Source organism: Halarchaeum acidiphilum MH1-52-1 (assembly GCF_000474235.1).
Classification (GTDB): domain Archaea; phylum Halobacteriota; class Halobacteria; order Halobacteriales; family Halobacteriaceae; genus Halarchaeum; species Halarchaeum acidiphilum.
This window is the reverse complement of sequence record NZ_BATA01000015.1, coordinates 1-41,575: the sequence shown is the minus strand read 5'-3', so window position 1 is coordinate 41,575 and position 41,575 is coordinate 1. Positions and strand designations below refer to the sequence as shown.

General features: G+C 69.0%; 41 protein-coding genes and 2 pseudogenes. 30 read left to right on the top strand and 13 right to left on the bottom strand.

Annotated features, from left to right (window positions below; translation table 11 throughout):
• Window positions 1–238 (bottom strand): heavy-metal-associated domain-containing protein (locus tag AOZ13_RS04410; RefSeq protein ID WP_049933827.1); only part of this gene is annotated, 238 nt, incomplete at its 3' end.
• A 108-nt stretch (window positions 239–346) separates the two neighbouring features.
• On the opposite strand from AOZ13_RS04410, the gene AOZ13_RS04405 reads away from it, so the two are divergent.
• On the top strand, window positions 347–2,005 hold the full coding sequence (locus AOZ13_RS04405) for a potassium channel family protein (protein ID WP_020221503.1): 1,659 nt from the start codon (window positions 347–349) through the stop codon (window positions 2,003–2,005).
• A 79-nt stretch (window positions 2,006–2,084) separates the two neighbouring features.
• Complete coding sequence (locus AOZ13_RS04400; RefSeq protein WP_021779928.1) at window positions 2,085–2,765, top strand: RAD55 family ATPase; 681 nt, start codon at window positions 2,085–2,087, stop codon at window positions 2,763–2,765.
• Between the two features lie 63 nt (window positions 2,766–2,828).
• Here AOZ13_RS04400 and AOZ13_RS04395 read toward each other — a convergent pair whose 3' ends face one another.
• The 3 genes from AOZ13_RS04395 to ribH are packed head-to-tail and all read right to left on the bottom strand — an operon-like array spanning window position 2,829 to window position 4,833.
• Complete coding sequence (locus AOZ13_RS04395; RefSeq protein ID WP_020221505.1) at window positions 2,829–3,245, bottom strand: GIY-YIG nuclease family protein; 417 nt, start codon at window positions 3,243–3,245, stop codon at window positions 2,829–2,831.
• 31 nt (window positions 3,246–3,276) lie between these two features.
• A complete protein-coding gene (locus AOZ13_RS04390) occupies window positions 3,277–4,419 on the bottom strand; it encodes a pyridoxal phosphate-dependent aminotransferase (protein WP_021779927.1) in 1,143 nt (380 codons plus the stop codon).
• A gap of 3 nt (window positions 4,420–4,422) precedes the next feature.
• Window positions 4,423–4,833 (bottom strand): 6,7-dimethyl-8-ribityllumazine synthase, encoded by a 411-nt coding sequence (ribH, locus tag AOZ13_RS04385; protein WP_021779926.1) that lies wholly within the window; start codon window positions 4,831–4,833, stop codon window positions 4,423–4,425.
• A gap of 117 nt (window positions 4,834–4,950) precedes the next feature.
• On the opposite strand from ribH, the gene AOZ13_RS04380 reads away from it, so the two are divergent.
• The 19 genes and pseudogenes from AOZ13_RS04380 to AOZ13_RS04290 all read left to right on the top strand — a co-directional run bounded on the left by AOZ13_RS04380 (window position 4,951) and on the right by AOZ13_RS04290 (window position 24,140).
• The gene (locus tag AOZ13_RS04380) at window positions 4,951–6,471 is read left to right on the top strand and encodes a flippase activity-associated protein Agl23 (RefSeq protein WP_021779925.1); all 1,521 of its coding nucleotides are present in this window, start codon (window positions 4,951–4,953) and stop codon (window positions 6,469–6,471) included.
• Window positions 6,429–6,689: a hypothetical protein gene (locus AOZ13_RS04375; protein ID WP_021779924.1), complete on the top strand. Its 261-nt coding sequence runs from the start codon at window positions 6,429–6,431 to the stop codon at window positions 6,687–6,689. The genes AOZ13_RS04380 and AOZ13_RS04375 overlap by 43 nt, the downstream gene beginning before the upstream one ends.
• 54 nt (window positions 6,690–6,743) lie before the next feature.
• Window positions 6,744–7,868 (top strand): 5-(carboxyamino)imidazole ribonucleotide synthase, encoded by a 1,125-nt coding sequence (locus AOZ13_RS04370; protein ID WP_021779923.1) that lies wholly within the window; start codon window positions 6,744–6,746, stop codon window positions 7,866–7,868.
• 2 nt (window positions 7,869–7,870) lie between these two features.
• Complete coding sequence (gene purE / locus AOZ13_RS04365; RefSeq protein WP_021779922.1) at window positions 7,871–8,512, top strand: 5-(carboxyamino)imidazole ribonucleotide mutase; 642 nt, start codon at window positions 7,871–7,873, stop codon at window positions 8,510–8,512.
• A gap of 86 nt (window positions 8,513–8,598) precedes the next feature.
• Window positions 8,599–8,994, top strand: a complete 396-nt coding sequence (locus AOZ13_RS04360; RefSeq protein WP_020221111.1) for an NADH-quinone oxidoreductase subunit A — start codon at window positions 8,599–8,601, stop codon at window positions 8,992–8,994.
• Window positions 8,991–9,695, top strand: coding sequence for an NADH-quinone oxidoreductase subunit B (locus tag AOZ13_RS04355; protein WP_021779921.1), 705 nt, complete (start codon window positions 8,991–8,993; stop codon window positions 9,693–9,695). Before AOZ13_RS04360 ends, AOZ13_RS04355 begins: the two co-directional genes overlap by 4 nt.
• Window positions 9,692–11,368, top strand: a complete 1,677-nt coding sequence (locus AOZ13_RS04350) for an NADH-quinone oxidoreductase subunit D (protein ID WP_020221109.1) — start codon at window positions 9,692–9,694, stop codon at window positions 11,366–11,368. The genes AOZ13_RS04355 and AOZ13_RS04350 overlap by 4 nt, the downstream gene beginning before the upstream one ends.
• Entirely contained in the window at window positions 11,368–12,423 is a 1,056-nt protein-coding gene (locus AOZ13_RS04345; protein ID WP_020221108.1) for a complex I subunit 1/NuoH family protein, read from the top strand. Before AOZ13_RS04350 ends, AOZ13_RS04345 begins: the two co-directional genes overlap by 1 nt.
• Window positions 12,420–12,881, top strand: coding sequence for a NuoI/complex I 23 kDa subunit family protein (locus AOZ13_RS04340; RefSeq protein ID WP_020221107.1), 462 nt, complete (start codon window positions 12,420–12,422; stop codon window positions 12,879–12,881). The genes AOZ13_RS04345 and AOZ13_RS04340 overlap by 4 nt, the downstream gene beginning before the upstream one ends.
• Window positions 12,878–13,147, top strand: coding sequence for an NADH-quinone oxidoreductase subunit J (locus AOZ13_RS04335; protein WP_020221106.1), 270 nt, complete (start codon window positions 12,878–12,880; stop codon window positions 13,145–13,147). The genes AOZ13_RS04340 and AOZ13_RS04335 overlap by 4 nt, the downstream gene beginning before the upstream one ends.
• On the top strand, window positions 13,144–13,440 hold the full coding sequence (locus AOZ13_RS04330; protein WP_020221105.1) for a hypothetical protein: 297 nt from the start codon (window positions 13,144–13,146) through the stop codon (window positions 13,438–13,440). The genes AOZ13_RS04335 and AOZ13_RS04330 overlap by 4 nt, the downstream gene beginning before the upstream one ends.
• The gene (nuoK, locus tag AOZ13_RS04325) at window positions 13,441–13,743 is read left to right on the top strand and encodes an NADH-quinone oxidoreductase subunit NuoK (protein ID WP_020221104.1); all 303 of its coding nucleotides are present in this window, start codon (window positions 13,441–13,443) and stop codon (window positions 13,741–13,743) included.
• A 1-nt stretch (window position 13,744) separates the two neighbouring features.
• A complete protein-coding gene (nuoL, locus tag AOZ13_RS04320; protein WP_044957271.1) occupies window positions 13,745–15,778 on the top strand; it encodes an NADH-quinone oxidoreductase subunit L in 2,034 nt (677 codons plus the stop codon).
• A 1-nt stretch (window position 15,779) separates the two neighbouring features.
• Window positions 15,780–17,296 (top strand): annotated as a pseudogene (locus AOZ13_RS04315) (complex I subunit 4 family protein).
• Window positions 17,297–18,765, top strand: a pseudogene (locus AOZ13_RS04310) (NADH-quinone oxidoreductase subunit N).
• 49 nt (window positions 18,766–18,814) lie between these two features.
• Entirely contained in the window at window positions 18,815–20,272 is a 1,458-nt protein-coding gene (locus AOZ13_RS04305) for a DHH family phosphoesterase (protein WP_049933825.1), read from the top strand.
• A gap of 127 nt (window positions 20,273–20,399) precedes the next feature.
• The gene (locus AOZ13_RS04300) at window positions 20,400–21,206 is read left to right on the top strand and encodes a CBS domain-containing protein (RefSeq protein ID WP_020220917.1); all 807 of its coding nucleotides are present in this window, start codon (window positions 20,400–20,402) and stop codon (window positions 21,204–21,206) included.
• A 201-nt stretch (window positions 21,207–21,407) separates the two neighbouring features.
• A complete protein-coding gene (gene acs / locus AOZ13_RS04295) occupies window positions 21,408–23,408 on the top strand; it encodes an acetate--CoA ligase (RefSeq protein ID WP_020220916.1) in 2,001 nt (666 codons plus the stop codon).
• Window positions 23,409–23,474: 66 nt separating this feature from the next.
• Entirely contained in the window at window positions 23,475–24,140 is a 666-nt protein-coding gene (locus AOZ13_RS04290; RefSeq protein WP_020220915.1) for a haloacid dehalogenase type II, read from the top strand.
• Here the strand turns inward: AOZ13_RS04290 and AOZ13_RS14400 are convergent.
• The 6 genes from AOZ13_RS14400 to coxB all read right to left on the bottom strand — a co-directional run bounded on the left by AOZ13_RS14400 (window position 24,137) and on the right by coxB (window position 29,874).
• Window positions 24,137–24,445, bottom strand: a complete 309-nt coding sequence (locus tag AOZ13_RS14400) for a DUF7520 family protein (protein WP_020220914.1) — start codon at window positions 24,443–24,445, stop codon at window positions 24,137–24,139. The two genes, AOZ13_RS04290 and AOZ13_RS14400, sit on opposite strands and share 4 nt — an antisense overlap.
• A gap of 232 nt (window positions 24,446–24,677) precedes the next feature.
• Window positions 24,678–26,447 (bottom strand): cbb3-type cytochrome c oxidase subunit I, encoded by a 1,770-nt coding sequence (locus AOZ13_RS04280; RefSeq protein ID WP_020220913.1) that lies wholly within the window; start codon window positions 26,445–26,447, stop codon window positions 24,678–24,680.
• Window positions 26,448–26,520: 73 nt separating this feature from the next.
• Window positions 26,521–26,769 (bottom strand): DUF6684 family protein, encoded by a 249-nt coding sequence (locus AOZ13_RS04275; protein ID WP_020220912.1) that lies wholly within the window; start codon window positions 26,767–26,769, stop codon window positions 26,521–26,523.
• Window positions 26,770–27,367: 598 nt separating this feature from the next.
• Window positions 27,368–27,727 (bottom strand): DUF7541 family protein, encoded by a 360-nt coding sequence (locus AOZ13_RS04270; protein ID WP_020220911.1) that lies wholly within the window; start codon window positions 27,725–27,727, stop codon window positions 27,368–27,370.
• 56 nt (window positions 27,728–27,783) lie between these two features.
• On the bottom strand, window positions 27,784–28,650 hold the full coding sequence (locus tag AOZ13_RS04265) for a cytochrome c oxidase subunit 3 (RefSeq protein ID WP_021779914.1): 867 nt from the start codon (window positions 28,648–28,650) through the stop codon (window positions 27,784–27,786).
• Window positions 28,651–28,782: 132 nt separating this feature from the next.
• A complete protein-coding gene (gene coxB / locus AOZ13_RS04260) occupies window positions 28,783–29,874 on the bottom strand; it encodes a cytochrome c oxidase subunit II (protein WP_020220909.1) in 1,092 nt (363 codons plus the stop codon).
• Between the two features lie 119 nt (window positions 29,875–29,993).
• On the opposite strand from coxB, the gene cyoE reads away from it, so the two are divergent.
• From cyoE to AOZ13_RS04240, 4 genes are all read left to right on the top strand, one after another.
• Window positions 29,994–31,376 carry a heme o synthase gene (cyoE, locus tag AOZ13_RS04255; RefSeq protein ID WP_020220908.1) on the top strand — a complete coding sequence of 461 codons (1,383 nt, stop codon included), beginning with the start codon at window positions 29,994–29,996 and terminating at the stop codon, window positions 31,374–31,376.
• A gap of 2 nt (window positions 31,377–31,378) precedes the next feature.
• The gene (locus tag AOZ13_RS04250; RefSeq protein WP_020220907.1) at window positions 31,379–32,029 is read left to right on the top strand and encodes a DUF7546 family protein; all 651 of its coding nucleotides are present in this window, start codon (window positions 31,379–31,381) and stop codon (window positions 32,027–32,029) included.
• Window positions 32,030–32,118: 89 nt separating this feature from the next.
• A complete protein-coding gene (locus tag AOZ13_RS04245; protein ID WP_020220906.1) occupies window positions 32,119–33,039 on the top strand; it encodes an ABC transporter ATP-binding protein in 921 nt (306 codons plus the stop codon).
• Between the two features lie 52 nt (window positions 33,040–33,091).
• On the top strand, window positions 33,092–33,856 hold the full coding sequence (locus tag AOZ13_RS04240) for an ABC transporter permease (protein ID WP_044957182.1): 765 nt from the start codon (window positions 33,092–33,094) through the stop codon (window positions 33,854–33,856).
• On the opposite strand, the gene AOZ13_RS04235 is transcribed toward AOZ13_RS04240, so the two are convergent.
• The 3 genes from AOZ13_RS04235 to AOZ13_RS04225 are packed head-to-tail and all read right to left on the bottom strand — an operon-like array spanning window position 33,853 to window position 35,464.
• The gene (locus AOZ13_RS04235; RefSeq protein WP_020220904.1) at window positions 33,853–34,476 is read right to left on the bottom strand and encodes a DUF420 domain-containing protein; all 624 of its coding nucleotides are present in this window, start codon (window positions 34,474–34,476) and stop codon (window positions 33,853–33,855) included. The genes AOZ13_RS04240 and AOZ13_RS04235 overlap by 4 nt on opposite strands.
• A gap of 60 nt (window positions 34,477–34,536) precedes the next feature.
• On the bottom strand, window positions 34,537–34,821 hold the full coding sequence (locus AOZ13_RS04230) for a DUF7111 family protein (protein WP_020220903.1): 285 nt from the start codon (window positions 34,819–34,821) through the stop codon (window positions 34,537–34,539).
• A gap of 58 nt (window positions 34,822–34,879) precedes the next feature.
• Window positions 34,880–35,464 (bottom strand): LOG family protein, encoded by a 585-nt coding sequence (locus AOZ13_RS04225; RefSeq protein WP_021779911.1) that lies wholly within the window; start codon window positions 35,462–35,464, stop codon window positions 34,880–34,882.
• Between the two features lie 113 nt (window positions 35,465–35,577).
• Between AOZ13_RS04225 and AOZ13_RS04220 the strand changes: the two genes are divergently transcribed.
• From AOZ13_RS04220 to AOZ13_RS04200, 5 genes are all read left to right on the top strand, one after another.
• The gene (locus AOZ13_RS04220; RefSeq protein WP_021779910.1) at window positions 35,578–36,366 is read left to right on the top strand and encodes a sulfite exporter TauE/SafE family protein; all 789 of its coding nucleotides are present in this window, start codon (window positions 35,578–35,580) and stop codon (window positions 36,364–36,366) included.
• 11 nt (window positions 36,367–36,377) lie between these two features.
• Window positions 36,378–38,933 carry a heavy metal translocating P-type ATPase gene (locus tag AOZ13_RS04215; RefSeq protein WP_021779909.1) on the top strand — a complete coding sequence of 852 codons (2,556 nt, stop codon included), beginning with the start codon at window positions 36,378–36,380 and terminating at the stop codon, window positions 38,931–38,933.
• Between the two features lie 126 nt (window positions 38,934–39,059).
• Window positions 39,060–39,911, top strand: coding sequence for a class 1 fructose-bisphosphatase (locus tag AOZ13_RS04210; RefSeq protein WP_020221267.1), 852 nt, complete (start codon window positions 39,060–39,062; stop codon window positions 39,909–39,911).
• Between the two features lie 126 nt (window positions 39,912–40,037).
• Window positions 40,038–41,294 (top strand): glutamate dehydrogenase GdhB, encoded by a 1,257-nt coding sequence (gene gdhB / locus AOZ13_RS04205; protein WP_021779908.1) that lies wholly within the window; start codon window positions 40,038–40,040, stop codon window positions 41,292–41,294.
• 76 nt (window positions 41,295–41,370) lie between these two features.
• Window positions 41,371–41,575, top strand: a 205-nt coding sequence (locus tag AOZ13_RS04200; protein WP_324603248.1) for a Glu/Leu/Phe/Val dehydrogenase dimerization domain-containing protein, incomplete at its 3' end; no start/stop codon positions are given.

Sequence of the window (41,575 nt, the reverse complement as noted above, 5' to 3'; positions counted from 1 at the left end):
CGACCGTCTCCTCCTCGTCGGCCGATATCGGCTCGGACTCGACGAGATCCGCCTCGTAGCCGGATCGTTTGACCTTCCCACGGAGTTCGTCGGTGTCGACGTCGCCCTCGACGGTCGCGATCCCGGAGTCGAGATCGACCGCGACGTCGCCGGCTCCCGAGGCCTCCGAGAGCGCGCCCGAGACGATGTCGACGCAACCGTCACAGCCCATACCGTGCACGCGGAGTTTCGTCGCCATACCCGCCCCTTCGACCGGGTGCCCTTAGGGTGTTGTGGGAACCCGGGGAGGGCATCGGCGTGACGCTGGCGCCGGCGTTATATCGCTACCGCCCCACCACCCCGATGAATGAACGCCCAGAAGCGACGGGCCGCGGGGTACGTCGCGCTGCTCGTCGTCACCGTCACCGGCTACGCGCTCGCCTACCAGTGGGGGATGGCGCACCTCGAAGGGCGACCGGTGACGCTCGTCCGCGCGCTCGAAGTGACGGTGCAGTCGTTCACCTCGACGGGGTACGGCGAGGACGCACCGTGGGCGACGGCGCCGATGAACGTGCTCGTCATGCTGATGCAGCTCACCGGGCTCGTCCTCCTCGTGCTCACGCTGCCGCTGTTCGTCGCCCCGTGGGTCGAGCGCCGTCTCGAAATCGATCCCCCGACGTCGACGGCGCTCGACGATCACGTCGTCGTCGCCGGCTTCTCCGCGCGCGGCGAGACGCTCATCGACGAACTCGCCGCGGCCGGCGTCCCCCACGTCATCCTCGTCGGGGAGCGCGAGGCCGCGCGCCGCCACCACGAGGCCGGCCGCGCCGTCGTCTTCGCCGATCCCGAGACGGCCGCGGGATTCGAGGCCGCGAACGTGGCGAGCGCGCGCAGCGTCGTCCTCGACGACACCGACGAGGCGAACGCGATGATGGCCCTCTCGGCGCGCGCCGTCGACGACGACGTCCGCATCGTCAGCTTCGCTGAGTCCAGCGACGTCGCCACGTATCTGGAGTACGCGGGCGCTGACGAGGTGCTCAGCCCGCACGCCATTCTCGGGCGCTCGCTCGCCGATAAGGTGACCGCCGCCGTCAGTACCGACCTCGGCGAGACCGTCGAGATCGGCGAGGACTTCGCCGTCGCGGAGATGCCGATTCAGGCCGGCAGCGACCTCGACGGCACCACCCTCGCGGAGAGCAGGCTCCGCGAGCGTACGGGCGTGAACGTCGTCGGCGCGTGGTTCGAGGGGGAGTTCGTCGGCGGTCCCGAGCCGGATCGACCGATCGACCGCAACGCGATCCTGCTCGTCGCGGGTCGCGAGGAGGATCTCGAATCCCTCAAGGAACTCACGCTCTCCGAGCACCGTTCGCACACCCGCGGTCCCGTCGTCGTCGCCGGCCACGGCGAAGTCGGCTCGACCGTGAAGAACGTCCTCGACAGTCAGGGCGTCGAGAACACCGTCGTGGACGTCGCGGACGAGCGCGCGATCGACGTCGTGGGTGACGTCTCCGATCCGAGCGTCCTCGACGAGGCCGGCGTCGACGACGCGACGGCGCTCGTCTTCGCGCTCGGTGAGGACACCGACACGGTGTTCGCCACGCTCGTCGCGCGCGAGGAGACGATGGACCTCGAGATCGTCGCCCGCGTCGACGAGCGGGATTCCGCCTCGAAGGTCTACGCCGCCGGCGCGGACTACGTCATGGCGCTCGCGACCGTCAGCGGGCGGATGCTCGCCGACACCATCCTCGGCGAGGACGTCATGAGTCTCGACACCGGCGTCACCATCATTCACACCGACGCCCCCGATCTCGCCGGGCGGACCCTCGCCGGCGCGGACGTCCGCGACCGCACCGGGTGCACCGTCATCGCCGTCGAGCGCGGCGATGCCGTCCGCACCGATCTCCCGCCGGACTTCGAGTTCCGCGAGGACGATCGCCTCGTCGTCGCCGGCACCGACGAGGCCGTCGCGTCGTTCAATGATTTCGTCGGCTCCGTTACCACGGTCGACTCTCGCGACCGCGACTGACTCGTCTTCGACTCACCGCTATCCCGCACATACTTATGTTGGCTGAGCATAGACGACCCACGGACAGCATCGAGAGGAGATGTCGGTACACTCAGCAGACATGCCATACAAGATCGACGGCGCCCTCCCGCCGGAACTGCTCACGGAGGTCGAGGCGGGTACGAACCTGCTCGTCAGCGGTCCGGCGATGTCGGGAAAACGTCAGCTCCTTCTGAAGCTCCTCGCTCGCGGCGCGAGCGAAGGGGAGGGGTCCGTCGTCGTGACCTCCCGAAACCCCGCCGGGGACGTCATCGACGACTACCTCGACGTCCGTCCCAGCGACGGACACGATTTCCTCCGCGTCATCGACTGCGTCGGCTCCGACGTGGAGACGGACGTCGAGGGGGCGCGCGTCCACGACGTCTCCTCGCCGGGCGATCTCACCGGTATCGGAATCGAGTTCTCCGAGATCGCCCGCGAGGCCGAGGAGACGGACCGACGGCGCGTCCGCGTCGGCTTCGACTCCCTCTCCCCGCTCCTCATGTACGTCGACCTCCAGCGGCTCTTTCGCTTCCTCCACGTCTTCACCAGTCAGATCCAGAGTCGCGACTGGCTCGGGCTCTTCGCCATCGATCCCGACAGCCACGACCAACAGGAGGTCAACACCATCAGCCAGCTCTTCGACGGGATGATCGAGATCCGCCTCGCGGACGGCGGCGGCCGCGAGGCGCGCGTTCGCGGCGTCACCGACGCGCCGACGGACTGGGTCGCGTTCGACTGACCGCGACCGTCTTCCGTGTCGGGTCGCCCGCGGCGGATACACGAAGGCCTGCGCTCCCTCGTGCTACCGTTCCGCTTCGTGTTCCCCGTGCACTGTCGCCGCCACCGTCTCCCGCTCGGGCGCGTAGGCGACGTGTGTCTCGCAGTCGCAGTCCGACGCGCCGAGACCGGGGATCGGCTCGGCCGCGTCGTTCAGCGCGCGGGCGATCGCGCACTCGTGATCCCTGTTCTCGGTGACGTAGACGGCGTCGAGGCGCGTCTCCGGGTGGCCGGTGAGGGAGTCGACGTGCCAGTGGCGGACGTCGTGTTCGCCCGCGGCGACGCGGCGGTGGCGTTCGACGCGCGAGAGACCGCCGGGACCGAAGGCGGAGCCGGTGTAGGCGTACCAGCCCGGATCGAGGCGGCGCTCGCCCGCGGCGCCGAAGGTGACGTCGGTGCTCGCGGGGAGCGAGACGAGGAGCGTGTACGTGCCGGGATCCACGCCGTCACGAAGGCGCTCGACGGCGAAAAACCTACAGGTAACCCTCCTCGACGAGGCGCTCGACGGCCTCGGCGAGGCGCTGCTTGCTGTTCGCGTAGGAGACGCGAGCGTAGCCGGGTGCGCCGAACGCGGAGCCGGGGACGGTCGCGACGTGCGCGTCCTCGAGGGCGTTCGTGCACCACGACTGGTCGTCGTCGTCGACGGGGAGCATCATGTAGAACGCGCCCTCGGGCGTCGCGGGCTGGACGCCGTGCTCGGCGAGCAGATCGAGGAGGAACTCGCGGCGCTCCGCGAAGGCCTCGACCATCTCCTCGACGGCCGCCTCGGTGTTTTCGAGGGCTTCGACGCCCGCGTACTGGACGAAGTGCGTCGCGGAGGAGACGGAGTGCGACTGGATCTTGCCGGCCTCGGCGATGACGTCCGCGGGCGCGGCGAGGTAGCCGAGGCGCCACCCCGTCATCGAGTAGGCCTTCGAGAAGCCGTTGATCGTGACGGTGCGCTCGTACATGCCCTCCAAGCCAGCGAGGCTGACGTGCTCCGCGCCGTAGTTGATATGCTGGTAGATCTCGTCGCTGATGACGGTGATGTCGTGCTCGACGGCGAGGTCGCGCACGCCCTCCATGGCTTCGCGGGAGTAGACGGCGCCCGTCGGGTTGCTCGGGGAGTTCACGACGAGCAGTTCGGTGTCGCCGCTGACGGCGTCGGCGAGGTCGTCGAGGGCGGGTTCGAGCTGGAAGTCGTGGTCGGCGAGGTCGACGCGCGTCAGGTCGGCGCCGGCCATCTTCGCCATCGCCTCGTAGGAGACCCACGCGGGGTCGAGGAGGACGACCTCGTCGCCGCGATCGACGACGGTCTGGAAGGTCTCGAAGAGCGCCTGCTTCGCGCCCGGCGTGACGATGACGTTGCCGGCGTCGTAGTCGAGTCCGTCGTTCTGTAGCTTCGCCGCGATGGCCTCGCGGAGCGCGGGGACGCCGTTCGACGGCGCGTACCCCGTGTCGCCGCGCTCGACGGACTCCTCGGCGGCTTCGACGACGTTCTCCGGGGTGTCGAAGTCGGGTTCGCCGACGGAGAGGTCGACGACGTCCTTCCCTTCGGCTTCGAGTTCCTTCGCGAGGTTGCTCACCGCGAGCGTCGCGCTCGGTTCGACACGCGTGATGCGGTCTGCGAATTCCATGTGTTAGAGGTCCTCCAGTGTGTCCGCGAGGTCGATCGCGCTCTCGACGGCCTCGGCGCCCTTCTCGACGCGCTCTCTGGCCTCCGCGCCCGACATTCCGGGACCGGAGACGCCGAGCGTCACGGGGACGTCGCGCTCGAGGCTCACGTCGCTGAGCGTCGACGCGATGGCGTGCCCGATGACCTCGTCGTGATCGGTGTCGCCGGTCACGATGGCGCCGAGCACCGCGACGGCGTCGACGTCGGAGCGGCGGGCGAGGCGGTCGGCGACGAGCGGCGCGTCGTACGCGCCCGGTACGTGGACGGTCTCGACGACCGTCGCATTGGCCGCGTCGGCGGCGTCGCGGGCGGCCGCCTCCATCCCTTCGGTGACGCTGCGGTTGAACTCGGCGACGACCAGTCCCAAGGACACCATGCGTGAGACGTCCACCCGGGCCGGCAAAACGCTACCGTTCTCCGGTGCGCCGTCCGACCGCGGGCGACGGCCGTCTTCAGAAACAGTTACCCGATCCCATCGCGACGCTTCGAGCAGATGACCGACACGGATCGCCGCGTCGCCGCCGGCGTCGTCGCCGCGACGGCCGTCGCGCTCGTCGCCCGCTTCCTCGCGCTCGGGTATCGCGTCGCCCACTGGGACGAGGGCCGCGTCGGCTACTGGATCCTCCGCTACGCCGAGACGGGGCGGTACACCTACCACCCGATCGTTCACGGCCCGTTCCTCTTTCAGGTGAACCGGTTCGTCTTCGACGTCGCGGGCGCGAGCGACGCGACGATGCGCACCGTCGTCGCGCTCGTCGGCGGTCTCCTCCCGCTGACCGCGTGGCTCCTGCGCGATCGCCTCTCGCGCGTCGAGACCGTCGTCCTCGCCGTCGCCCTCGCGGCGAACCCCCTGCTCCTCTACTACTCGCGGTTCATGCGCAACGACGCTCTCCTCGCCGCGTTCGCGTTCGCCGCGTTCGCCTTCCTCGTCCGCGCGTACGACACCGGCCGGCGGCGCCACCTGTACGCGGGCGCGCTCGCGCTCGGTCTCGCCTTCACGACGAAGGAGAACGCGCTCGTCTACGTCGCCTGCTGGATCGGCGCGCTCGCGCTCCTCCTCGACTGGCTCCTCGTCACGGCGCGCGCCCGCGACCGCAGCGCCGGGACCGCCCTCCGCGAGCGCGCCGTCGCCACCGCTCGTGGTCTCCGCCGCTGGGCGCGCGACGTCGTCGGCGCAGTCGTCGTCTTCTTCGCCGTCGTCGTCTTCTTCTACGCGCCCCGCCCGGAACTCGGGCACGCCCTGACGCACCCGAGCGAGTTCCCCGGCGTCGTCTCGCGCGCGACGATCGGTTCCGTCGAGAAGTTCGCGGACACGTGGGTCGGCGGACACCCGCACAGCTACGTTCACTTCCTCGTCGACGACCTACACACGCTCGTCGGGGGCGCGCTCGTCCTCACCCTCCTCGCCGTCCTCGGCTTCCTCTACGATCGCTACACGGACGGCGGTCCGCGGCCGGTCGTCGCCTTCGCGGGCTACTGGGGTGGCGCGTCGCTCGTGATCTACCCCGCGATCTCCGACATCTCGGCGCCGTGGGCGATGATCCACGTCGTCGTCCCGCTCGCCGTCCCCGCGGCCGTCGGCGGCGGCCTGCTCGTCCGCGGTCTCCCCCGCTCGCTCGCCGACGCGGTCCGGGGACGTTCGCGCGACGTCGGTATCGGGACCGTCGTCTCGCTCGCATCGGTCGCGATCCTCCTCGGGTGGGTGGCGTTCACCGGGATCTCGACCGCCTTCGTCCACCCCGAGCGGTCCGGGCCGCTCGTCCAGTACGGCCAGCCGAACGCGCACATGGAGGACACGCTCGCGGAGATCGACGACGCGGTCGCGGCCAACGCGAACGCCTCGGGCCCGGACGTGCTCTACTACGGCGGGCACTTCTACGCGGCGAGCGAACCCGCCGCGGCGCCGGACGAGTCGTTCTCCGAACCCGGCCACTGGACGTGGCGCCTCCCGCTGCGTGGTACTTCGAGGCGATGGGCGCGCGAACGTCGAGCGTCGGCCACCCGGACGCGCTGAACGACACGACGGCGCCCGTCGTCGTGACTCTCGCGCAGAACTACGACGCGGTCGCGCCGAAGCTCGACGGATACCACTCGACGACCTACCGGCTCACCGCGACCGACACGCCGACGGTGTTCTTCGTGCGCAACGACACCGCCGGAGCGTCGACGGGGACCACGAATGCGTCCGTGCGATCGCCCGCGAACGCGACGACCGCACCCACACGTTCGTGAATATCCCCATCAGACTCCGACAACCCTTATACACTCCCGTCCACATCTCCGGGTATGCAGACGCCACCCGGGACCACGCTCGGCGTCGTCGGCGGCGGCCAGCTCGGTCGGATGCTCGCCGAGGCCGCGTCGCCGCTCGGCGTCGACGTGATCGTCCTCGATCCGACGCCGGACTGCCCCGCGGCCACGCCCGCGGCCGATCACATCGAAGGCGACTTCGACGACCCCGAGGCGTTCGCCGCCCTCGCCGAGCGCGCCGACGCGCTCACGTTCGAGATCGAACTCGCGGACGCCGACCTGCTCGCGGACGTCGAGGTCCCCGTCCACCCCGACCCGTGGACGCTCCGCACGACCGAGGACAAGCTCGCGGAGAAGGAGACCCTCGACGAGGCGGGCGTCCCCGTGCCCGCGTACCGCCGCGTGGACGACGCCGCGGATCTGGAGACCGCCTTCGACGACCTCGGCGCGCCGCTGATGGTGAAGGCTCGCCACGGCGGGTACGACGGCCGCGGCAACCACGTCGCGGCGACCGTCGCGGACGCCGAGGACTACTTCGGCGACCTCGACGGACTCGTCGCCGAGGAACTGCTCGACTTCGAGCGCGAACTCTCCGCCATCGGGACGAAGGGCGCGAGCGAGAACACGCAGTTCCCGATCGCCGAGAACGTCCACGAAGAGGAGATCCTGCGCGAGACGCGCGTCCCGCCGGCCGCGAGCGACGACGTGGTCGCCGAGGCGCGCGCCGTCGTCGCGGACGTCCTCGACGTCCTCCGCGGGCGCGGCGTCTACGGCGTCGAACTCTTCGAGGTCGACGGCGAGGTGCTCGTGAACGAGATCGCCCCGCGCCCGCACAACTCCGGGCACTACACGATCGAGGGCGCCGTCACCTCGCAGTTCGAGCAGCACGTCCGGGCGGTCCTCGGCCTGCCGCTCGGCGATCCCTCGCTCCGCGACTCGACGGCGATGGTGAACGTGCTCGGCGACGTCGCGGAGACGAGACCGGCCGCGCTCTCCGGCGTCCCCGAGGCGCTCGCCGTGCCGACCGCGGCGCTCCACTGGTACGGGAAGCGCGACGTGCGCCCGCTGCGGAAGATGGGGCACGTGACGGCCATCGGTGACGACGTCGAGCAGGCGAGCGACCGGGCGAACGAGGCGCGCGACGAACTCTCCTTCGAGTGACCATGACGAGCATCACGGACCCCGATCTCGACGAGGCACAGGACGCGGTGGACGAACTCTGCGCGGCGTTCCGCGCGGAGGCGGAACGCGAGCGCGAGGCGACGCCCGACGTCGGCATCGTGATGGGGAGCGACTCCGATCTCCCGACGATGCGCGGGGCGTCCGAGGCGCTGATCGACCTCGGCTTCGCGGAGGTGACGGACTACGACGACCCGCCCGCGGAGCGCTTCACCTTCGAGTCGTACGTCGTCTCCGCCCACCGGACGCCGGATCTGATGTACGCGTACGCGGAGACCGCGGAGGCGCGCGGTCTCGACGTGGTCATCGCGGGCGCGGGCGGGAAGTCCGCGGACCTCCCGAACATGACGGCCTCGATCGCGTATCCGGTCCCGGTCATCGGCGTGCCCGTGCAGGAGAAGTCCGTGGACTCCGTGATCGGGATGCCGACGGGCGCACCGCTGACCGCGGTCGACGCAGGGAAGTCGTACAACGCCGCGCTCTCCGCCGCACAGGTGTTGGCGCGCGAACACGACGATCTGCGCGACCGGCTGGTCGCGCTCCACGACGAGCGCCGCGAGGGCGTCGCCGACGTCTCGCGTCGCTTGCACGAACTCGGCACGTCCGCGTTCGAGGAGAGCGGCTGAAACCCCTGATTTCTTGGGTTTGGGGCGCGTCACAAAGAATCAACGTTTATACGCGTGGGGGGTGAAGTGCCGCGTGATACGGACGTATGAATCAATGGATCGCCGTCGGCGTGTTCGCCGTCGTGGCCGCCTCGATACCCGCCGTGATGATGAACACGTCGAGGCTGCTGCGGCCGAGCGTGCCGGAGAAAGGGAAAGAAACCGTCTACGAGAGCGGTGAGGTCCCGACGGGCGGGACGCGACTCAACTTCAACATCCAGTACTACATGGTCGCGCTGCTGTTCGTCGTCTTCGACATCGAGACCGTCCTGATCTTCCCGTGGACCGTTATCTATCAGGACGCCGTCGGCGCGGCCGGCCTCGGGTCGGCGCTCGCCCCGATGTTGGTCTTCATCGCAGTTCTCGTGATCGGGCTGGGCTGGGCGTGGCGGACGGGCGTCATCCGCTGGGTGTCGAGCGCAGACACGGAGTTCAACACATGAGTAGGGAGAAACCCCGCGACGACATCATCGACACGACCGCACCGCAGACGAAGACCCGCGAGGACCGCATGTCCGAGGTCGACTCGCGGTTCAACTCGACGCTTCGCGAGGCGTTCGGCTCCACGCCGTTCATCCTCACGAAGTTCGATTCATTCATGAACTGGGTACGTGGCTCCTCGATGTTCATGCTCCAGTTCGGGATCGCGTGCTGTAGCATCGAGATGATGCACACGTACGCCGTCAAACACGACCTCGACCGCTTCGGCTCCGGCGTACCGCGCGCCTCGCCGCGACAGGCGGACGTGATGATCGTCCCCGGGACGATCGTCTCGAAGTTCGCTCCGCGGATGAAGCGGGTCTACGACCAGATGCCCGAGCCGAAGTTCGTCGTGAACATGGGCTCGTGTTCGACGTCCGGCGGGCCGTTCCAGCAGGGCTACAACGTCGTGAAGGGCACCGAGGAGGTCATCCCCGTGGACATCCACATCCCGGGCTGTCCGCCGCGTCCCGAGGCGCTCGTCTACGGCATCGCCAAACTGCAAGAGCGCGTCCGGAACGGCGAGACGTCCCCGGTGACGGTCAAGCCGTACGAGCTCGAGCAGTTCGGCGACCTCGAGACGGACGAACTGGTGGAGAAGCTCGCCGACGACATCGACGAGGAGAGCCTCGTCATGCGCTACAACTGGGCGGATTCGCCATGAGCCAGACGGAAGAACCGGCGGACGGGGAGGCGGAGCCGGAGGAGTCGCCCGCGCGCGGCGTCGACTACGACGCGATCGAGGGACTGCTCGGCGACGCCGTCGTCTCCCGTGAGACCCACCGGAACGCCGAGGGGTTCGTCGTGCGCGCCGACCGCGTGCAGGACGCCCTCTCGTCGCTCAAGGAGGAGGCGGGCTTCGATCACCTCTCGAACGTCACCGCACAGGAGTACGCCGATCGCTTCGAGTCGATCTACCACCTGAAGAAGTACGACGACCCGACCGAGGAGGTCTCCGTCGTCGTGCCGACGCCCCGCGATCGCCCCGTCAGCCAGAGCGCCGAACCGGTCTTCCGGACGGCCGACTGGCACGAGCGCGAGGCGTACGATCTCGTGGGAATCGAGTACGACGAGCACCCCGACCTCCGGCGGATCCTCCTCCCGGAGACGTGGCAGGGACACCCGCTCGGGCGCGACTACAACCAAGACAAACCCCAGATCGTCACGTTCGAGGAGCACGAGAACCCGCTCGCGGACGATCATCGCGACGCGGACACGATGCTCGTCAACATCGGTCCCCACCACCCGGCGACCCACGGCGTCCTCCACTTGAAGGCGGTGCTGGACGGGGAGACGGTCGCGGACGTCGAGTCCGACATCGGCTACCTGCACCGCTGCGAGGAGCAGATGGCCCAGTCCGGGACCTATCGGCACCAGATCATGCCGTACCCCGACCGCTGGGACTACGGCTCCGCCGGCATCCTCAACGAGTGGGCGTACGCGCGCGTCGCCGAGGACTTGAACGACATCGAGGTCCCCGAGTACGCGCAGGTCGTTCGGACGATGAGCGCCGAACTCTGTCGGATCGCGGCTCACCTGCTCGCACTCGGGACGTTCTGCCTCGACATCTACGGCGACTTCACCGCCATCTTCATGTACGCGATGCGGGACCGCGAGGTCGTCCAGAACATCCTCGAGGACCTCACGGGCCAGCGCATGATGTTCAACTACCTCCGTCTCGGGGGCGTCGTCTGGGACGTTCCCGAGCCCCGCGAGGAGTTCTTCGCGCAGGTCCGGGAGTTCCTCGCCGACCTCCCGAACCGCATCGACGAGTACCACGACCTCATCACGGAGAACGAGCTGTTCCAGCTCCGGACGGTCGATACCGGCGTCCTCGAACCCGAGACGGCGAAGGAGTACGGCGTCACCGGGCCGGTCGCGCGCGCCTCCGGGATCGACTACGACCTCCGACGCGACGACCCGTACGGGTATTACGAGCACCTCGACTGGGACGTGATCACGGACGACGGGAAGGACAACTACTCGCGCCTGCTCGTCCGGATGCGCGAGGTCGAGCAGTCCGCGCGGATCATCGAGCAGTGCGTCGACCTCCTCGAGGACTGGGACGAGGAGGAGCGCGAGATTCAGGCGAACGTCCCGCGGACGCTGAACCCCGAGCCTGACGCCGAAGTGTATCGCGCCGTCGAGGGCGCGAAGGGCGAACTCGGCATCTACATCCGCTCGGACGGGACGGACACGCCCGCGCGCTTCAAGATCCGGAGTCCCTGCTTCTCGAACCTGCAGGCGCTCCCGGAGATGGCCGAGGGCGAGTACGTCCCCGACCTGATCGCGACGCTCGGCAGCCTCGACATCATCCTCGGTGAGGTGGACCGCTGATGGCGACGGCACCGGTCGCGATCGCCGAGTGGCTCGGCTACGCCACGCCGCCGCTCTGGCTCGAGATCGTCCTCGACGCCGTGATCGCGGGCGTCGTCGTCACGATCATGCTGACGACGTCCGCGCTCGCCGGCCCGTGGGCGAAGCGGAAGATCACCGCGATGTTCACCGACCGCATCGCCATCAACCGCAACGGCCCGGGCGGCATCACGACGATCGCCGCCGACGCGGTCCGCCTGATGTCGAAGGAACTCATCATCCCGGACGGCGCCGATCGGCCGGCCTTCGACATCGCGCCGGCCATCCTCCCGCTGTCGGCGCTGCTCGGGTTCGCCGTCATCCCGATGGGGAGCGGGCTGCAGCTCGCCGACCCGGAGATCGGTCTCGTCTACGTCTTCGCGGTCTCGAGTATCGCGAGCGTCGGCATGGTCGTCGGGGGGTACGCCTCCGGGAGCAAGTACTCCCTGCTCGGCTCGATGCGATCGGTCGCGGAGAGCATCGCCTACGAGATCCCGCTCGTCGTCACCGCGGCGTCCATCGTGTTGCTCGCGGGAACGCTCCGGCTGAGCGACATCGTCGCGGCCCAGCAGGGGACGCTGTTCACGGTCGCCGGCGTCTCGATCCCCGCGTGGTACGGCTTCCTCAACCCGTTCGCGCTCGCGCTCTTCCTCGTGACGAGCCTCGGGGAGGTCGGGCGCAACCCGTTCGACATCGGGGAGGCCGGCACCGAACTCGTCGGGGGGTACATCACCGAGTATTCGAGCATCTACTTCGTGCTCTTCTTCCTCGGCGAGTTCCTCCACATCTTCCTCAGCGGCGCGGTGATCACGACGCTGTTCCTCGGTGGTCCCGCCGGGCCCGGCCCGGCGTGGCTCGGGATCGTCTGGTTCGGCGTGAAGATCTGGGCGGTGTTCCTCTTCACGCAGTGGTGTCGCGCGGCGATCCCGCGCGTCCGCGTCGACCAGATGCTCGAGATCGGCTGGAAGGGACTCCTCGTCCTCTCCTTCGCGAACTTGGTTCTCACGGCCATCATCGTGGGAGTGATCCACACATGATCGGACTCCTCAAGTCGATGGCGACGACGATGAAGCACGCGCTGGACGGCAAGACGTTCACCGTCGAGTACCCGGAGGAGGCCCCCGAGGTCTCCCCGCGGTTCCGCGGCATCCACAAGTTCAGCCAAGAGCGCTGTATCTGGTGTCGCCAGTGCGAGAAGGTGTGTCCGAACGACACCATCCAGATCGTCACCGACGACAAACGGCAGGGCGAACAGTACAACCTCCACGTCGCGCAGTGCATCTACTGTCGGCTCTGCGAGGAGGTCTGTCCCGTGGACGCGATTCTCCTCACGGAGAACTTCGAGTTCACGGGCGACACGAAACACGACCTCGTCTACAACAAAGAACAGCTCGGGAACGTCCCGTGGTACAAGGACATCGACCCGCTGGCGGCCCGCGAGCCCGACCGGGGCGCGTGGGTCGGCGAGGGCGACGGGGAGGTCGACTACCAGTGAGTAGCCTCGAACTCGCGGCGTTCGTCGTCTTCGCGCTCGTGACGCTCGGCTTCAGCGCCGGCGTCGTGCTCTCGAAGCAGGCGTGGCACGCCGCGCTCTCGCTCGGCGGCGCGCTGTTCAGCGTCGCCGTCCACTACGTGATGCTCGGCGCCCAGTTCGTCGCGGCGATGCAGGTGCTCGTCTACGTCGGCGGCGTCCTCGTCCTGCTGGCGTTCGCCGTCATGCTCACCGAGCGCGACGAGAGCCCCGAGGAGGTGACGGCATGACGACGCGTCCCGAGCTCGCGACGGACGCGGATCTCGCCCGCGGCGCGGGTGCGATCGTGCTGTTCGTCGTGCTGGCCGGCGCCTTCCTGTTCGCGGATTTCGGGAGCGCCGCGTGGTTCCCGGCGGACGCCGCCGAGACCGCGGGCATCGGGTACGCGCTCCTCGGTCTCGTCGAACAGACGCCGCTGCTCTCGAAGGGGTTCCTCGCGGCGTTCGAGATCATCGACATCGCGCTCGTCGCGGCCGTCGTCGCGGCCGTCACGCTCGCGCGCAAGGATGGGGGTGAGGCGTAGATGGTCCCCCTCCGGTACTACCTCGTGTTCTCGGCGGCGATGTTCTGCATCGGCGTCTTCGGCGTCCTCGCGCGCCGGAACGCGCTCGTCTACCTCATGAGCGTGGAACTCATGTTGAACGCCGCGAACGTCGTCTTCGTCGCGGCGAGCGCGCAGTACGGGACGCTCTCGGGGCAGGTGTTCAGCCTGTTCACGATGGCGCTCGCCGCGGCGGAGGTCGCCGTCGGCGTCGGCATCGTCCTCGTCGTGTATCGGAACTTCAAAGACGTGGACATCACGAAACCGACGAGTATGAGGTGGTAAGATGGCGGGCGCACTCGCAGTCGCACCCGCGATACCCCTAGTGCCGTTCGCGGCGTTCCTCGTCGCGTTGCTCGTCGGCCACTACAAGCCGAACGCGCTCCCGCGGGGCGGCGCGCTCCCCGGGATCGCCGCGACCGCGATCTCGCTCGTCCTCTCGGCGCTGGCGTTCCTCGCGGTGAGCGGCGGAGCGGCGACGACTTCGCAGGTCTGGACGTGGGTCCCGGCCGCGCGCGCGTCGTTCGCGCTGACCTTCGGCGTGCTCGTCGATCCGCTCTCGGCGATGATGGTCGTGATCGTCAGCGGCGTCTCGCTGCTCGTCCACGTCTTCAGCCTCGGCTACATGAACGACGAGGGCGAGTCCGGCCTCCCCCGGTATTACGCCGGTCTCGGGCTGTTCACGGCGAGCATGCTCGCGTTCGCGCTCGCCGCGAACCTCCTGCAGGCGTTCGTCTTCTTCGAGCTCGTCGGCTTCTGCTCGTGGTGGCTCATCGGCCACTGGTTCCGCGAGTCGGGACCGGCGAGCGCCGCCAAGAAGGCCTTCCTCGTCACGCGCTTCGGTGACTACTTCCTGCTCGTCGGTCTCGTCGGCGTCCTCGGGACGTTCGGCACGGCGGCGTTCGCGGGCGACGCGTCCTTCCCGGCGCTCGCCCACGCGGCGCTAGAGGGCGAGGCGACCGTGCGCACGTTCGGGTTCACGCCCGAGACGTGGTTCACGGTCCTCGGACTCCTGATCCTCGGCGGCGTCATCGGGAAGTCCGCGCAGTTCCCCCTCCAGACGTGGCTCCCGGACGCCATGGAGGGTCCGACGCCCGTCTCCGCGCTCATCCACGCCGCGACGATGGTCGCGGCCGGCGTCTACCTCGTCGCGCGGATGTACGGCTTCTACGCGCTCACGCCGACCGTCCTCACGGTCATCGCGCTCGTCGGCGGCGGCACCGCGCTGTTCGCCGCGACGATGGCGCTCGTGAAGCGCGAGATCAAGCAGGTGCTCGCGTACTCCACCATCAGCCAGTACGGGTACATCATGCTCGGTCTCGGATCCGGGGGGTACGTCGCGGGCGTCTTCCACCTGCTGACGCACGCGACGTTCAAGGCGCTGCTCTTCCTCGGCGCCGGCGCGGTCATCATCGCGATGCACCACGACGAGGACATGTGGAAGATGGGCGGGCTTAAGAGCCGGATGCCCACGGTCTACTGGGCGTTCCTCTCCGGGTCGCTCGCGCTCGCCGGCATCGTGCCGTTCGCGGGCTTCTGGTCGAAGGACGCCGTGTTGCACCGCGCGCTCGCGGTCGGTCTCGGCGGGCAGCCGCTCGTGTTGTTCGCCTACCTCATGGGTCTCGTCGCCGTCTGCTTCACCGGGTTCTACACCTTCCGGATGGTGTTCCTCACCTTCCACGGTGAGCCGCGGAGCGAGACGGCGGCGAACGCCGACGCCGCGTCGGCGAACATGCGCGTCCCGGTCGCGGTGCTGGGCGTGCTCGCCGCCGTCATCGGCCTCGTGAACGTCGACCCGCTCAAGGGCGTCGTCGGGGACCACCTCCTGTTCCTCGAACGGTGGCTGAACGGCCCGCTGCCGGGACTCGCGGGCGCGACGGCCGAGCACTACCACGAGCTCGTCGTCGACGTCGCGGGCTTCCACGCCGCGTCGGTCAGCTCCATCGGTTCCGCCGTCCTCTCGCTCGTCTTCGCGCTCGCGGGCGTCGCGCTCGCGTGGACGTGGTACAACGTCCCGGAGCCGACCGAGAAGACGGACGCGCTCGGTCCCACGAAGACCCTGCTGTACAACAACTACTACCAAGACGAGTTCCAGACGTGGCTCGCGGAGGGCGTCGCCGAACCCCTCGCTCGCGCGGTCGACGTCGTCGACGGGAGCGTCGTCGACGGCGTCGTCGACGGCGTCTCCTCGACGAGTCTCGTCGCGTCCGATCGGCTCCGGCGCGTCCAGACCGGCGTCGTGACGACGTACACGACGCAGCTCGTCTTCGGGCTCGTCGTCTTACTCGTCATCGTCCTCCTCCTCGGGGGGTGGTTCTGACATGCTCGTAGAAGCCTTACTCGCCGTCACGCTCGTCGCCGCGTTCGCCGTGCTGCTCGTCCCATCGAAGTACGCCGGTCGCCTCGCGGCCGTCTGCAGTCTGCTTCCGCTCGTCGGAGCTGCTACGCGTACGCTACCTTCGACGGGGCGGGGAACGCGCTGCTCGGCGGGACACCGGCCTTCGAGACGACCGCCGCGTGGACCTCCATCGGCGGCTACGCGGTGGACTGGCACGTCGGTCTCGACGGCATCAGCCTCCCGCTCGTCCTTCTCACGGCCGTTCTGACGACGATCGCCGTCGTCGCGGCGTGGGACGAGATCGACGAGCGGCGCTCGCTGTTCTACGCGCTCTTGCTGTTCACGGAGGCGAGCCTGATCGGCGTCTTCTCGGCGCTCGACTTCTTCGTCTGGTTCGTCTTCTGGGAGTTCGTCCTCGTACCGATGTACCTGCTCATCGCGGTGTACGGCGGCCCGCGCCGGCGCTACGCCGCGATCAAGTTCTTCGTCTACACGAACGTCGCGAGCCTCGTGCTGTTCGTCGGGTTCGTGATGCTCGTCGCCGCGACGCCCGTCAGCACCTTCGAGTTCGCGCCCATCGCGCACGCCGTCCGCACCGGCGCGGTCCACGCCGCCTTCGGTCTCTCGGCGAGCGCGCTCACGGGCGTCGCGTTCCTCGCGCTCTTCTTCGGCTTCGCCGTCAAGAGCGCGTTCGTCCCGTTCCACACGTGGCTGCCGGACGCCTACACGGAGGCGCCGACGCCCGTCACCGTGTTGCTCGCGGGCGTCGTCACGAAGATGGGGACGTACTCGCTGCTGCGCTTCAACGTCACGATGTTCCCGGATCTGATCCGGCAGTGGGCGCTCCCCCTCGCCGTGCTCGCCGCACTCACCGTCCTCTACGGGGCGTTCGCGGCGCTCGCGCAGCGCGACGCCAAGCGCCTCGTCGCCTACACGTCGATCCCGTCGATGGGCTTCGTGCTCCTCGGGAGCGTCGCCGCGACGAACTACGGGATCGCGGGCGCGACCTTCCAGATGGTGAGCCACGGCCTGCTCGTGAGCGTCCTCTTCCTCGGCGTCGGGTACGTCGAGGACGCGACGGGGACGCGGATGGTGAACAAACTGAGCGGGCTCGCCGATCGGATGCCGGTCGCTGCGGCGGTACTCGTCGCCGGCGCGTTCGGCTACATGGGTCTCCCGCTCATGTCCGGCTTCGCAGGCGAGTTCTTCGTCTTCACCGGCTCGTTCGCCGCGCCGTACGCTCACGCGCAGCTCGTCACGGCCGTCGCGATGTTCGGCATCGTCGTCATCGCCGGCTACCTGCTCAGGCTCCTCCAGCGCGTCCTCATGGGTCCGTTCGAGGCGCCGGCTGCGGTGTCGGCGCGCTCGCGGCGCGACCTCGCGCCCGCCGTCGTCCTCGTCCTCCTCTCGATCTACCTCGGGGTCGCCCCCGGGACGTTCATGGGGGCGATTCAGGACGCCGTCGGGGCGCTCGTCACCACCCTCGGAGGTGGTCTCTAGATGCTACCGGCACTCACCCCGCAGTACGTCCTCGGTCTCGCCGCACTGCTCGTCCTCGTCGTCGACGCGATCGCGCCGACGACGCGGAAGAACGGACTGCTCGCCGGCATCGCGACGCTCGCGAGCGCGCTGAGCGCCGGCGTCGCCGCGTGGTTCCTCGCGGCCGGGACGGGGCGGACGGCGCTCTTCGACGGCGCGCTCGCCGTCGACGCCTCCACGCTGTTCTTCACGGTCGTCTTCGGCGCCGTCGCCGCGCTCGTCTCGCTCGCGAGTTACGATTACGTCCGCGACGAACCGCACCGCTCCGCGTACTACGCGCTCGTCCTGCTCGCGACCACGGGCATGTCGGTCATGGCGGCCGCGAACTCCCTCGTCACGGGGTTCGTCGCGCTCGAACTCGTCAGCCTGCCGGCGTACGCGCTCGTCGCGTACCTCAAGCACGACGAGGGGAGCGTCGAGGCCGGCCTGAAGTACTTCCTCGTCGGCGCGCTCTCCTCCGCGATCCTCGTCTACGGGATCAGCCTCGTCTACGCCGCGACGGGCGTCTTCGGCTTCGAGGCGCTCGCGCGCGCGGTGCACGGGAACGCGCACGTCACCGTGCTCGGCGCCGGCGTCGTCATGGTCATCGGCGGCTTCGCGTTCAAGACCGCGAGCGTCCCGTTCCACTTCTGGGCGCCGAGGCGTACGAGGGCGCGCCCGCGCCGGTCAGCGCGTTCCTCTCCTCGGCCTCGAAGGCCGCCGGGTTCGCCTTGGCGTTCCGGGTCTTCCTGCTCGCGTTCCCCGCGGCGGCGTTCGACCAACTGGGCATCCCGTGGACGGTCGTCTTCGCGGTGCTCGCCGTCGTCACGATGACGCTCGGTAACGTCGCCGCGGCGACGCAGGAGAACGTCAAGCGGATGCTCGCCTACTCCAGCATCGGCCACGCCGGCTACGTCCTCATCGCCCTCGCGGCGCTCTCCGGGCCGCCCGCGAGCGACGTCGACGTCGTCCGCGCGGGTCTCGCGCACCTGTTCGTCTACGGCTTCATGAACACGGGCGCGTTCCTCGTCGTCGCGCTCGCCGAGCGCTGGGGCGTCGGGCGCACCTTCGAGGACTACAACGGTCTCGGGCGCTCGGCCCCCGTCGCCTGCGCGGCGCTCGCCGTCTTCCTGTTCAGCCTCGCCGGTCTCCCGGTCGGGGGCGGCTTCTGGACGAAGTACGCCCTCTTCTTCGGCGCCGTCCAGTCCGGGCTCTGGTGGCTCGCCGCGGTCGGGATCGTGAACAGCGCGCTCTCGCTGTTCTACTACAGCCGGCTCGTCAAGGCCGTCTGGGTGAACGATCCCGCGGCGGCGATCGACGCCCGGGAGCGCCCGGTCGCGATCTACGCCGCCGTCGTCGTCGCCGCCGTCGTCACCGTCGCGCTGCTCGTCGCCCCCGACGTCGTCTTCTCGTGGGCGAACGCGGCGGCACGCGCCCTCGTGAGCGCGTAACTGGCGGAGACGGCAGGCTTTACTGCCCGTCGGCCCAGAGATAGAGCAGATGGTATCCCGTCTGGTGCTCGGCAGCGGGACGGTCGCGCACACCGTCCTCGATTCGGTGCGCGAGCGCTCCGGCGAACTGCTCGTGCTCGATCCCGACGAGAGCCGTATCGAGTCGCTGCGCAACGAGAAGGTCGCCGCCGAGCGGGCGGACGTCACCGATCCGGCGGCCGTCGAGCGTCTCGGCGGCGACCCCGATCTCGTCTTCGTCGCGAGCGACGACGTCACGGTGAACGCGCTCGCGACCGAGGCCGCCGCGGAGGCCTTCCCGGACGCCTACCTCGTCGCCTACACGGGGACGGGCGCGACGGCCGAACACCGGGCGACGTTCGCGGAGACCGCCGACCGGGTGTGTTCGGCCGGCGAGGCCCTCGTCGAACACATCGAGACGCGCGTCGAGCGCGGGACGGCCGCGCGGGCCCGTCACCTCCGCGAGATCCTCGAATCGATCGAGGGGTCGCTCACGGTGCTCGCCCACGACAACCCGGATCCGGACGCCATCGCGGCCGCGGTCGCGCTCTGCCGGATCGCGGAGGCGTTCGGCGTGGACGCGGAACCGTGTTACTTCGGCGACATCAGCCACCAAGAGAACCGGGCGTTCGTCAACCTCCTCGAACTCGAACTCACGCGCCTCGACGCCGAGGCGGAGCAGGAGTTCGACACCGTCGCGCTCGTCGATCACTCCGCGCCCGGCGTCAACGACCAGCTCGACCCGGAGACGCCGGTGGACGTCGTGATCGACCACCACCCACCGAAGGGCGAGGTGTCGGTCCCGTTCGCGGACATCCGGGAGGACGTCGGCGCGACGAGCACCATCGTGACGCAGTATCTCGACTGCTTCGACGTGGATCTCACGGAGGCGCTCGCGACCGCGCTCCTCTACGGTATCCGCATCGACACGAAGGACTTCAAACGCGAGATCACCCAGCAGGACTTCGAGGCGGCGGCCGCCCTCCTCCCGCACGCGAACATCGACGTCTTGGAGCGCATCGAGAGCCCGTCGATCAGCGCGGACACCTTCGAGGTCGTCGCGCGCGGCATCCGAAATCGCGAGGTCGACGGCGAGGTGCTGGCCTCCTGCGTCGGCGCGATCACCGACCGCGACGCCATCGCGCAGGCCGCGGACCGACTGCTCGCCATTCAGGGCGTGACCGTGACGTTCGTCTACGGGTTCATGGACGGGACGGTCTACGCCTCCGCGCGCGGCCGCGGGAACGACGTCGACCTCGGTGAGGTCCTCCGCGTCGCGTTCGACGGCGTCGGGAGCGCGGGCGGACACACCGACATGGCGGGCGCGCAGCTCCCGCTCGGCGTCTTCGATGCCGTGCAGGACGACGCGGGCGATACGCTCGCGTCCGTCCTCGAAGGAGCGATCACCCCGCGGTTCTTCGAGGCGGTGCGCGACGCGGCGAAGCCCGACGAGTCCGCGTCGCCGACGAGCGACGCGCGGGTCGAATAGCGCGCCGTCGCGGGTCGAATAGCACGCCGTCGCGGGTCGGGGAGAGAGAGCGGGGGGACCGCGTCCCGAACGGGCGTCGCGGGCGCGTCAACGCGTTTTTGTCCGTCGATCGCGTCGATTCGACTCGATGGACGAGCCGTTCGACGTCGAGACCGGCGGGAAGCCCCGCGTTCGTGACTACATGACGCGGGACGTCGCGACGGTCGCCCCGGAGGACACCGTCGCGGAGGTGACGCGACGCATCGTCGAGAGCGACGGCCACAACGGGTTCCCGGTGACGCAGGGCCGAAAGGTCGAGGGGTTCGTCACCGCCCGCGACCTGCTGGACGCGGACGACGTCACGCCGATGTTCCGCGTGATGTCGGACGACCTGCTCGTCGCGCACCCCGAGATGGACGTGAACGACGCGGCGCGCGTCATCCTCCGCTCGGGCATCCAGAAGCTCCCGGTGGTGGACGACGCGGGGACGCTCGTGGGCATCATCTCGAACGCCGACGTCATCCGCTCGCAGATCGAGCGCGCGACGCCGGAGAAGGTGGGGAAGCTCCTGCGAACGCTGGAGACGATCCACGACGTGGAGGCGAGCGAGGAGCGACGCGAGGTCGCGATCGCGGATCTCGTGCCGACGCAGGGGAAGGTGTACGCCGACGAACTGGAGGGCCGGCGCTACGAGATCGAACGCGGGCTGACGGAACCGCTAGTCGTCATCGACAACGGCGGCGACCTCTTGCTCGCGGACGGCCACCACCGCGCGATGGCGGCGCACACGACGGGCGTCGATCGCATGGACGCGTACGTCATCGTGCTCGGCGAGCGCGTCGACCTCGGGATGGCGCGGACGGCGCGCGAGGAGGGTCTCGAATCCGTCGAGGACGTGAACGTCGTCGACTACGCGCGCCACCCGCTCGTGGAGACGACCGAGCGATTTCAGTGATGCAATCCCGCGGTGATTCCCGCTTGTCGGTGTCGGTGTCTGTGACGGACGCCGCGGGCGGCGGCGCGCGTTGAGGTGCGGGGCGTGTTGAGGTGCGGGGCGTGGACGTCGCGCGCTGATCGTAACCGACGTGTCATCACTTAACTATCATTAACCATTGGTAAGGTTTATGCCCGTCTTCGACCATCGTATAGACGAATCATGGCTGACGAGGAACCCGCGGACGACGTGGAACTCGAGGCGCGACTCGCGGAACAGGAGGTATTCGAGCCGCCGGAGTCGTTCGTCGAGCAGGCCAACGTCACGGACGAGGGAATCTACGAGGAGTTCGAGGGGAACTGGCCCGAGTGTTGGGAGTCCGCCGCGGACCTCCTCTCTTGGTACGAGGACTACGATCAGGTGCTCGACGACTCGAATCCGCCGTTCTACGAGTGGTTCACCGACGGGAAGCTGAACGCCTCGTACAACTGCGTCGATCGCCATCTCGACGAGCGCGCCGACGAGGTCGCCCTCGAGTGGATCGGTGAGCCGGTCGACGAGGCGAACCGCTCGATCACGTACGAGGAACTCCACCGCGAGGTCAACGAGGCGGCGGCCGCCCTCCGCGACCTCGGCGTCGGCGAGGACGACGTCGTGACGATGTACATGCCGATGATCCCGCAGCTCCCGATCGCCATGCTCGCGTGCGCGCGCATCGGCGCGCCCCACTCCGTCGTCTTCGCCGGCTTCTCCGCGGAGGCGCTCGCCACGCGGATGAACGCCGCCGACTCCGAGTACCTCCTCACCTGCGACGGCTACTACCGCCGCGGCGACCCCCTCGATCACCTCGACAAGACGAACGAGGGCCTCGCCGACGTCGAGCACGACGTCGAGACGGTCGTCGTCGATCGCCTCGGGTCCGATGGCTTCGGCCACGAACTCACCGACGACCAGCACGACTACGACGACCTGCTCGCCGCCCACGAGGGCGCGACGGTCGAACCGGTCGAGCGCGACGCCGAGGATATGCTCTTCCTCATGTACACCTCCGGCACGACCGGCGAGCCGAAGGGGGTGAAACACACCACCGCGGGCTACCTCGGGTGGACCGCGTGGACGACGAAGTACGCCCTCGACGTGAAGCCCGATGACACCTACTTCTGCTCGGCGGACATCGGGTGGATCACCGGACACTCCTACATCGTCTACGGTCCGCTCGCGCTCGGGACGACGTCGATGATGTACGAGGGGACGCCGGACTACCCGACGCGCGAGCGCCTCTGGCAGATCATCGAGGAGTACGAGGCCACGCAGCTCTACACCGCCCCGACGGCCATCCGCTCGTTCATGAAGTGGGGCGCGGAGTACCCCGCGAACCACGACCTCTCGAGTCTCCGCCTGCTCGCGACCGTCGGCGAGCCGATCAATCCGCGCGCGTGGAAATGGTACTACAAGCACATCGGTGGCGAGGAGTGCCCGGTCGTCGATACGTGGTGGCAGACGGAGACCGGTGGCCACATGGTCACGACCCTCCCCGGCATCAACGACATGAAACCCGGGAGCGCCGGCCCACCGTTGCCCGGTCTCGACGTCCAGATCGTCGACACGCACGGCGAGGAAGTGGAGGCGGGCCGCGCCGGCTACCTCACCGTCCAGAAGCCGTGGCCCGGCATGCTGCGCACCCTCTACAACAACGACCAGCGCTTCATCGACGAGTACTGGGCGGAGTACTCCGAGACGGACTCCGACGACTCCGACGACTGGGTCTACTTCCCCGAGGACGGCGCGAAGATCGACGATGACGGCTACATCACCGTCCTCGGCCGCGTCGACGACGTCATCAACGTCTCCGGGCACCGCCTCGGCACGATGGAGATCGAATCCGCCATCGTCGGCGTCGAGGGCGTCGCGGAGGCCGCGGTCGTCGGCGGCGAGCACGACCTGAAGGGCGAAGCCGTCTACGCCTACGTCATCCTCGAGGAGGGGCACGAGGGCTCCGACGAGATGCGCGCGCGCATCGTCGAGGGCGTCGAGGACGCCATCGGCCCCATCGCCCGCCCCGAGGAGGTCGTCTTCACGCCCGAACTCCCGAAGACCCGCTCCGGGAAGATCATGCGCCGCCTCCTCGAAGGCATCGCCAACGAAGAGGAGCTGGGTGACACCTCGACGCTCCAGAACCCGGACGTCGTCGAGGACATCCGCGGGAAGACCGGCGACGACTGAGGTGCGATAGCGGTCCGATTCGCGTCGGCCGGACGGCTTAGGTGTCGCCCGGCCCGTGGAATCCCCATGGCCGACGCGCTCTGCTTCGACATGTACGGCACGCTCTGTAACGTCTCCAGCGTCGCGGCCGCCATCGAGGACGAACTCGACATCCCGGCCGGTCTCGCCGCCGACGTGGACGCGCTCTGGCGCGAGAAGCAGATGGAGTACGCCTTCCACCGCAGCGCGATGGAGCGCTACGAGCCCTTCGATGCGGTGACGCGCGACGCGCTCGACTACGCGCTCGCGTACTACGATCTCGACGCCGCGGCGGCGGACGCGCTGATGGGCGCGTACGACGATCTCGACCCCTACCCGGAGGTGTTGGACGCCCTCGATGCGCTCACCGCGGAGCGCGACGCCGTCGTCTTCTCGAACGGCACGCCGGCGATGCTGGACGCCCTCGCCGCCAACACCGGGATCGGCGAACGCGTCGACGCCCTCGTGAGCGCGGACGACGTCGGCGCGCTCAAGCCCGCCCCCGCGGTCTACGAGCACGTCGCGACCGAACTCGATCGCCCTCTCTCCGAGTGCCGTCTCGTCTCCTCGAACGGATGGGACGTCGCGGGCGCGAGCGCCGCCGGGATGGCGACGGCGTGGGTGAATCGGGGGAACGATCCCGCGGAACGCGTCGGCGGGGACGCGGATCTGGTCGTCGACGACCTCGCCGCACTCGCGGGCGCGCTGGCCTAGTTCTCGTTCTTCGACCGGTCCGCCGGCGTCACCTCCATCGGCGTCGCGTCGTCGTAGCGCGACGCGTACGTGACGCCCAACAGGAGGACGCCCAGCGTCAGACCGATCATCACGGCGCCGTATATCGCGAGGTTCAGCGGCGACAGCGCGAACGTGATGGGTCCGAGCGAGCCGACGGTTCCGTCGAGGACGTTCGGCCGCACGACGAACCCGAGGACGTAGCCGAAGAGACCGGCGATGATCACCGCAACGGCGTAGATAACGAGGACGACGCGGCGACCCGCGGTAGACGCGATAGTGCGCACGTATCGTGTATCGGCGTCGAAGGCGATTAGCCTTTTGCGTCGCCGGCCGTGAAACCGCATATGGTCGAGAAGGAGAAGTTACTGTTCACGCTCTACGGCGTCGTCGTCGCGATGACGGTCGCGGCGTTCGTCGTCGTCGTCACGTAACGGACGAACGAGAGCGAAATCGGAATCGGGTGGAGCGCGCGAGACGAACGAGAGCGCGAAAAGAGCGAAACGAACGAACGAGTCGTCAGTCGGCCGCGGGCGTCTCAGCGTCGTCCGCGTCGGTCTCTTCGTCACCGCCGTCGGCGAGCATGGTCTGGCGCTTGCTCTCGTACCACCGCCACTCGTTCGTGAACTGATCGGACTGCTTGAGGTTCCACGGGTCGGCGGAGTCGATGCGCTTGCCGTACTTGGCGGACTGCCAGAGGTTCCAGACGAACGCGAGCTGACCGAACAGCATGAGGAACGCGCCGAGCGTCGCGATGTCGTGCCACGTCGTGAACCGCGGGAGGTACGTCGCGTACCGGCGCGGCATCCCGCCGTAGCCGAGGATCAACATCGCGATGAACGTGACGTTCCCGCCGATGATCGAGAGCCAGAAGTGCCAGAGCGCGAGCCCCCGGTCGTACATCCGGCCGGTCATCATCGGGAACCAGTAGTACATCGCCGCGAAGAGCGCGAAGCCGATCGCGCCGAAGACGATGAAGTGGAAGTGCCCGACGACGTAGTAGGTGTCCTGCATCACGAGGTCGAACGGAACGGCGGCGAGGAAGACGCCGGTGACGCCGCCGATGATGAAGTTCTGGACGAAGCCGACGCAGAAGAGCATCGGCGCCGTCATCCGGAGCTTCCCGTTCCACAGCGTCGTGATCCAGTTGAAGATCTTCACCGCGGACGGTATCCCGATCGCGAGCGAGACCGCCATGAAGGAGGCGGTGAGACGCGGGTTGATCCCCGTCGTGAACATGTGGTGCGCCCACACGCCGAAGGAGAGGATCCCGATGGCGAGCGTCGAGTAGACGACGAACTTGAACCCGAAGAGCTTGCGGCCCGCGAACTTCGGGAGGATGAGGCTGATAAGCCCCATCGGGGGCAACACGAGGATGTACACCTCGGGGTGACCGAAGAACCAGAAGAGGTGCTGCCAGAGCAACGCGCCCCCGCCGTTGCCGGCGAAGAACGTCGTCCCGAAGTTCCGATCGAGCAGCAGCATGATGATCGCCGCCCCGAGGATCGGGAAGGCGAACAGGATGAGTCCGCCCTGTGTCAGGATCGTCCAGCTGAAGATGTCGAGCTTGCTCCACGGGACGCTCGCGCTGTCGCGTTCGGCGACGATGGTCGCGATGAAGTTGATCCCGCCCATCGTCGTCGAGATCCCGGAGAGGTGGAACCCGAGGAGGAAGACGTCGACGCCCGTACCGGCCATGTTTCTGGAGAGGGGCGTGTAGAGCGTCCAGCTCGTCTTCGCGGCCTCGATGTCGACCCCGAGAAGCGGGAGGAAGAAGCCCGCCCACATCAGGATCGTGGAGAAGGGGAGGATCCAGAACGCGATGGCGTTGATGCGCGGGAACGCCATGTCGTCCGCGTTCACGAGCAGGGGGACCATGTAGTTCGCGAACCCGAAGATGAGCGGGGCCGCGAACAGGAACAGCATCGTGATCCCGTGCGTCGTGAGCAGGGCGTTGTACAGCCCGATGCCGCCGAACGGTGCGAGGAAGTCCATGTTCGGCGTCGAAAGCTCGACGCGCATGAGCATCGCCGTGATTCCGCCCCACGCGAACGCGACGAGACCGAACGTCGCGTACAGGATGCCGAGGTCCTTGTGATCGACGGTGGTGAGCCACCGAGTCAGTCCTGCCGGTTTCTCTTCGTGCCCGTGCCCGGTGCTTTCGCCGTAGCCGCCCCCGCCGACAGGCGCGTACGCCTGCCAGTCTTCGAGGCGGGTCAGCCATCCCGCCACGACGAGGAGCAGCAGCCCCATCAGCACCGAGAATACGAGTTCGGGGGAGACTGCCATGTTCGGTCGTGGGGTGGCCACGGTAAAGAAAGGTACGGGTTCGTCCGTCGCCACCCCCGCGAACGCCCGACGGCTACGGGCCGACCTCGACGTCCTCCACGACTTCGACGCGGCGGGCGGCGACGAACGTTACCACCGCGAGACAGACGAACGGGATGACGAGGAGCGCGTACTGGAGGACGCGACTGAACGTCGTGTCGTTCGCCCACGGATTGACGACGAAGAAGGCGGCCGCGAAGACGATGATCATCGCGAGCGGGATGATGTTCACCGCGATGTCGAGGAGGACGTCCCTCTCGAACACGCTGGAGTTGGGCTTCATTGCCTGAGTGTGCGGTCCCCGCGCAAATATATGTTGAGGGTTTCCCTCAGCCTGAGTCGAGGTGGAGCCTCCGACCGCACGGAGTCGCTCGAGAGACGCGCTGCGTCTCTCGCAATGTTGCCAGAAACCAACGGTTTCTGGCTGGACGCGGGAAATCTTTGAGTTCCCGCAATGTTGCCAGAACGCATCGCGTTCTGACTGCACGCGGGAAGCTTCGCTTCCCGCAATGTTGCCAGAAACCAACGGTCTCTGGCTGAATAGTAAGAATCGAAGGTTCTTGTGACGACGAGAGCGCGCTGCTCCCTCGAACCACGAGCGTAGCGAGCGAGTCGGTCGGGAGGAAACCGTCAGGGGCGTCCACAGCTCCGATATCGCACCCCTTCGTACTGCCGAGGAGTGCTGGGCTGGCACACGTCCCGCGCAGTACGGGCCGCAGTAGCCCGGCCCCAAATGGTGGATCCATCGACCCCGACGGGCGTCCGGGAGGCGGCGCGCACAAGACGCCCCGTCGCGCCAACTGCGAGCGAGGACCGCACCACAGCCCACCCGCCACGAGTGAGGTCCCAAGACCCAGCGAAGTCGGGTCGGGTGGGGTAGTTCACAGGTAGCCGTTCTCGTAGCAGAAGAGACCGATCGCCGCGAGCACCGCGAGAGCGCCCGCGCCCGCGAGCGAGACGCCGCGATTCAGCCGCGTCGTGAAGACGAGGAGGACCACGCCGAGCGCGCCGACGAGCGCGCCGACGCCGAGCGACGCCGGCCACATCGATTCGACGTAGCCGGACTCCCGGAGGATGCCGACGACGCTCGCCTCGAGGAGCAGGACGCCACCGACGCCGACGGGGAGGAGGTAGTTCCCCAGAAACACGCCGAACTCGCTGAGGACGAGTCCGAGCGCGACGAACACCGGCCACGGGCTCGCGCGAGTGTACTGTTCGCTCAAGCCCGGTTGTTCTTCCATACGGTCGTTTTGGGACGCGGACGTAAGAAGCGTATCGCTCCGCGGACGCCGCCGCCTCAGAACGGACTGAACTCCGTCCCGAGGACGGAGCCGATGTAGACGACGGCGACGAGGAACAGCCAGACCGCGTCGACGAAGTGCCAGTACCACGAGACGGTCGTGACGGAGACGTGCCGGTCCTCGTCGTACTGCCCGCGCAGGCTGCGGACGGCGAGGACGCCGAGCAGGATCACGCCGAAGCTCACGTGCATCCCGTGGAGTCCGGTGAGTCCGAAGAAGCCGCTGGCGAAGATTCCCGAGGTGATGGTGAATCCCTCGTGGAGGATGAACTCGGAGTACTCGTAAATCTGCCCGGCGACGAACGCCGCGCCGAGGAGGAAGGTCACGATCAGCCCCTGAATGAAGCGCTGGTGGTTGCCCTTCTGGAGTTGGCCCTCCGCCCAGTGGATGGTGAAACTGGAGACGACGAGCAGCACGGTGTTGATGACGAGGACGCTCGTGAGAAGCCCGCTCTCCGGGAGGTACTCCGTGTGCCAGCCGCCCGTGCGGATGAAGAAGTAGTACACGAAGCCCGCGCCGAAGGTGGCGATGTCGGTCCCGAGGAACAGGAGCATTCCCAGCCGGAGCGACGCTCCGCCGTTGTGCGAGCCGCGGTTCCAGAAGTCGACGATGAACGCCTGATAGATCCAGCCGAGCATCCCGACGATGCTGACGACCCAGCCGGCGACGAACAGCCCGACGCCGACGGTCGGCGCGACCATGTCCGTGCCCTGTCCGATCACGTACAGCGATGCGCCGGTGTAGACCACCAGTAGTCCGAGAGCCGTGAAGAACGGCCACCAGCTCGCCTCGCCGTAGCCGCGCGGCCAGTCGCGGACGGCGGGCAAGAAGTGCCCGTGGTCTTCGCTTTCCTCCGTAGCCATATACTCGCGGGTAGCGCGGGATACGTTAAAAAACCTCCCAACTGGTCCCGACGCGTTCCCGGATCGAAATCGGAGAGATCGGGTCTCCGAGGGCGCGAAGCGATGAGAAACGTGGCGAAGAACGTGTGGCGATCAGGCCGCGGCGGGCGGTGCCGCGAGGGATGCCGCCGTCGTGGTCGTCGCCTCCGACGCGTTCGACGACGCCGTGCCGGCGGTGGTCGACCCGTCAGATCCGGCCGTTTCGGTCGTCGTCGCGGTGGTCGTCGTGGGTGTCGCGTTAGCGGTGGGGGTCGTCGTGGTCGTCGTATTCGACGACGCTGCGTTCGTGACTGTCGTGGTTGTCGTATTCGACGACGTCGCGTTCGTGACTGTCGTGGTCGTCGTGGGTGTCGCGTTAGCGGTGGGGGTCGTCGCCGTCGTATTCGACGACGTCGCGTTCGACGTCCCCGACGAACTCGACCCGCTCGACTCGCTGGCCGACTGCCGTGCCTGCTGGGCCTGCTCGCTCGCCCACTGCTGGTACGACGTCCGGTTCTTCACGATGACGTCGGCGAGCATGTTGGAGTGGCCCGCGCCGCAGAACTCCGCACAGTAGAGGATGTAGGGCTTATCCCGGACGGCGCTTGAGTCGATCTCCGTCGCGATGTAGTTCGTCTTGGCCGGGAACGCGTCCTTCTTCAGTCCGAGCGCGGGGATGTGGACGGAGTGGAGGACGTCGCGTGACGTGATCCGCAACACGACCTGTTTCTTTGCGGGGAGGACGAGCTTGCTCGACGTGAAGTTCGTCCCGTCGTACTGGTAGTGGAACTGCCACGACCACTGGTAGGCGTCGACGTGGACGACGGTCGTGTCGGGCTGTTCCATCATGTGCTGGGCGTCCTTATCGGAGGGGAGGACGTACGGCGACCCCATCGCTCCGTATGCGACGAGACCGACGAACAGCAGGACGACCGCGGTCGCGGCGGTCCACGTGATTTCGAGGCGCCGGTTCTCCTGTGTGGGCTTGGCTTCGTCGGCCTTCCGGAACTTCCAGATGGCGTAGAAGAGGACACCCTCGACGATGATGGTGAGGGGCAGCGCGACGGCGAGCAACAGATTGCTGACGTTGTCGATGTAGTGGTTGGTCACCGAGGTCGCCGCCGCGGCCGGCTCGGCAGCGACGACGAACGGCACCAGCCCCATCAGCCCCATCGTCAGGACGGACAAGAGCCGCTTCCGGGACATTGCTAATCGACGGTTGGGATGTGCCGGGCAAATAACTACCGACTCGGGGTTTCGTCCGCCGATCGGGAGTCGGGGGGGATAAGTACGCCGCGACCCAATCGCCGACAGAGAGGTTCCTCGTGCGAACGATACGCCCCCGGCTCACGCACGCACTCGTCGCCGCCATCCTCGGCGTCTACGCGCTCCTCGTCGCCGGCGCGACGACCGCGCTCACGGACGCCGCCGCGGCCTGCCCGACGTGGCCCGCGTGCAACGGCCGCTGGCTCTCGCTCACCTCGGTCTCGCTGGAGATCGTCTGGGCCCACCGACTCCTCGCCGCTCTCGTCGGCGCCCTCCTCCTCGGGACAGTCGCCCTCGCGTACGCCGAGGGCGCGGAGACGCGCGTCCTCGCCGCGATCGGCGTCCCCGTCGTCTGCTACCCGATACAGGTGCTCGTCGGCGCGCTCGCCGCGACGAACGCGGTCGCGTACGTTCCCGTGCTCCACCTCGGTCTCGGCGTCGTCATCTTCTCGGGTCTCGTCCTCGCGCTCGCGTGGGCGCTCGAAGCGCGGACGGCCGAAAAGCCCTCCGCGGAGTGGGACGGCGCGCCGAAGGGTGACGGCGATCCCGAGCCGCTCGCGGCCGGATCGGACGATCCCGGGTGGCGCGTGCTCGCCGGGGCGTACGTCCGGATGATGAAGCCGCGGCTGATGTGGCTGCTCTGCCTCGTCGCCTCCGCCGGGATGGCGCTCGCGGCCGGTCCCGCGCTCACCGCGCGGACGGTCGTGCTCACCCTCCTCGGCGGCGTGCTCTCCATCGGCGCGAGCGGGACGTTCAATCACGTCCTCGAACGCGACGTCGATCGGAAGATGAACCGCACCGCGGACCGACCGCTCGCGACCGACCTGATCCCGAAGCGCAACGCGCTCGCGTTCGGCGCGCTCCTCGCGCTCGCGTCGCTCGTCTCCTTCCTCCGGCTCGGGCTGTTCACCGCGTTCCTCGGTCTCACCGCGATCGTCTTCTATTCGGTGATCTACACGCTCGTGTTGAAGCCGAACACCGTCCAGAACACGGTCATCGGTGGTGCGGCGGGCGCGCTCCCGGCGCTCATCGGGTGGACGGCCGTCACGGGGTCGATCGGGCTGCCCGCGCTCGCGCTCGCCGGCGTCATCTTCCTCTGGACGCCCGCGCACTTCTACAACCTCGCGCTCGCCTACCGCGACGACTACGAGCGCGGGGGCTTCCCGATGATGCCGGTCGTCCGGGGCGCCGCGGTGACTCGGAAGCACATCGTCGGGTGGCTCGGTGCGACGCTCATCGGCGCGGCCGTCCTCGCGGCCGTGACGGACCTCGGGTGGCTCTACGCCGCGACGGTCGTCGTCCTCGGCGGCGTCTTCCTCTGGATGGTCGTCCGCCTCCACGAGGAGCGCGACCGGACGGCCGCGATGCGCTCGTTCCACGCCTCGAACGCCTTCCTCGGGGCGATGCTCCTCGCCGTCCTCATCGACGCGATCGTCGTCTGACAATGTACGCGACGCTCGATCGGTACGTTCCGTCGCCGGACGCCCCGACGCTCCTTCGGTGGGGCGCGCTCCTCAACGCCGAACTCCTCGCCACGCTCGCGTACGTCCTCCTCGCGCCGGGGACGCCGACGGACGTCCTCGTCTACGTCTATCCGTGGGTGTGGATCGACGTGGCCCTGTGGGCCGTCCTCCGGACGCGGCCGACGCCGACGTCGCGGCGCGTCCGGTGGGCGTCGTACGCGATCGGCGTCGCGTACTTCCTCCTCGTCGGCTACGCGGGCGGGCTGTACCACCTCTCGGGTACGGGTCTCGGTCTCTCCGTCCACTGGCTCCCGCTCGGGTGGGGTCCCGCGCCGATCTACAGCGCGGGCGCGTTCACGGTCGTCCTGATGCCGTTCAAAGTCGCGGGGTACGCGGCGCTCGCCTCCCTCGTTTCCTGTACTGTCCGCGACGCCTCCGCGTCCGCGCTCTCCGGTCTCCTCGGTCTCGTCTCCTGCGTCTCCTGCGCGTGGCCGGTGCTCGCGACGATCGCGACGGGGATCTTCGGGAGCGCCTCGGTACTCACCTCGATCACGATGACGCGCGCCTACGGCGTCTCGACGGTCGTCTTCGTCGCCTCCGTCCTCGCGTTGACGTGGCGGCCGACGCGCTGACGGCACGGGCGGCCCGATTCGGGTATTTGTACGCGTCCGTCGGTCGCCGAAACGGAACGCTTACCGCGTCGCCGGGACGAGGACGAAATATGGCGCCGGTTGTGGTCGCCGACGACGTCGGAGAGAAGTACGGCGACACCGTCGCGCTCGACGGCGTCTCGCTCGCCGTCGAGTCGGGCGAGGTGTTCGCGCTGATCGGGCCGAACGGTGCCGGGAAGACGACGCTCACTCGCTGTCTCACGGGCACGCGAACGCCGGACAGCGGGCGCGTCGAGCTGCTCGGTGAACCCCCCTCGAAGGCCGCGAAGGAGCGCCTCGGTCTCCTCCCGCAGGACTTCGACCCGCCCGATCGGCTCACCGCGCGCGAACTCGTCGCCTACTACGCCGGTCTCTACGACGACGCGCGCGACCCGGGCGATCTCCTTCGAACCGTCGGCATGGACCCGGACAAATCGACGTGGTACGGCGACATGAGCGGCGGCGAGCAGCGGCGCACCTGCGTCGCGGCGTCGCTCGCGAACGACCCGGACGTCCTCTTCGTGGACGAGCCGACGACCGGCATCGATCCGGCGGGCCGGCGCGCGCTCTGGGACGTCTTCGAGGCCCTCGCGGACGGCGGGACGACCGTCTTCCTCACGACGCACTACATGGCTGAAGCGGAGCGCCTCGCCGACCGCGTCGGTCTCCTCGCGGACGGCGAACTCGTCGCGACGGGGTCGCCGGAGGCACTCGTCGCGGCGTACGGGGGCGAGCAGTACGTCGTCGTGGAGACGCTCGCGGACCCGGCCGCCCTCGACGGTCTCGGCTACGACGTCACTCGGGAGGGCGACGCGCTCCACGTCCTCGGCGTCGAACCCGCCGATATCGGCGACGTCGCGGCCGCCCTCGACGAGCGGGGGATCGACTTCGACGCGCTCTCGTGGACGGAGCCGGATCTGGAGGACGTCTACCTCCGCCTTGCGGACGACCCGACGCTCGTCGAGGCGGACGAAGAGGAGGTGGTGGCGTGATCGCGCACACCGCTCAGTCGGGCGCTCGCCGCGGCCGTGAGGGGTGGGCCGCGTGAGCCGACTCTCGCGCGTCGCCACGGAAGCGCGCGCCGCCTACAAGTCGTTCGTTCGGCGTCGCGTCGCCGTCTTCTTCACCTTCTTCTTCCCGATCCTCCTCATCGTCATCTTCGCGGGTCTCGTCCGCACGGGCGGGGGCGGCACCGGGCTGTTCAGCCAGCCGCCGGGCTACTACGTGCCGGCGTATCTCGCCGTCGTCGTCCTCTTCACGCCGCTCTCGCGCGTCGGCTCCGAGGTCGCGCGCTTCCGCGAGGGCAATCGCTTCGAGAAGCTCGCGGCCTCGCCCATGACGCGCGGGGAGTGGCTCGTCGCCCAGACGCTCGTGAACGCCGCGCTCATCGCCCTCGCCTGTATCGTGTTGCTCGTCCTCCTCTCTGCGACGGGCGCCGACTTCCGCTTCTCGCCGTGGCTCGTCCTCTTCGTTCCCACGGGATCCGTGCTCTTCTGCGGGATCGGCGCGATCCTCGGCGCGCTCGCGGACAGTCAGGACGGCGCGATCACGGCGTCGAACGGGATCGCCCTCCCGCTCCTCTTCCTCTCGAACACCTTCCTGAGTCCGGCCTCGCTCCCCGCGTGGTTTCGGCCCGTGACGGACCTCTCGCCGCTCTCGTACTTCGCCTACGGCGTCCGTGCGGCCACGTATCCGGGGAATCACGCCGGCTGGCCGGGGTCCGCCGCGGCCGACTACGCCGTGCTGCTCGTCCTCACCGTCGTCGCCTTCGTCCTCGGCGCCTACCTCATCCCGTGGACGGAGCGCTAGAAGGGGAGCGTCGACTGGAACGTCCAGTCGTAGACGAGGTTGATGAGGACGAAGGTGACGATGCCGAGGAGGAGGCTGAGGATCCACGTCACCGCCGCCCAGCGGCCGACGCGGGGATGGGCGGTATTCGGGAGGTCGCGGATCGGCGTCGTGAGACCGACGACGAGCGCGTAGGCGACGAGCGGGACCGCGAGCGCCGAGAGGATCTCGTGGATCCCGAGCATCGGCAGGTAGACGTACGCCTTCACCCACGCGGGTCCGACGAACTCCTTGATGCCGCCGCCGCCGACCTTCTCGAGGTAGAGCACGAGGAAGACGACGATCGTGGCGATGCCGGTGAGCATCGCGCGCCGATGCGCGCGGATCCGCCCGCGACGGACGTAGTACCACCCGAGGCAGAGCGCGACGAGCGAGACGGCGTTCAGGAGCGTGATCACCCACTCCAGCACGCCGACGGTCGCCTTCGAGATCGACGGGTAGGGGAGCATTCCCGCGAACGTCAGTCCGACGAGGGCGTACGCGACGATCGTGACGACGGCCGTCACGCCGAGCACGTGCTTCCGGACCCGCGGCAGCGATACGAGGGGTACGTCGCGTCGAACGGCGTCCGCGTCTGCCATGCGGCCACGTTGGGCGTCCCGCGACTTAGGTGGCCCCGTTCGGTGGCGCCGCGATCGGCGCTACATCCCCATGTCGGCCGCGTCCTCGGGGATCGGGAGATCGTTCGGGGAGACGCCGAGCAGTTCGGCGGCGTGATCGAGCGCCATGTCGAAGCCGTAGTAGCGTTCGAGTTCGTCGCCGCCGGCGCTCGGGCGGACCTTCAGCATCGCGTACCCCTCGCGGTTCTGCGCGACGCACGCGGTCCGGCCGCCGGACTCGAACTCCAGCACCCGCTCCTCCGCGGTCTCGCGATAGCGCGCCGTGATCCCGCCGGCTTCGGCGATGGCGGCGTCCGTGTCGGTCATCGCCGACGGTTCTCGCGCCCGGTACGAGAGACTGTCGGCTCGTCGGTCACGCGGCGCGTCACGTCTCGTCCGTGTCCGAGAGCACGGACTTCACGGACGGGGCCTCGTACGACTCGTAGGCGTCGAAGAGGTCGTTCACGCCGTCCGCGAACGTCACCATCTCGCGGTGCTTTCGCTCGACGAATCCTTCCGATTGCTGGTGGTCGAAGAAGGACGCGAGGTCGTCGTAGTAGCCCGCGACGTTCAGGAAGCCGCAGGGCGCGTCGTGAAAGCCCAGTTGCGCCCACGTGAGCACCTCGACGATCTCCTCGATCGTGCCGAAGCCGCCGGGGAGCGCGACGAAGCCGTCCGCCAACTCCGCCATCCGGGCCTTTCGGGCGTGCATCGACTCCACGACGTCGAGGTCGGTCAGGCCCTCGTGGGCGATCTCCTTCGCTTCGAGCGACTCGGGGATGACGCCGTGGGCGTCGCCGCCGGCGGCGAGCGTCGCGTCCGCCACCTCGCCCATCAGGCCGACGCGGCCGCCGCCGTAGACGAGCGTCACGTCGCGACGGGCGAGCTCGCGGCCGAGCGCCTCGGCGGCCGCGCGGTACTCGGGGCGCTCGCCCGGACTCGATCCGCAGTAGACACAGAGTGCGTCCATGGTGGGGCGAGCGGTGCCGTCCCGATAAATCCCACCGGGGACGGCGGTCGTTCCCCGCGCGACGACGAACCCGGTGAGGGTTTAGGCGCGAGTACCGTATCCTCCCGTAACCGATGCCCGCGCTCGTCGCCCCGGCGGAACTCGCGCTGTTCGCGCTCGTGGGGCTGCTCGGCGGCGCGCACTGCCTCGGGATGTGCGGCCCGCTCGTCACGTCGTACGCCGAGCGGATGCCCTCGGACGATCGGGGCCGGGGTCCGTCGTGGTTCGAGCTTCGCCAGCACGCCCTCTTCAACGCCGGGCGGACGGCGAGCTACGCCGTCGTCGGCGGCCTGCTCGGCCTGCTCGGCGCGACCGTCTACGCGGGCGCCGGCGTCGCGCTCGGCGGCTCGGGCGACCTCCTCCGCGGCGCCGTCGGCGTCTGCGTCGGCCTGCTCGTGATCGCCGTCGGGCTGACGCGCGTCCTCGGGCGCGACCGACTCGCCACCGTCGTCCCGTTCTCGATCGGTACGGGCGGCGCGGGCGCGCTCTTCTCCCGCGTCGCGGGGGTCGCGACCGCGCGCGTCGACGACTACGCGAACGGCCCGAAGATCGCGCTCCTCGGCGCGATCCACGCCTTCCTCCCCTGCCCGCTACTCTACCCGGCGTTCGTCTACGCGCTCGGGCAGGGCGACCCCGTCGCGGGCGCGCTCGACCTCGCGGCGCTCGGGATCGGGACGATGCCGACGATGGTCCTCTACGGGACCGTGCTCGGGTCGGTGCCGGCGGCGCGGCGCGCGGCCGCCCACCGGGTGTTGGGCGCGGCGTTCGTCGCCCTCGGGTTCGTCCCGCTGCTCGCCGGTCTCGGCCTGCTCGGTCTCCCCGTCCCGCACGTCCCGATCCCGCACTACACCGCGACACCGTGACCGATACCACCATGACCGATACTGATACCGACACGGACACCTGCACGCTCTGCGACCTCCCGATCCGCGGCGACCCGGTGACGGACGATGACGGTCGCGGGCGCGACGCTCCCGCGAGCGGATCGGACGCGGACGCCGTCGACGGCACCTTCTGCTGTCGGGGCTGTCGTGAGGTGTATCGCACGCTCGGCGACGCGGATCCGGCCGAGCTGTCGGCGGACGACCTCGACGCGGCCGGCGAGGGCGACGGGGGCGCGAGCGACGTCCCGGCGGACGCCGAGACGGCGTTCCTCGCCGTCGACGGGATGCACTGCACGGCCTGCGAGGCCTTCTTGGAGACGACGGCGCGCGGAAGTAAGGGCGTCTACGACGCCGAGGCGAGCTACACGACGGAGATGCTGAAGGTCTCCTACGACGGCTCGAAGACGGACGAGGAGGCGCTCGCGGAGTCGGTGAGTCGCCTCGGCTACCGCGCGAACGTCCCGGAGGTCGGGACGGCGACGGCCGAGGAGGAGCGCTTCGGGCGCGACGAGTTGCGCACCGTCCTCGGCGTCCTCGGCGCGATGGCGGTGATGTCGATCTACCTCCTGTTCCTCTATCCGGCGTACCTCGGCGTCTACCCCGAGTCGTTCCTCGCGCAGCCCGCGACGCACGTGATGGTGTTCGTCCCCGTGCCGCTGCTCTCGTCGTTCGTCCTCTTCTTCGTCGGCTACCCGATCCTCCGCTCGGCGTACGTCAGCCTCAGGGCGGGGCGACCGAACATGGACGTGCTCGTGGCGGGCGGGGCGCTCGCCGCGTACGTCTACTCGATGTACGTCGTCGCCACGGGCGGTCTCGTCATCTACTTCGACGTCGCGGTGGCCATCGTCGCCGTCGTGACGCTCGGCGACTTCGTCCAGCGCCGCGTGAAGCGCCGCGCGCTCGGCTCGATCGGTGACCTCGACTTCGACCGCGTCACGACGGCGCTCGTCCGCGGCGGATCGGGGACGCACGAGGTCGACGTCGAGTCGCTCGAACCCGGCGACGAGGTGATCGTGAAGCGCGGCGAGCGGGTCCCGCTCGACGGCACCGTCGTCGAGGGCGAGGCCGCGGTCGACGAGGCGCTCGTGACGGGCGAGTCGGTCCCGGAGACGAAGGGGCCGGGCGATTCCGTCATCGGCGGCTCCGTCGCGACGGACGGGCGCCTCGTGGTCCGCGTCGGCGAGCGCGCCGCGAGCACGTACGATCGCCTGCTCGCGCAGCTCTGGAACGTCCAGTCCGGCTCCGGTGGAACGCAGCGCCTCGCGGACACAATCGCCGCGCTGTTCGTCCCCTTCGTCATCGGGCTCGCCGTCGTCGTCGCCGGCGGTTGGCTCGTCACGGGTGCGCCCGTCCGCGAGGCGCTCACGGTCGGCGTCTCCGTGCTCGTCGTCTCCTGTCCGTGCTCGTTCGGTCTCGCGACGCCGGTCGCCGTGGCCGCGGGGGTGAGCCGCGCCGCCGACGACGGCGTGCTCGTGACGAACACCGACGCCGTGGCGTCGCTCGCGGACGTCGACGTCGTCGCCTTCGACAAGACCGGCACGCTCACGGAGGGCCGGATGCGCATTACCGACGTCGCGATCGATGAGGGGTCCGACGAGCGCGCCGTCCTGCGCCACGCGGCCGCGATCGAGCGCGAGGCGAACCACCCGATCGCGGACGCGGTGGTCGATCGCGCGGCCGCAAGCGACGCGATCGGCGACGAGGCTGTCCCCACGGGCGACGACCGTGAGACGCCGGCCGCCGATGGCGGCACAGCGAACGCCGGGCCTGACATGGCGGGCGACGCCGGCGACGCACTGCGAGTCACGGACTTCGAGGAGCGCCGCCGCGGGGCGGCCGGAACGGTCGAGGGAGTGGACGCCCTCGTCGGCCACCCCGATCTGTTCGCGGGCGACGACTGGACGGTGCCCGACGCGGTCGAGCGCGCCGTCGCGGCCGCGCAGGCCGACGGTGCGATCGCGACGGTCGTCGGGTGGGACGGCGCGGCGCGCGGCGTCCTCGCGGCCCGCGACGCCCCGCGCGACGACTGGGCGGAGACGGTCGAGGCCCTCGCCGCGGCGGGCCGGGAGGTCGTCGTCGTGACGGGGGACGACCAGTCGGCGGTCGCGGCGTTCGAGGACCACCCCGACGTGGACGACGTGTTCGCGGGCGTGCTCCCGCAGGCGAAGGCCGCGGTCGTCGATCGCCTCCGCGGCGCCGAGGGGACGGTGGCGATGGTGGGCGACGGGACGAACGACGCGCCCGCGCTCGCCGCCGCCGATCTCGGCGTGGCGTTCGCCTCCGGGACGGAACTCGCGACGGAGGCCGCGGACGCCACCGTCACCGATGGCGGCCTGCGCTCGGTGCGGCGGCTCTTCGCGGTCGCGGCGACGACGCGCTCGCGCGTCCGCCAGAACTTCGGCTGGGCGCTCGGCTACAACGCGATCACGCTCCCGCTCGCCGCGCTCGGTCTCGTCGACCCGCTGCTCGCCGCCGTCGCGATGGCGGTCTCCAGCATCCTCGTCGTCGCCAACTCCGCGCGCTCCTACGGGCTGGACGGGGAGTGAGCCACCGCCGAGGCGGGATATTTACTCACTCCGTAGTTTCTCATTTCCGGCGTTCAGGGCCTGTACGTCGAAGATACGGCGTCATTTCGGAAAGCGTTAAGTCGGTAGAACGGCCACCGTGAACTGATGATGTCCGACGTGGTGCAGGTGGCCGACGTGTTCGACGCGCTCGCCGCGGCCGCGCCCGAGATCCGCGCGGGATTCGCGGGGCGTCGCGGGGAGACGGACGATCGGAACGCGACCGGTGATCGCCAGATCCACGCGGACCTCCACGCCGACGAGGTGCTGCGCGCGCACTTCGGCGCGCTCGACGGCGTCGGGCAGTACGCGAGCGAGGAGTGCGAGTCGGTACGCGATCTCGGTGACGGTCCCCTCTCCGTCACCGTCGATCCGCTCGACGGCTCCTCGAACCTCGGCGCGAACAATCCGACCGGCACCATCGTCGGCGTCTACGACGCGCCGCTCCCCGCGTCCGGCCGCGATCTCATCGCCGCCGCGTACGTCCTCTACGGGCCGCTCACGACCATGGTCGCCGCGACGGACGACGGCGTCACGCGCTACGAGATCGCCCCTGACGGGCGACGCGAGGGCGAGAGTGTGAGCCTCCCCGCGGACCCGACGGTCTACGGCTTCGGCGGGCGCCTCCCCGACTGGACGGACGACTTCACCGACTACGCCCGCGACGTCGAGGACGAGCTGAAACTCCGATACAGCGGCGCGATGGTCGCCGACGTCAATCAGGTGCTCACGTACGGCGGCGTCTTCGCCTACCCCGGACTCCGGGACCGCCCCGAGGGGAAGCTCCGCACGCAGTTCGAGGCCGTGCCGATGGCGTACATCGTCGAGACCGCCGGCGGCGCGTCCACTGACGGTCGCCGCTCTCTCCTCGACGTCCGGCCGTCCGAACTCCACGAGCGGACGCCGGTCTACCTCGGGAACGACGGCCTCGTGCGCCGGGCCGAGCGCGCGCTCGCCTGACGCGCGGATACGAGCGGGTCATCGATCCCGACAGATCCGTTCCTTTGAGGGGTGGCCGCCGCTTTTTCGTGTCGGCCCTCCGAAAACGGAATCGGGCGGCCGGGGAGAGACCGTCCGTGATACTTCATGGCTGATGACTCCACAGACGCGTCTGCGGTCGAGACCGCACGCACGCAACTCGATCGCGCGCTCGACTACATCGATATTCCCGAGGGAATCGTCGAGGAGTTACGAGAGCCGCACAAGGTACATCGCGTCTCGGTCCCGATCGAGCGCGACGACGGCGGCAGGGACGTCTTCGTCGGCTATCGCTCCCAGCACAACAACGTCCGCGGGCCGTACAAGGGCGGGATCCGCTACCAGTCCGACGTGGACGTCGGGGAGTGTATCGGACTCTCGATGTGGATGACGTGGAAGTGCGCGGTGATGGACCTCCCGTTCGGCGGCGGAAAGGGCGGTATCGCCGTCGATCCGAGCGACCTGAGCGAGGCGGAGTACGAGCGGCTCACTCGCCGATTCACCGAGGAGATCGGTGAGTTCGTCGGGCCGAAGCGCGACGTCGTCGCGCCCGACATGGGCACGGACGCACAGACGATGGCGTGGATCATGGACGAGTACAGCAAGGAGACTGACGAGACGACGCCCGGCGTCGCCACCGGGAAACCGCCGGTCGTCGGTGGGAGCTACGGCCGCGCGAAAGCGCCCGGTCGCAGCGTCGCCACGATCGCCCGCGAGGCCTTCGACTATTACGACCGCGACCTCGACGGCGCGACCGTCGCCGTGCAGGGCTTCGGGAGCGTCGGCGCGAACGCCGCCTCGCTCCTCGAGGAGTGGGGCGCGGACGTCGTCGCCGTCAGCGACGTCGACGGGGGGATCCGCGACCCGGACGGTCTCGACATCGAGGCCGTGAAGGAAGCGGGCGACGAGACGAACCTCGTCGGCGACTACGACGCGCCCGAGACGGTCGAGAACGGCGACCTCCTGACGCTCGACGTCGACCTGCTCGTCCCCGCCGCGGTCGGCAACGCCCTCACGTCCGAGAACGCCGACGACGTGCGAGCGGCCGTGATCGTCGAGGGGGCGAACGGCCCGACGACGATCACGGCCGACGACGTCTTCGCCGAGCGCGGGATCCCCGTCATCCCGGACATCCTCGCGAACGCGGGCGGCGTCACCGTCTCCTACTTCGAGTGGTTGCAGGACATCAACCGCCGCACGTGGAGCGAGGAGCGCGTCAACGACGAACTCGAGGCGGAGATGACCGACGCGTGGGACGCCGTCGTCTCCGCCTACGAGGACAACGACGACGCGACGTGGCGCGAGGCCGCGTACGTCGTCGCGCTCGATCGCGTCACCGACGCCCACGAAGCTCGCGGCTTCTGAGGGCGCGGCGTCGGCGATCGCCGCGGGTCGGCCGGTGAGGCGTATCTTTAATCGCCCGCCGGGCGTATCGGTGTTCATGAGTGAGGAGAATCCGTTCGAGAACCTCCGGGAGCAACTCGACGACGCCGGCCAGTATCTCGACATCGATCCGGGGGTCCTCGAACGCCTCAAGCGCCCCGAGCGCGTCCTCGAAACGACGCTCACGATCGAACTCGACGACGGGTCGCTGGAGACGTTCACGGCCTATCGCTCGCAGTTCAACGGCGACCGCGGACCGTACA

What these genes read in the sequence shown, in the direction of transcription:
- AOZ13_RS04405 (WP_020221503.1), top strand. Translation starts at nt 347, where the DNA reads ATGAACGCCCAGAAGCGACGGGCCGCGGGGTACGTCGCGCTGCTCGTC.
- AOZ13_RS04400 (WP_021779928.1), top strand. Translation starts at nt 2,085, where the DNA reads ATGTCGGTACACTCAGCAGACATGCCATACAAGATCGACGGCGCCCTC.
- AOZ13_RS04390 (WP_021779927.1), bottom strand. Translation starts at nt 4,419, where the DNA reads ATGGAATTCGCAGACCGCATCACGCGTGTCGAACCGAGCGCGACGCTC.
- ribH (WP_021779926.1), bottom strand. Translation starts at nt 4,833, where the DNA reads ATGGTGTCCTTGGGACTGGTCGTCGCCGAGTTCAACCGCAGCGTCACC.
- AOZ13_RS04380 (WP_021779925.1), top strand. Translation starts at nt 4,951, where the DNA reads ATGACCGACACGGATCGCCGCGTCGCCGCCGGCGTCGTCGCCGCGACG.
- AOZ13_RS04375 (WP_021779924.1), top strand. Translation starts at nt 6,429, where the DNA reads ATGGGCGCGCGAACGTCGAGCGTCGGCCACCCGGACGCGCTGAACGAC.
- AOZ13_RS04370 (WP_021779923.1), top strand. Translation starts at nt 6,744, where the DNA reads ATGCAGACGCCACCCGGGACCACGCTCGGCGTCGTCGGCGGCGGCCAG.
- purE (WP_021779922.1), top strand. Translation starts at nt 7,871, where the DNA reads ATGACGAGCATCACGGACCCCGATCTCGACGAGGCACAGGACGCGGTG.
- AOZ13_RS04360 (WP_020221111.1), top strand. Translation starts at nt 8,599, where the DNA reads ATGAATCAATGGATCGCCGTCGGCGTGTTCGCCGTCGTGGCCGCCTCG.
- AOZ13_RS04355 (WP_021779921.1), top strand. Translation starts at nt 8,991, where the DNA reads ATGAGTAGGGAGAAACCCCGCGACGACATCATCGACACGACCGCACCG.
- AOZ13_RS04350 (WP_020221109.1), top strand. Translation starts at nt 9,692, where the DNA reads ATGAGCCAGACGGAAGAACCGGCGGACGGGGAGGCGGAGCCGGAGGAG.
- AOZ13_RS04345 (WP_020221108.1), top strand. Translation starts at nt 11,368, where the DNA reads ATGGCGACGGCACCGGTCGCGATCGCCGAGTGGCTCGGCTACGCCACG.
- AOZ13_RS04340 (WP_020221107.1), top strand. Translation starts at nt 12,420, where the DNA reads ATGATCGGACTCCTCAAGTCGATGGCGACGACGATGAAGCACGCGCTG.
- AOZ13_RS04330 (WP_020221105.1), top strand. Translation starts at nt 13,144, where the DNA reads ATGACGACGCGTCCCGAGCTCGCGACGGACGCGGATCTCGCCCGCGGC.
- nuoK (WP_020221104.1), top strand. Translation starts at nt 13,441, where the DNA reads ATGGTCCCCCTCCGGTACTACCTCGTGTTCTCGGCGGCGATGTTCTGC.
- nuoL (WP_044957271.1), top strand. Translation starts at nt 13,745, where the DNA reads ATGGCGGGCGCACTCGCAGTCGCACCCGCGATACCCCTAGTGCCGTTC.
- AOZ13_RS04305 (WP_049933825.1), top strand. Translation starts at nt 18,815, where the DNA reads ATGGTATCCCGTCTGGTGCTCGGCAGCGGGACGGTCGCGCACACCGTC.
- AOZ13_RS04300 (WP_020220917.1), top strand. Translation starts at nt 20,400, where the DNA reads ATGGACGAGCCGTTCGACGTCGAGACCGGCGGGAAGCCCCGCGTTCGT.
- acs (WP_020220916.1), top strand. Translation starts at nt 21,408, where the DNA reads ATGGCTGACGAGGAACCCGCGGACGACGTGGAACTCGAGGCGCGACTC.
- AOZ13_RS04290 (WP_020220915.1), top strand. Translation starts at nt 23,475, where the DNA reads ATGGCCGACGCGCTCTGCTTCGACATGTACGGCACGCTCTGTAACGTC.
- AOZ13_RS04280 (WP_020220913.1), bottom strand. Translation starts at nt 26,447, where the DNA reads ATGGCAGTCTCCCCCGAACTCGTATTCTCGGTGCTGATGGGGCTGCTG.
- AOZ13_RS04275 (WP_020220912.1), bottom strand. Translation starts at nt 26,769, where the DNA reads ATGAAGCCCAACTCCAGCGTGTTCGAGAGGGACGTCCTCCTCGACATC.
- AOZ13_RS04270 (WP_020220911.1), bottom strand. Translation starts at nt 27,727, where the DNA reads ATGGAAGAACAACCGGGCTTGAGCGAACAGTACACTCGCGCGAGCCCG.
- AOZ13_RS04265 (WP_021779914.1), bottom strand. Translation starts at nt 28,650, where the DNA reads ATGGCTACGGAGGAAAGCGAAGACCACGGGCACTTCTTGCCCGCCGTC.
- coxB (WP_020220909.1), bottom strand. Translation starts at nt 29,874, where the DNA reads ATGTCCCGGAAGCGGCTCTTGTCCGTCCTGACGATGGGGCTGATGGGG.
- AOZ13_RS04250 (WP_020220907.1), top strand. Translation starts at nt 31,379, where the DNA reads ATGTACGCGACGCTCGATCGGTACGTTCCGTCGCCGGACGCCCCGACG.
- AOZ13_RS04245 (WP_020220906.1), top strand. Translation starts at nt 32,119, where the DNA reads ATGGCGCCGGTTGTGGTCGCCGACGACGTCGGAGAGAAGTACGGCGAC.
- AOZ13_RS04235 (WP_020220904.1), bottom strand. Translation starts at nt 34,476, where the DNA reads ATGGCAGACGCGGACGCCGTTCGACGCGACGTACCCCTCGTATCGCTG.
- AOZ13_RS04230 (WP_020220903.1), bottom strand. Translation starts at nt 34,821, where the DNA reads ATGACCGACACGGACGCCGCCATCGCCGAAGCCGGCGGGATCACGGCG.
- AOZ13_RS04225 (WP_021779911.1), bottom strand. Translation starts at nt 35,464, where the DNA reads ATGGACGCACTCTGTGTCTACTGCGGATCGAGTCCGGGCGAGCGCCCC.
- AOZ13_RS04220 (WP_021779910.1), top strand. Translation starts at nt 35,578, where the DNA reads ATGCCCGCGCTCGTCGCCCCGGCGGAACTCGCGCTGTTCGCGCTCGTG.
- AOZ13_RS04215 (WP_021779909.1), top strand. Translation starts at nt 36,378, where the DNA reads ATGACCGATACTGATACCGACACGGACACCTGCACGCTCTGCGACCTC.
- AOZ13_RS04210 (WP_020221267.1), top strand. Translation starts at nt 39,060, where the DNA reads ATGATGTCCGACGTGGTGCAGGTGGCCGACGTGTTCGACGCGCTCGCC.
- gdhB (WP_021779908.1), top strand. Translation starts at nt 40,038, where the DNA reads ATGGCTGATGACTCCACAGACGCGTCTGCGGTCGAGACCGCACGCACG.